The 44151-nt window shown below is 68.4% G+C and carries 33 protein-coding genes and 2 pseudogenes; 15 read left to right on the top strand and 20 right to left on the bottom strand.

From position 1 onward, the window contains the following. Window positions 1–158, bottom strand: a pseudogene (locus AC3IFE_RS30150) (paraquat-inducible protein A); the annotation flags it as partial. Window positions 159–417: 259 nt separating this feature from the next. Between AC3IFE_RS30150 and AC3IFE_RS30145 the strand changes: the two are divergent. The 4 genes from AC3IFE_RS30145 to AC3IFE_RS30130 all read left to right on the top strand — a co-directional run bounded on the left by AC3IFE_RS30145 (window position 418) and on the right by AC3IFE_RS30130 (window position 3666). Beyond that, a complete protein-coding gene (locus AC3IFE_RS30145; protein WP_489193873.1) occupies window positions 418–978 on the top strand; it encodes a cytochrome b in 561 nt (186 codons plus the stop codon). An 8-nt stretch (window positions 979–986) separates the two neighbouring features. Next, window positions 987–1547, top strand: coding sequence for a YceI family protein (locus AC3IFE_RS30140; RefSeq protein WP_489193871.1), 561 nt, complete (start codon window positions 987–989; stop codon window positions 1545–1547). Window positions 1548–1612: 65 nt separating this feature from the next. Further along, the gene (locus AC3IFE_RS30135; protein WP_489193869.1) at window positions 1613–2194 is read left to right on the top strand and encodes a YceI family protein; all 582 of its coding nucleotides are present in this window, start codon (window positions 1613–1615) and stop codon (window positions 2192–2194) included. A 194-nt stretch (window positions 2195–2388) separates the two neighbouring features. Continuing rightward, window positions 2389–3666 (top strand): MFS transporter, encoded by a 1278-nt coding sequence (locus AC3IFE_RS30130; RefSeq protein WP_301738023.1) that lies wholly within the window; start codon window positions 2389–2391, stop codon window positions 3664–3666. A gap of 151 nt (window positions 3667–3817) precedes the next feature. Here the strand turns inward: AC3IFE_RS30130 and secF are convergent, their stop codons facing one another. The 5 genes from secF to queA all read right to left on the bottom strand — a co-directional run bounded on the left by secF (window position 3818) and on the right by queA (window position 9933). After that, the gene (gene secF / locus AC3IFE_RS30125) at window positions 3818–4768 is read right to left on the bottom strand and encodes a protein translocase subunit SecF (protein WP_006482457.1); all 951 of its coding nucleotides are present in this window, start codon (window positions 4766–4768) and stop codon (window positions 3818–3820) included. Window positions 4769–4786: 18 nt separating this feature from the next. Then, the gene (secD, locus tag AC3IFE_RS30120) at window positions 4787–6805 is read right to left on the bottom strand and encodes a protein translocase subunit SecD (RefSeq protein WP_089466711.1); all 2019 of its coding nucleotides are present in this window, start codon (window positions 6803–6805) and stop codon (window positions 4787–4789) included. Window positions 6806–6911: 106 nt separating this feature from the next. After that, entirely contained in the window at window positions 6912–7235 is a 324-nt protein-coding gene (gene yajC / locus AC3IFE_RS30115; protein ID WP_006476868.1) for a preprotein translocase subunit YajC, read from the bottom strand. Window positions 7236–7468: 233 nt separating this feature from the next. Further along, the gene (gene tgt, locus AC3IFE_RS30110; RefSeq protein ID WP_489193866.1) at window positions 7469–8668 is read right to left on the bottom strand and encodes a tRNA guanosine(34) transglycosylase Tgt; all 1200 of its coding nucleotides are present in this window, start codon (window positions 8666–8668) and stop codon (window positions 7469–7471) included. Window positions 8669–8865: 197 nt separating this feature from the next. Next, complete coding sequence (gene queA, locus AC3IFE_RS30105; protein WP_089466712.1) at window positions 8866–9933, bottom strand: tRNA preQ1(34) S-adenosylmethionine ribosyltransferase-isomerase QueA; 1068 nt, start codon at window positions 9931–9933, stop codon at window positions 8866–8868. Between the two features lie 167 nt (window positions 9934–10100). On the opposite strand from queA, the gene recG reads away from it, so the two are divergent. The 6 genes from recG (at window position 10101) to ubiA (ending at window position 18288) form a co-directional block, all read left to right on the top strand. Next, window positions 10101–12422, top strand: coding sequence for an ATP-dependent DNA helicase RecG (gene recG / locus AC3IFE_RS30100; RefSeq protein WP_489193863.1), 2322 nt, complete (start codon window positions 10101–10103; stop codon window positions 12420–12422). 127 nt (window positions 12423–12549) lie between these two features. After that, entirely contained in the window at window positions 12550–13509 is a 960-nt protein-coding gene (locus AC3IFE_RS30095) for a LysR substrate-binding domain-containing protein (RefSeq protein ID WP_089466714.1), read from the top strand. Window positions 13510–14103: 594 nt separating this feature from the next. After that, window positions 14104–16290 (top strand): catalase/peroxidase HPI, encoded by a 2187-nt coding sequence (gene katG / locus AC3IFE_RS30090; protein WP_489193861.1) that lies wholly within the window; start codon window positions 14104–14106, stop codon window positions 16288–16290. A gap of 143 nt (window positions 16291–16433) precedes the next feature. Continuing rightward, the gene (locus tag AC3IFE_RS30085) at window positions 16434–16604 is read left to right on the top strand and encodes a hypothetical protein (RefSeq protein ID WP_489193859.1); all 171 of its coding nucleotides are present in this window, start codon (window positions 16434–16436) and stop codon (window positions 16602–16604) included. Window positions 16605–16727: 123 nt separating this feature from the next. Next, entirely contained in the window at window positions 16728–17216 is a 489-nt protein-coding gene (gene dpsA / locus AC3IFE_RS30080; protein WP_089466716.1) for a non-specific DNA-binding protein DpsA, read from the top strand. 208 nt (window positions 17217–17424) lie between these two features. Then, a complete protein-coding gene (gene ubiA / locus AC3IFE_RS30075) occupies window positions 17425–18288 on the top strand; it encodes a 4-hydroxybenzoate octaprenyltransferase (RefSeq protein WP_301738031.1) in 864 nt (287 codons plus the stop codon). 100 nt (window positions 18289–18388) lie between these two features. Here ubiA and proC read toward each other — a convergent pair whose 3' ends face one another. The 6 genes from proC to AC3IFE_RS30045 all read right to left on the bottom strand — a co-directional run bounded on the left by proC (window position 18389) and on the right by AC3IFE_RS30045 (window position 25539). Then, window positions 18389–19201, bottom strand: a complete 813-nt coding sequence (gene proC / locus AC3IFE_RS30070) for a pyrroline-5-carboxylate reductase (protein WP_489193856.1) — start codon at window positions 19199–19201, stop codon at window positions 18389–18391. Between the two features lie 53 nt (window positions 19202–19254). Further along, on the bottom strand, window positions 19255–19953 hold the full coding sequence (locus AC3IFE_RS30065; RefSeq protein ID WP_489193927.1) for a YggS family pyridoxal phosphate-dependent enzyme: 699 nt from the start codon (window positions 19951–19953) through the stop codon (window positions 19255–19257). Between the two features lie 139 nt (window positions 19954–20092). Further along, on the bottom strand, window positions 20093–21319 hold the full coding sequence (gene glcF, locus AC3IFE_RS30060; protein WP_301738033.1) for a glycolate oxidase subunit GlcF: 1227 nt from the start codon (window positions 21317–21319) through the stop codon (window positions 20093–20095). A gap of 7 nt (window positions 21320–21326) precedes the next feature. Further along, complete coding sequence (gene glcE / locus AC3IFE_RS30055) at window positions 21327–22415, bottom strand: glycolate oxidase subunit GlcE (RefSeq protein ID WP_089466721.1); 1089 nt, start codon at window positions 22413–22415, stop codon at window positions 21327–21329. Between the two features lie 183 nt (window positions 22416–22598). Further along, complete coding sequence (locus AC3IFE_RS30050) at window positions 22599–24092, bottom strand: FAD-linked oxidase C-terminal domain-containing protein (protein ID WP_059236029.1); 1494 nt, start codon at window positions 24090–24092, stop codon at window positions 22599–22601. A gap of 37 nt (window positions 24093–24129) precedes the next feature. After that, window positions 24130–25539: an FAD-binding oxidoreductase gene (locus tag AC3IFE_RS30045; protein ID WP_489193853.1), complete on the bottom strand. Its 1410-nt coding sequence runs from the start codon at window positions 25537–25539 to the stop codon at window positions 24130–24132. Between the two features lie 136 nt (window positions 25540–25675). On the opposite strand from AC3IFE_RS30045, the gene AC3IFE_RS30040 reads away from it, so the two are divergent. Both AC3IFE_RS30040 and hmpA read left to right on the top strand, forming a co-directional pair. Further along, complete coding sequence (locus tag AC3IFE_RS30040) at window positions 25676–26227, top strand: cob(I)yrinic acid a,c-diamide adenosyltransferase (protein ID WP_089466723.1); 552 nt, start codon at window positions 25676–25678, stop codon at window positions 26225–26227. Between the two features lie 94 nt (window positions 26228–26321). Then, window positions 26322–27530, top strand: a complete 1209-nt coding sequence (gene hmpA / locus AC3IFE_RS30035; protein ID WP_489193851.1) for an NO-inducible flavohemoprotein — start codon at window positions 26322–26324, stop codon at window positions 27528–27530. A gap of 95 nt (window positions 27531–27625) precedes the next feature. Here the strand turns inward: hmpA and AC3IFE_RS30030 are convergent, their stop codons facing one another. The 6 genes and pseudogenes from AC3IFE_RS30030 to AC3IFE_RS30005 form a co-directional block, all read right to left on the bottom strand. Then, on the bottom strand, window positions 27626–27934 hold the full coding sequence (locus AC3IFE_RS30030; protein ID WP_489193849.1) for a type II toxin-antitoxin system VapC family toxin: 309 nt from the start codon (window positions 27932–27934) through the stop codon (window positions 27626–27628). 83 nt (window positions 27935–28017) lie between these two features. Further along, window positions 28018–28278: pseudogene (locus AC3IFE_RS30025) on the bottom strand (type II toxin-antitoxin system Phd/YefM family antitoxin); the annotation flags it as partial. Window positions 28279–28400: 122 nt separating this feature from the next. Continuing rightward, window positions 28401–29474, bottom strand: a complete 1074-nt coding sequence (gene aroG, locus AC3IFE_RS30020; RefSeq protein WP_006476851.1) for a 3-deoxy-7-phosphoheptulonate synthase AroG — start codon at window positions 29472–29474, stop codon at window positions 28401–28403. Between the two features lie 398 nt (window positions 29475–29872). Further along, window positions 29873–31339: a metalloprotease TldD gene (tldD, locus tag AC3IFE_RS30015; protein ID WP_089466725.1), complete on the bottom strand. Its 1467-nt coding sequence runs from the start codon at window positions 31337–31339 to the stop codon at window positions 29873–29875. A gap of 84 nt (window positions 31340–31423) precedes the next feature. Further along, the gene (locus AC3IFE_RS30010; RefSeq protein WP_489193846.1) at window positions 31424–32251 is read right to left on the bottom strand and encodes a carbon-nitrogen hydrolase family protein; all 828 of its coding nucleotides are present in this window, start codon (window positions 32249–32251) and stop codon (window positions 31424–31426) included. Window positions 32252–32311: 60 nt separating this feature from the next. Continuing rightward, a complete protein-coding gene (locus AC3IFE_RS30005; protein ID WP_489193844.1) occupies window positions 32312–36511 on the bottom strand; it encodes a YhdP family phospholipid transporter in 4200 nt (1399 codons plus the stop codon). Window positions 36512–36741: 230 nt separating this feature from the next. Between AC3IFE_RS30005 and glnE the strand changes: the two genes are divergently transcribed. After that, window positions 36742–39543, top strand: a complete 2802-nt coding sequence (gene glnE, locus AC3IFE_RS30000) for a bifunctional [glutamate--ammonia ligase]-adenylyl-L-tyrosine phosphorylase/[glutamate--ammonia-ligase] adenylyltransferase (RefSeq protein ID WP_489193842.1) — start codon at window positions 36742–36744, stop codon at window positions 39541–39543. Between the two features lie 124 nt (window positions 39544–39667). Here the strand turns inward: glnE and recN are convergent, their stop codons facing one another. Then, window positions 39668–41317: a DNA repair protein RecN gene (gene recN / locus AC3IFE_RS29995; RefSeq protein WP_489193840.1), complete on the bottom strand. Its 1650-nt coding sequence runs from the start codon at window positions 41315–41317 to the stop codon at window positions 39668–39670. A 19-nt stretch (window positions 41318–41336) separates the two neighbouring features. After that, complete coding sequence (locus AC3IFE_RS29990; protein ID WP_089466730.1) at window positions 41337–42239, bottom strand: NAD kinase; 903 nt, start codon at window positions 42237–42239, stop codon at window positions 41337–41339. A 131-nt stretch (window positions 42240–42370) separates the two neighbouring features. On the opposite strand from AC3IFE_RS29990, the gene hrcA reads away from it, so the two are divergent. Both hrcA and hemH read left to right on the top strand, forming a co-directional pair. Continuing rightward, the gene (gene hrcA, locus AC3IFE_RS29985) at window positions 42371–43393 is read left to right on the top strand and encodes a heat-inducible transcriptional repressor HrcA (RefSeq protein ID WP_011544637.1); all 1023 of its coding nucleotides are present in this window, start codon (window positions 42371–42373) and stop codon (window positions 43391–43393) included. Window positions 43394–43534: 141 nt separating this feature from the next. After that, the coding region (gene hemH, locus AC3IFE_RS29980) for a ferrochelatase (RefSeq protein ID WP_489193837.1) at window positions 43535–44151 on the top strand (617 nt) is incomplete at its 3' end.

Raw genomic sequence — 44151 nt, 5'->3', positions numbered from 1 at the left:
GCGACCGCGAGTGCGGTGATGCGCTCGATCTGCGTGGTGCTGTTGCGATAGAGCAGCGCGTCGCAGCGCGGACAGCGCGCGATCTCGCGGCCGGCGAGGCGCGGTTTATGCAACAGTGCGTCGCATTCGTGGCAGGCAATCAGGTCGTATCGTTGCATGGAAAAGGCGGTGTCGCGACGGCTGGGGAAACGCGTCGACGGGGCCGGAACCCGCGCCAATCTTACCAAAAGGGCTTTTTCGATGCGTCAAGGATCGTGCGCTGCGTGACCGATCGGTAACATGACAGGAAGCCGTCAGCCGGCTGGCGTGCCTGTCCTCAGAGTCCGCGCGCGTCAAAAGGTTGCGGTAGCATGGCGCCCTTGACGTGCGTCGGACGAATTTACCGGCGCAGCCGTTCGCTGAACTGAGGAACCGAAGATGGCATCGAACCCGCCGCCGGCCGTGCCGGCACGCTACGCGCATACCGCGATCGCACTGCACTGGCTGATCGCGCTGCTGATCGTCTGCGGCTTCGCGCTCGGCTGGGTGATGACGGACATCCCCGGCTTCACGCCGACCAAGCTGAAGTACTTCTCGTGGCACAAGTGGATCGGCGTGACGGTGTTCGCGCTGGCCGTCCTGCGCGTGCTGTGGCGTGCGACCCACGTGCCGCCGCCGCTGCCGGGCGATACGCCGGCGTGGCAGCGCGCGGCGTCGCACGGCGTGCACATGCTGCTGTACGTACTGATGATCGTGATCCCGGTCACGGGCTACCTGTACAGCTCGGCGTCGAACATCCCGGTCGTCTATCTCGGCATCGTGCCGCTGCCGCGCCTGATCGCCCCCGATCCGGTGCTGAAGGAAACCTTCAAGACGCTGCACGTCTCCTTGAATTACATTCTGCTTGCGCTCGTCGCGATGCACGTGCTCGCGGCGCTCAAGCACCAGTTGTTGGACCGCGACGGCCTGTTGTCGCGCATGCTTCCCTTTGCCAAATGAAGGATCCCATGAAAGTGTCTTTCTCCCGCTCCATGCTGACCGCGTTCGCCGCGGCGGCGCTTGTCGCGTCGGGCGCGGCGCATGCCGACGTCGATCTCGCGAAGAGCAAGGTGTCCGCCGTGTCGAAGCAGATGAACGTGCCGACCGAAGGCGCGTTCAAGAAGTTTTCCGCGCAGGTGAAGTTCGACCCGGCGAAAGCCGCGCAGGGCAGCGCGCAGATGACGATCGACGTCGCGAGCTTCGACCTCGGCGACAAGATGTACAACGACCAGGTCGCCGGCAAGGACTGGTTCGACGCGAAGACCTATCCGCAGGCGACCTTCGTGTCGTCGGCGATCGCGCCGGCCGGCGGCAACAAGTACAACGTGACCGGCAAGCTGACGATCAAGGGCAAGGCCGAGACCGTCACGGTGCCCGTCACGGTCGCGCAGAACGGCGCGACGCAGACGTTCGACGGCGTGCTGCCGATCAAGCGTTCGGCCTTCAACGTCGGCACCGGCGAGTGGAAGGACACGTCGGTCGTCGCGGACGAAGTGCAGATCAAGTTCCATCTCGTCACCACGAAGTAAGCGGCGGGTCGCCGCGTCAACTGAATGCCGCGCGAGGGCGCGGCGCCGTTCCCAGGAGAAAAGGTTTGAAAAAGCATCTGATCATCGCCGCAGGCGCGCTGGCCGCTTCGCTGTCGTTCTCGGCCTTCGCCGAAAGCGCGACCTACCAGTTCGACCCGAGCCACACGTACCCGAGCTTCGAAGCCGACCACTTCGGCGGCCTGTCGGTCTGGCGCGGCAAGTTCGACAAGTCGAGCGGCACCGTGACGCTCGATCGCGCGGCGAAGACCGGCACGGTCGACGTGACGACCGACATCGCGTCGATCCACACGGGCAGCGCGAAGCTCGACGAGCACCTGCAGACGGCCGACTTCTTCGATGTGGCGAAGTTCCCGCAGGCGAACTACAAGGGCACGATCAAGTTCGACGGCGACAAGCCGGTGTCGGTGGTCGGCAACCTGACGCTGCATGGCGTCACGAAGCCGCTGACGCTGAAGATCGATTCGTTCAAGTGCATGCCGCACCCGATGCTCAAGCGTGAAGTGTGCGGCGTCGACGCGGTCGGCGAATTCAGCCGCGACGATTTCGGCCTCGACTACGGCAAGCAGTACGGCTTCAAGATGAAGACGAAGCTGCTGATCACGGCCGAAGCGGTCAAGCAGCAGTAAGGCTCCCAGCGAGGCCGGCGCGTCGCGCCGGCCGCCGCGGGCAAACCGCCGCGCTCCCATGACCGGGGGCGCGGCGGTTTTTTTTGCGCGCCTATAATCGCCCGAACGCCGTATGCGACCGTGCGGCGCCGGGCAGGCCGACGGCGCGACGGCGGCCGCCCCGAACAGAACGTACAACGACAAGGAGATCGCCGATGCATGCCGTCACGCAGTCCAGCTCCATTGCCTCGTCGCCGCGCGTGTGGCGCGCGGTGGTCGCCGCGTCGATCGGCAACGCGCTTGAGTGGTTCGATCTCGTCGTCTACGGCTTTTTCGCGGTGACGATCGCCAAGCTGTTCTTCCCGGCCGGCAACGACACCGTGTCGCTGCTGCTCACGCTCGGCACGTTCGGCGTGTCGTTCTTCATGCGCCCGCTCGGCGCGATCGTGCTCGGCGCGTATGCCGACCGCGCGGGCCGCAAGGCCGCGCTTACGCTGTCGATCCTGCTGATGATGGCCGGCACGCTGATCATCGCGGTGCTGCCGACCTACGGGACGATCGGCGTCGCCGCGCCGGTGATCCTCGTCGCCGCGCGGCTGATGCAGGGCTTCTCGGCCGGCGGCGAATTCGGCAGCGCGACCGCGTTCCTCGCCGAGCACGTGCCGGGCCGGCGCGGCTTCTTCGCGAGCTGGCAGGTCGCGAGCCAGGGGCTCACGACGCTGCTCGCCGCGGGCTTCGGCACCGTGCTGAACGCGCAGCTCACGGCCGCGCAGATGGCGTCGTGGGGCTGGCGCGTGCCGTTCTTCTTCGGGTTGCTGCTCGGGCCCGTCGCGTACTACATCCGCGCCAAGGTCGACGAGACGCCCGAATTCCTCGCGGCCGAAGGCACCGCGAACCCGCTGCGCGATACGTTCGCGTCGCACAAGGCTCGTCTCGTGGCCGCGATGGGCGTGGTCGTGCTCGGCACCGTCGCGACCTATCTCGTGCTGTTCATGCCGACCTACGGCGTGAAGCAGCTCGGCCTCGCGCCGTCGGCCGCGTTTGCCGCGATTCTCGTCGTCGGCGTGATCCAGATGGCGTTCGCGCCGCTGGTCGGCCACTGGTCGGATCGTTACGGCCGCGTGCGCGTGATGATCGCGCCGGCCGTCGGCATCCTCGTGCTGATCTATCCGGCGTTCGCGTATCTCGTCGCGCATCCGGGCTTCGGCACGCTGATCGCGCTGCAGGTGCTGCTCGCGTTCCTGATGACCGGCTACTTCGCGGCCCTGCCGGGGCTGTTGTCGGAGGTGTTCCCGGTGCAGACGCGCACGACCGGGATGTCGCTCGCGTATAACGTCGCGGTGACGATCTTCGGCGGCTTCGGGCCATTCATCATCGCGTGGCTGATCCGCGAGACGGGGATGAAGACGGCGCCGAGTTTCTACCTGATGTTCGCGGCCGTGCTGAGCCTCGCGGCGCTGGTCGTGCTGCGGCGGCGGTTCGGGTTTCGCTGAAACGGGCGGGCGGCGCGTCAGTCGTCGACGCGCTCGCACGCCGGCTGCGTCGGCATCGGTTGCGCGAACGGGTCGGGCGCCAGCCGGTCCGCCCATAAAAAAACCGGCCCAAACGGGCCGGCCTTGCTTCGATGCCGAAACGGCGTGGCGCTTAAACCTGCGCGCCCGCGTTCGGATCGTCCGGATCGTGCGCGGTCTTCTTTTCCTTGATCAGGTCTTCGCGCTTGATGCCGAGCCACATCGCGAGCGAGCCCGCGACGAACACCGACGAGTAGATGCCGAACATGATGCCGACCGTCAGCGCGAGCGCGAAGTAGTGCAGCGTCGGGCCGCCGAAGAAGAACATCGACAGCACCATCATTTCCGTCGACGTGTGCGTGATGATCGTGCGCGACATCGTGGTCGTGATCGCGTGGTTGATCACTTCCTGCACGCTCATCTTGCGTTCGCGGCGGAACGTCTCGCGGATCCGGTCGAAGATGACGACCGACTCGTTGACCGAGTAGCCGAGCACCGCGAGGATCGCCGCGAGCACCGCCAGCGAGAACTCCCACTGGAAGAACGCGAAGAAGCCGAGAATGATCACGACGTCGTGCAGGTTGGCGATGATGCCCGCCACCGCGTACTTCCATTCGAAGCGGAACGACAGGTAGATCACGATGCCGATCACGACGCACGCGAGTGCGAGCAGCCCGTCGGTCGCGAGCTCGCGGCCGACCTGCGGGCCGACGAACTCGACGCGCTGCAGCGTGACGTCCGGGCTCTGCGCCTTCAGCGCGCCCATCACCTGGTCGCTCTGCTGTGCCGACGTGAGGCCTTCCTTCAGCTGCAAGCGGATCAGCACGTTGCGCGACGTGCCGAAGTTCTGCACTTGCGCGTCGGCATAGCCGAGCTTGCCGAGCGTCGCGCGCACGGGCTCGAGCTCCGCGGCCTGCTGATACTGCACCTCGATCACCGTCCCGCCGGTGAATTCGACCGACAGGTGCAGCCCGCGGTGGAACAGGAAGAACACGGCGGCGAGGAACGTGACCAGCGAGATCACGTTGAACACCAGCGCGTGCCGCATGAACGGAATGTCTTTACGGATGCGGAAAAATTCCATGGCTTCGTCTCCGGGGCCTTATTGGGTCGAGCCCGGTTTCTTCGGCGACACGCCTTGCTGCGCGCGGTTGCGCAGCTGCGGCTTGCCGGCGCGCGGCGCGTTGCCCTTCGCCGGGGCGGCGAGCTTCGCGGCGCGCGCGGTGTCGGTCGATTCGTCCGCGTCGGTGAACGACGCGGCGGCGGCGCCTTCCGGCTTCCACACCTGGCCGATCGCGAGCGACTTCAGCTTCTTGCGGCCGCCGTACCAGAGGTTGACGATCCCGCGCGAGAAGAACACCGCGGAGAACATCGACGTCAGGATGCCGAGGCAGTGCACGATCGCGAACGCGCGAACCGGGCCCGAGCCGAACGCGAGCAGCGCGAGGCCGGCGATCAGCGTCGTGACGTTCGAGTCGAGAATCGTCGCCCACGCATGCGCGTAGCCGGACTGGATCGCGAGCTGCGGCGGCTGGCCGGCGCGCAGTTCTTCACGCACGCGCTCGTTGATCAGCACGTTCGAGTCGATCGCCATACCGAGCGCGAGCGCGATGGCCGCGATACCGGGCAGCGTCAGCGTCGCCTGCATCAGCGACAGTACCGCGACGAGCAGCAGCAGGTTCACCGACAGGCCGATCACCGACACTACGCCGAACAGCATGTAGTACGCGATCATGAACACGGCGATCGCGCAGAAGCCCCAGATCACCGAGTGCACGCCCATCCTGATGTTGTCGGCGCCGAGGCTCGGGCCGATCGTGCGTTCCTCGATGATCTCCATCGGCGCCGCGAGCGAACCGGCGCGCAGCAGCAGCGCGAGGTCGGCCGCCGCCTGCGGCGTCGGCTGGCCCGTGATCTGGAAGCGGTCGCCGAGTTCGGACTGGATCGTCGCGACCGTCAGCACTTCGCCCTTGCCCTTCTCGAACAGCACCATCGCCATCGGCTTGCCGATGTTGTCGCGCGACACCGTGCGCACCGCGCGGCCGCCCGCCGAATCGAGGCGGATGTTGACCGACGGACGCTGATGTTCGTCGAAGCCGGCCGACGCGTCGATGATGCGGTCGCCGGTGAAGATCACGTCCTTCTTCAGCAGCACGGGCACCTGGTTGCCCTGCGTGAACAGCTCCTCGCCCGGCGGCACGGGGTCGTTCGGGTTCGGGTGCGTGTTGATCGGATCGGCGAGGCGCGCCTCGAGCGTCGCGGTGCGGCCGATGATGTCCTTCGCCTTCGCGGTGTCCTGCACGCCCGGCAGTTCGACGACGATGCGGTCGCTGCCTTGCTGCTGGAGGATCGGCTCGGACACGCCGAGCTCGTTCACGCGGTTGTGGAGCGTCGTCAGGTTCTGCTTGAGCGCGGCGTCCTCGACCGACTTCTGCACGGCCGGCGTGAAGGTGCCGACCACCTGCGTGCCGCCGCCGCCGGGCTGGGTCGCCCATTGCAGCTCGGTGATCGACGCGGCGAGCACCTTGCGGGCGTCTTCGGCGGTTTGCGCGTCGCTGAAGTTGACGACCACGGACTGATCGACGCGGCTCACGCCGCCGTCGCGGATGTTCTTGTCGCGCAGCAGCGAGCGCGCGTCGGACGCGTCCGAGTCGAGCTTCTTCGTGAGCGCGCCCGTCATGTCGACCTGGAGCAGGAAGTGCACACCGCCGCGCAGGTCGAGGCCGAGATACATCGGCAGCGCGTGCAGCGCGGTCAGCCAGCGCGGCGACGCGCTCTGCAGGTTCAGTGCGACGACGTACTGCGGATCGTTCGGATCGGTGTTCAGCGATTTCTGCAGCAGGTCCTTGACGCGCAGCTGCGTATCGGTGTCCTTCAGGCGCACGCGGATGTTCGCGTTGGTCGCCGTGTTCTCGAAGGTGATGTCGTCCGGCTTGATCTGCGCGGATGCGAGCGCCGATTCGACCTGGGTCAGCGTGGTCGAGTCGAGCTTGACCGTGGCCTTGCCGCTCGACACCTGCACCGCCGGCGCTTCGCCGAAGAAGTTGGGCAATGTGTACAGAAGGCCGATGGCGAGCGCCACGACCATCACGACATATTTCCAGAGTGGGTAACGATTCATGAGGGGGCCGAACGGGTGGTTGGCGTGAAAGCGTCGCGTCCGGCGCCGCGGCGTCCCGCTCTCTCAGGCGGGCACGGCGCGGGGAGCCGGACGCTCGGTGTAAGCCTTACAGCGACTTGATCGTGCCCTTCGGCAGAATGGTCGTGACGGCAGCCTTCTGCACGGTGATTTCGGTGCCTTCGGCGATTTCGACGCCGATGTAGCCTTCGGTGACCTTCGTCACCTTGCCGACGAGGCCGCCGCTCGTGACGACTTCGTCGCCCTTCGCCATGGCCGCGAGCATGTTGCGGTGTTCCTTCTGGCGCTTCATCTGCGGACGGATCATGATGAAGTACAGCACCGCGAACATCAGGATGAGCGGCAGGAAGCTCATCAGGCTCGATTCGGCGCCACCGGCACCTTGCGCGAAGGCATTGGAAATGAACGGCACGTTGGTCTCTCCGTAGGGGAAGATCGAAAAATAAGCCGGTTATTCTACCACCGGCCCCATGCGCAAACGGCGTGGCAAATGCGCTTTCGGATCAAGCTGTTAAAGCACGAACCGATACCGTTGCGGCTTGTTTGGAAAGGCAATTGCAATGTTTCGCGGTCGCGACCGGCATCGGGACGGCTCAATTTAGTACTCGTCCAATGCGGCGGACCGCGGCGCGGGCCGCCGGCCCGTCAGTCGACCCCTCTGGCCCGATCCTCCGCGAAGCGCTGCCGGAACGCGTCGAACATATGCGTTTCGATCGCGTCGCGGATCTCGTTCATCAGCTGCAGGTAGTAGTGCAGGTTGTGGATCGTGTTCAGCTGCGCGCCGAGGATCTCGCCGACCCGGTGCAGGTGATGCAGGTAGCCGCGCGAGAAGTTCCGGCACGTGTAGCACGAGCAGGTCGCGTCGAGCGGCTTCAGCGAGTTCTTGTGCGTCGCGTTGCGGATCTTCACGTCGCCGAAGCGCGTGAACAGCCAGCCGTTACGCGCGTTGCGGGTCGGCATCACGCAGTCGAACATGTCGATGCCGTTCGCGACGCCCTCGACGAGATCCTCCGGCGTGCCGACGCCCATCAGGTAGTGCGGCTTGTTGGCCGGCAGCTTCGGGCCGACGTGGCGCAGCACGCGCATCATGTCTTCCTTCGGCTCGCCGACCGACAGCCCGCCGATCGCGAGGCCGTGGAAACCGAGTTCGGCGAGGCCCGCGAGCGATTCGTCGCGCAGGTCCTCGAACATTCCGCCCTGGACGATCCCGAACAGCGCGTTCGGGTTGCCGAGCCGGTCGAACTCGTCGAGCGAGCGCTTCGCCCAGCGCAGCGACATGCGCATCGAGTCGGCCGCTTCCTTGTGCGTGGTCGGCACGCCATTGGTCGCATACGGCGTGCACTCGTCGAACTGCATCACGATGTCCGAGTTCAGCACCTTCTGGATCTGCATCGACACTTCCGGCGAGAGGAACAGCTTGTCGCCGTTGATCGGCGACGCGAACGTGACGCCGTCCTCGGTGATCTTGCGCAGATCGCCGAGCGAGAACACCTGGAAGCCGCCCGAATCGGTCAGGATCGGCTTGTTCCAGCCCATGAAGCCGTGCAGGCCGCCGTGCGCGTCGATCGTGTCGAGGCCCGGGCGCAGCCACAGGTGGAACGTGTTGCCGAGGATGATCTGGGCCTTGATCTCGTGCAGCTCGCGCGGCTGGATCGCCTTCACGGTGCCGTACGTGCCGACCGGCATGAAGATCGGCGTTTCGACCGTGCCGTGATTGAGCTTCACGCGGCCGCGGCGCGCGTGGCCGTCGGTCGTCAGTAGTTCGAATTCGAGCCCGTTGGCGGGGCGGTCCTGCACGGGGGCGCTCGGATCAGCGTGCGTATCGTGGGATGAACCTTCGGTCATCGCGTCATTCTCCTTGCCACCGAAGAACAGTTCGGCGCATGTTGGAAACGCCGCCGGGCAACCGGCGGCGGGAAAAGCGGGTGCGCGCATCGTAGCGCGTACGGCGGGAAAACGGGGGCAACAGCGCTGGACGCGACCGCGCGGCGCGCAACGGCTGCTGGCAATCGCAGGCCGGTGCGTGTTCGCGCCCGCCGCGCTTAAGCGCCCGGCGCCTCCGGCGTGTCGCGCCGCGTGAGCAGCATCGCGTCGCCGTAGCTGAAGAACCGGTAGCGTTCTTCGATCGCGTGCCGGTATGCGGCGCGGATCGTCTCGACGCCCGCGAACGCGGACACCAGCATCAGCAGCGTCGACTTCGGCAGGTGGAAATTCGTGACGAGCCGGTCGACCACGCGGAAACGGTAGCCGGGCGTGATGAAGATGTCGGTTTCCGCCTGCGTGGCCGCGAGCGGGCGGCCCGCTTCGTCGGCCGCGCGCGCCGCGGCTTCGAGCGCGCGCATCGACGTCGTGCCGACCGCGATCACGTTGCCGCCTCGCGCGCGGGTCGCGGCAATCCTGTCGACGAGCGACTGCGGCAGGTCGTACCACTCGCTGTGCATCTTGTGCTCGGCGATGTTCTCGACGCGCACCGGCTGGAACGTGCCGGCGCCGACGTGCAGCGTGAGCGTCGCGCGCTCGACGCCCATCGCGTCGAGCTTCTCCAGCAGCGGCTGGTCGAAGTGGAGGCCGGCCGTCGGCGCGGCGACCGCGCCCGGGTTGCTCGCGTAGACGGTCTGGTAGCGCGTTTCGTCGGTCGCGTCGGCGTCGTGCTCGATATACGGCGGCAGCGGCAGCCGGCCGTACTGCTCGATCAGGTCCAGGCATGGCGCGGGGAAATGCAGCGTGAAGAACGGCTCGACGCGCTCGCCGACCGTCACGTCGAACGCGTCGGCCAGACGCAGCGTCGTGCCGGCGCCCGGAGACTTGCTCGCGCGGATCTGCGCGAGCGCCGTGTGCGTGCCGGTCACGCGCTCGATCAGCACCTCGATCTTGCCGCCGCTGGCCTTCTGGCCGAAGAAACGCGCCTTCAGCACCTTGGTATCGTTGAACACGAGCAGGTCGCCGGGCGCGATGCACGACGGCAGCTCGGCGAAACGGCGGTCGACGAGGCGTGCGGGCTCGACGCTGCGATCCACCTCGAGCAGGCGGCTCGCGGTGCGATCGGGCAGCGCGGTTTGTGCAATCAGCTCGGGCGGCAGATTGAAATCGAAATCGGAAAGCGTGAACATGCGGGCTGGTTCGAAGCGGCCGGCGGGCGTCGCCGGCAGGGCGGAAACGCGTAAATGGGGCGCGCGAGCCGCTATGATGGCGGGATGCGCGGCCTGGCCGGCGTCGTTGGTTCGGACGACGTGAAAGCCGCTATTGTACTTGCCTTGCGAAGCACCCAGACGATCCGATGCCTGTGTCACCACGCCGTTCCCCCGCTGCCGTCGCCGATTCCGCCGATCCGTTCGACGCGGACGATGCCGCCACGCCCGCGCCGCCCGCATCGGCCGCCGGCGCCCGCCGCGCCGGCCCGAAGCGCGGCGCCGACGGCCGGCTCGCGCAACCCGCGGCCGCCGCGCCCGACGTCGAACCGGGCGCGGGCGGCGACGAAGCCGGCGCATCCGGCGCATCCGGCACGAAGCGCAAGAAGAAGCCGGCGGCCGACAAGCCGGTGAAAACCGCCGACAAGCTCGCGAAACTCGGCCTCACGCGCTCGATCGATCTCGTGCTGCATCTGCCGATGCGCTACGAGGACGAAACCACGCTCACCCCGATCGGCGAACTGCTACCGGGCGGCATCGCGCAGGCCGAAGGCGTCGTGTTCGACAACGAGGTCACATTCCGTCCACGTCGTCAGCTCGTCGTGAAGATCCAGGACGACGACGGCGAGCAGCTCGTGCTGCGCTTCCTGAATTTCTACGGGTCGCAGGTCAAGCAGATGGCCGTCGGCCAGCGGCTGCGCGTGCGCGGCGACGTGCGCGGCGGCTTCTTCGGGATGGAGATGGTGCATCCGGCCGTGCGTGTCGTCGAAGCCGACGCGCCGCTGCCGCAGGTGCTCACGCCCGTCTATCCGAGCACGGCCGGCGTGTCGCAGGCGTATCTGCGCAAGGCGATCGAGAACGCGGTCGAGCGCACGCCGCTGCCCGAACTGCTGCCGCCCGAGATTCAGCGCGATTACCTGAAGCCGCTCGACGTGCCGTCGCTCGAGCAGGCGGTGCGCATCCTGCACCATCCGCGCGTCGATTCCGACGAAGCCGCGCTGATGGACGGCTCGCATCCGGCGTGGACGCGCATCAAGTTCGAGGAGTTGCTCGCGCAGCAGTTGTCGCTCAAGCGTGCGCACGAGGAGCGCCGCACGCGCGCGGCGCCCGCGATGCCGCGCCGCGCCGCGACCGATACCGACGCGCTGACCACGCGCTTTTACGCGGCGCTGCCGTTCACGCTGACGGGCGCGCAGGCGCGCGTCGTCGACGAGATCGCGCACGACCTCACGCTCGCGCACCCGATGCAGCGGCTGCTGCAGGGCGACGTCGGCAGCGGCAAGACGGTCGTCGCGGCGCTGGCCGCCACGCAGGCGATCGACGCCGGCTACCAGGCCGCGCTGATGGCGCCGACCGAAATCCTCGCCGAACAGCACGCGCGCAAGCTGCGCGCATGGCTCGAGCCGCTCGGCGTCACGGTCGCGTGGCTCGCGGGCAGCCTGAAGGCGAAGGAGAAGCGCGCGGCGATCGAGGCGGCCGCGCTCGGCACCGCGCAGCTCGTGATCGGCACGCACGCGATCATCCAGGACACGGTCGAATTCGCGCGGCTCGGCCTCGTGATCGTCGACGAGCAGCACCGCTTCGGCGTCGAGCAGCGTCTCGCGCTGCGCGCGAAGGCCGCGAACGCGGCCAACGGCGCACGCGACTTCCAGCCGCACCAGCTGATGATGTCGGCCACGCCGATTCCGCGCACGCTCGCGATGACGTACTACGCGGACCTCGAGGTGTCGACGATCGACGAGCTGCCGCCCGGCCGCACGCCGGTGCTGACGCGGCTGGTGGGCGACGCGCGGCGCGAAGAAGTGATCGCCCGTGTGCGCGAGGCCGCGCTGACCGGGCGGCAGGTGTACTGGGTGTGCCCGCTGATCGAGGAAAGCGAGACGCTGCAACTGCAGACGGCCGTCGAAACCTACGAGACGCTGGCCGCGGCGCTCCCCGAGTTGAAGGTCGGCCTCGTGCACGGCCGGCTGTCGCCGGCCGACAAGGCGGCCGTGATGGACGCGTTCACGCGCAACGACGTGCAACTGCTGGTCGCGACGACCGTGATCGAGGTCGGCGTCGACGTGCCGAACGCATCGCTGATGGTGATCGAGCACGCGGAGCGTTTCGGCCTGGCGCAGCTGCACCAGTTGCGCGGCCGCGTCGGGCGCGGCACCGCGGCGTCGGTGTGCGTGCTGCTGTACACCGGGCCGCTGTCGATCGCGGGCCGCGAGCGGCTGAAGACGATGCGCGAGACGACCGACGGCTTCGAGATCGCGCGGCGCGACCTCGAAATCCGCGGCCCCGGCGAATTCCTCGGCGCGCGCCAGTCGGGCGCGGCGATGCTGCGCTTCGCGAACCTCGAGACCGACGGCTGGCTGATCGATCCGGCCCGCGAGGTCGCGGCGCGGTTGATTGCCGCGTATCCGGAGGTCGTCACCCAGCATCTCGCGCGCTGGCTCGGTGCGCGCGAGCAGTACCTGAAAGCCTGATCGACCGGCCTTGGGGCCGGATCGAAAGCCGCCACTCGACGCATCGCGATGCAGAGAAACTTGGCGAACCGGTGCCAACAGGTGTATAAATTAAACCTATCGCCTGTATATCCCTGATTGACCCACAATGACCCTGACTGAATTGAAGTACATCGTCGCGGTCGCGCGCGAGCGGCATTTCGGCCGCGCGGCCGAAGCGTGCTTCGTGAGCCAGCCGACGCTGTCGGTGGCGATCAAGAAGCTCGAAGACGAGCTCAACGTGCAGATTTTCGAGCGCGGCGCGAGTGAAGTGAGCGTGACGCCGATCGGCGACCAGATCGTCACCCAGGCGCAGCGCGTGCTGGAGCAGACCTTCGCGATCAAGGAGATTGCGAAGCAGGGCAAGGACCCGCTCGTCGGCCCGTTCCGCCTCGGCGTGATCTACACGATCGGGCCGTACCTGCTGCCGACCCTCGTCAAGCAAATGATCCAGCGTGTCCCGCAGATGCCGCTGATGCTGCAGGAGAACTACACGCTGAAGCTGCTCGAACTGCTGAAGCAGGGCGAGATCGACGCCGCGATCATGGCGCTGCCGTTCCCCGAAACCGGCCTGATGGTGCGGCCGCTGTACGACGAGCCGTTCGTCGTCGCGCTGCCGGCCGGCCATCCGTGGGAGAAGCGCGACGAAATCGACGCCGAGGACCTGAAGCAGGAAACCATGCTGCTGCTCGGCAACGGCCACTGCTTCCGCGATCACGTGCTCGGCGTGTGTCCGGAACTGATGCGCTTCTCGCAGACGGCCGACGGCATCCAGAAGACCTTCGAGGGCTCGTCGCTCGAAACCATTCGCCACATGGTCGCGAGCGGCGTCGGCATCACCGTGCTGCCGCGGATGTCGGTCGCCGAGATCGGCCCGCGCGCGAACGGCCCCGATGCCGAGCTTTTGTCGTACGTGCCGTTCCACGAACCGGTGCCCGACCGCCGCGTGGTGCTCGTGTGGCGCAAGAGTTTCACGCGGATGCCCGCGATCGACGCGATCAGCGACGCGATTGCCGCGTGCCAGCTGCCGGGTGTCGCGAAGCTCGACATGCCGGCGACCATGAACTGACGCAGGCGCGCATGCGTGTGTGGCAGCGTGATGAACGGGGTCGTACGACCCCGTTTATTTTTCCCTATCGAATAGATGAAATTTATTAAATTCAAATAATCGATAGGGGTAAATAGAATCCTCTACATGGATCGGCGTCGCATGCCGAGGTGCGGGATGCAGGTTGAATGCAGGCGTCAAAGGAGGATGTCATGATGCGGTCGGTATTGCAGCGCGCGCAGCGGAACACCCCGTCGCGCGACACGGTCGTACATCGCGCCAGGGCGGCGGTTCGCAGCCTGCGTCCGATTGCGTTCGCATACCTGGCGGATCGTGTGTATGGCGGATGAGTGTCGCCGCACGCCGGTCCTGTGTTCCCCCGATTCACCCGCCGTCGAGCGATGAGGGCCCATTGCATGTCCGATACCCGACAAGCCGGCCGCGTCCTTGAGCGCCTCGCCTGCGGCGCGTGGCAACGGAAGCGCGTGCCGAAGGCCGCGCACGACATTCCGTAGTACGACAGGAGGAACCGCCTGTTCCGTTTCATCCCCCGCAATGCTCCACGAACCGCGCCCGGCACGTGGGGGCCTACGAGCAAGACAAGGAGAAAAAAGCATGTCGAACGAAACGAAGTGCCCGTTCAACCACACCGCAGGCAGCGGCACGACGAACAAGGACTGGTGGCCGAATCAGCTGAACCTCAACGTCCTGCATCGGCATTCGGCGCTGTCCGATCCGATGGACCCGGATTTCGACTACGCGGAAGCATTCAAGAAGCTCGATCTCGCCGCGGTGAAGCAGGACCTGCACGCGCTGATGACGACGTCGCAGGACTGGTGGCCGGCCGACTTCGGCCACTACGGCGGCCTGTTCGTGCGCATGGCATGGCATAGCGCCGGCACGTACCGCACGGCCGACGGCCGCGGCGGCGCGGGCGGCGGGCAGCAGCGCTTCGCGCCGCTCAACAGCTGGCCGGACAACGTGAGCCTCGACAAGGCGCGCCGCCTGCTGTGGCCGATCAAGCAGAAGTACGGCCGCAACATCTCGTGGGCCGACCTGCTGATCCTGACCGGCAACGTCGCGCTCGAATCGATGGGCTTCAAGACGTTCGGCTATGCGGGCGGCCGCGCCGACACGTGGGAACCGGACGACGTCTACTGGGGCTCGGAAAAGATCTGGCTGGAACTGAGCGGCGGCCCGAACAGCCGCTACACGGGCAAGCGCGAGCTCGAAAACCCGCTCGCCGCGGTGCAGATGGGCCTGATCTACGTGAACCCGGAAGGCCCGGACGGCAATCCCGACCCGGTCGCCGCCGCGCACGACATCCGCGAGACGTTCGCGCGGATGGCGATGAACGACGAGGAAACGGTCGCGCTGATCGCGGGCGGCCACACGTTCGGCAAGACGCACGGCGCCGGCCCGGCGTCGAACGTCGGCCCCGAGCCGGAAGCCGCGGGCATCGAGCAGCAGGGCCTTGGCTGGAAGAGCACGTTCGGCACGGGCAAGGGCAAGGACACGATCACGAGCGGCCTCGAAGTCACGTGGACGTCGACGCCGACGCAGTGGAGCAACGACTTCTTCAAGCACCTGTTCAGCTACGAGTGGGAGCTCACGAAGAGCCCGGCCGGCGCGCACCAGTGGGTGGCGAAGGATGCCGGCGAAGTGATTCCCGATGCGTACGACGCGTCGAAGAAGCACCGTCCGACGATGCTGACGACCGACCTGTCGCTGCGTTTCGACCCGGCCTACGAAAAGATCTCGCGCCGCTTCTACGAGAACCCGGCCGAATTCGCCGACGCGTTTGCTCGCGCGTGGTTCAAGCTCACGCACCGCGACATGGGCCCGCGTTCGCGCTATCTCGGCCCGGAAGTGCCGGCGGAACACCTGCTGTGGCAGGACCCGGTCCCGGCCGTCGATCACCCGCTGATCGACGACGCCGACGTTGCCGCGCTGAAGGCGAAGGTGCTGGCCACGGGCCTGTCGGTGTCGCAGCTCGTGTCGACCGCATGGGCGTCGGCGGCGACGTTCCGCGGCTCGGACAAGCGCGGCGGCGCGAACGGTGCGCGCATCCGCCTCGCGCCGCAGAAGGACTGGGAAGTGAACCAGCCGGCGGCGCTCGCGGCGGTGCTCGAAGCGCTCGAAGGCGTGCGGAAGGCGTTCAACGATGCGCAGACGGGCGGCAAGAAGGTGTCGCTGGCCGACCTGATCGTGCTGGCCGGTGCGGCCGGCGTCGAGCAGGCGGCGAAGCACGCGGGTATCGCGATCACGGTGCCGTTCGCACCGGGCCGCACGGATGCGTCGCAGGAAGAAACCGACGTCGACGCGATGGCCGTGCTCGAGCCGGTGGCGGACGGGTTCCGCAACTATCTGAAGCACGCGTACACGACGCCGGCCGAGGCGCTGCTGGTCGACAAGGCGCAGCTGCTGACGCTGAGCGCGCCGGAGATGACGGTGCTCGTCGGCGGCCTGCGCGTGCTCGGTGCGAATGTCGGCGATGCGAAGCATGGTGTGTTCACCGATCGTCCGGAAACGCTGACGAACGACTTCTTCGTGAACCTGCTCGACATGGGCACCGAATGGAAGCCCGTGTCGGCCGCGAACGACGTGTTCGAAGGGCGCGACCGCGCGACGGGCGCCGTCAAGTGGACGGGCACGCGTGTCGACCTGATCTTCGGTTCGCACTCGCAGTTGCGTGCGCTGGCCGAGGTGTACGGCAGCGCGGATGCGAAGGAGAAGTTCGCGCGCGATTTCGTGGCGGCCTGGAACAAGGTGATGAACCTCGACCGCTTCGACCTCGCATGAACCCGGCCGCGTGCCGATGCGGTAACGCGGTAATGCAGTAATGCAGTAATGCAGTAATGCAGTAAATGCAGCAACGTGAAACGGCCGGTCCGGCGACCGGCCGTTTCTTCTCTGAACGATGTCTTGTCAAAGGAGTGACGACCATGACGCAAATGATGCTCAACGTGCGCGCGGCCGCGTCGCCCATTCTGCGCTCGCCGGCGGAGCTGGCGCGCTACGCGGCCGGCTTCGCGATCGTCGTCGGCGGGGCGGCGGAGCTGGCCTCGCAGGCGCTGCACGCGCTGGCGCCGATCGTGTCGGCCGCCGGCGGCTGAACGCTGCGACGATCGCTTCGCGACGCTAGAATGGCGAGTCGCGAACGCGTGCCGCACGACACGGCATGCGGATTGCTCGACGCATTTTCGCCGGTTCAACATGTCGAATGAGGAGTCCCGAAGATGGCCAAGAAAGGCAACGCCACGCAGATCAACATCGGTATCAGCGACAAGGACCGCAAGAACATCGCGGATGGCCTGTCGCGCCTGCTTGCCGATACGTTTTCGCTGTACCTGAAGACCCACAATTTCCACTGGAACGTGACCGGGCCGATGTTCAACACGCTGCACCTGATGTTCGAGGAGCAGTACAACGAACTGTGGCTCGCGGTCGATTCCATCGCCGAGCGCATTCGGACGCTGGGCGTCGTCGCGCCCGGCACGTTCGCCGAATTCGCGAAACTGTCGTCGGTGCCGGAAGCGAAGGGCGTGCCGGCCGCCGAGGACATGATTCGCCAGCTCGTCGAAGGGCACGAGACGGTCGTGCGCACCGCGCGCGAAATCTTCCCGATCGCCGACGCGGCGAGCGACGAGCCGACCGCCGACCTGCTCACGCAGCGCCTGCAGACGCATGAAAAGACCGCATGGATGCTGCGGTCGCTGCTCGCGTAAGCCCGGGCGCGGCCGGGGACGGCAGGCTGGCCCGCTCCTGGGCGGGGCCGACTCTGGCCCCGGATTGACGTGCGTTGGGGCGCGGCCGCGCGCGGCGTGCCGCGGCGGCCCGCCCGCTCGTTGCGGACGCCGGCCGCGGGTCGCGCCGACATGACGCGGAACACCGGTCGGCTCTAAAATGCCGGGATTCTCTTCCCGGTGCTTCGCCATGCTTGCCCGCTTTCCCCTGTATCTGCGGCTCGTCCGGATGGACAAGCCGATCGGCAGCCTGCTGCTGCTGTGGCCGACGCTCAACGCGTTGTGGATCGCGTCGGACGGCCACCCGCGCTGGCCGCTGCTCGTGATCTTCACGCTCGGCACGCTGCTGATGCGCTCGGCCGGCTGCGCGATGAACGATTACGCCGACCGCGATTTCGACCGCCACGTGAAGCGCACGGCCGACCGGCCGCTGACGTCGGGCAAGATCCGCGCATGGGAAGCCGTCGCGATCGCGGTCGGGCTGTCGTTCATCGCGTTCCTGCTGATCCTGCCGCTCAATACGCTGACGAAGGAATTGTCGGTCGTCGCGCTGTTCGTCGCCGGCTCTTATCCGTTCATGAAGCGCTTCTTCGCGATTCCGCAGGCGTATCTCGGCATCGCGTTCGGCTTCGGCATCCCGATGGCGTTCGCGGCCGTACAGGACACGGTGCCGGCGCTGGCGTGGGTGATGCTGGTCGCGAACATCTTCTGGTCGGTCGCGTACGACACCGAATATGCGATGGTCGATCGCGACGACGACATCAAGATCGGCATTCGCACGTCCGCGCTGACGTTCGGCCGTTTCGACGTCGCGGCCGTGATGGCGTGCTACGCGGCGACGCTCGGCATCTACGTGTGGATCGGCGTGACGCTCGGCTTCGGCCTCGCGTACTGGGTGGGCTGGGCGGCGGCGGCCGGTTGCGCGCTGTATCACTACACGCTGATCAAGGATCGCGAACGGATGCCGTGCTTCGCGGCGTTCCGCCACAACAACTGGCTCGGCGGCGCGCTGTTCGCGGGGATTGCCGCGCATTACCTGCTGGCTGGCAACTGAACGACGCTGCGCGCGTCTTTTCGCGCGGCGCCCACGAAAAAGCGACCCGAGGGTCGCTTTTTTGCGCCCGGCGCCGGACAAACCGGCGTCGCTGTCACGCTTACGCGCGGCCGAGCTCGTCGCCCATTTCCTTCGCCCGCGCTTCGGCCGCGAGCGCGCCGCGCACGATCGCTTCCTTCACGCCCTGCGCGTCGAACGCCGCAAGCGCGGCGGCCGTCGTGCCGCCCTTCGACGTCACGCGTTCGCGCAGCACGCTCGCCGGTTCGCCCGATTGCGCGGCGAGTTGCGCGGCGCCCGTGAACGTCGCGACCGCGAGCGCGTGGCCCTGCTCGTCGTTCATGCCGAGACGGCGCGCGGCTTCCTGCAGCGCCTCGATGAAATAGAACACGTACGCGGGGCCGCTGCCCGAAATCGCGGTGACCGCGTCGAGCTGCGATTCGTCGTCGAACCACACGATCTCGCCGACCGCGCCGAGCACGTTCGACGCGAGTTCGCGGCCGGCCGCGTCGACGCCCGGCAGCGCGGCCAGGCCCGTCACGCCCATGCCGACCAGCGCGGGCGTGTTCGGCATCGTGCGCACGACGCGCGCGTAGCCGCCGAGCCAGCGGGCGAGATCCGTACCGCGGATGCCGGCCGCGATGCTGATCACGAGCTGCGACTTCAGGTGCGGCGCGAGCGCCTGCGCGACGTCGTGCAGCACCTGCGGCTTCACCGCGAGCACGATCGCGTCGTAGTCGGCGAGCGTCGCGTCGATGGCCGCGCCGGTACGGATGCCGAACTGCTGCACGGCGCGCGCGCGGACGTCTTCGTTGACGTCGATGGCGTACAGGCCGTCCGCGGCGACGCCGCGCTTGATCAGGCCGCCGATCAGGGCCGCGGCCATGTTGCCGCCGCCGATGAATGCGATTTTCATGATGTCGGGAATGAGCGAGTGAGTGAACGGAAAGGCGGAAAAGGGCGCGGCGTTCAGTGCGCGTAATCGCGTGCGCCGAAGATCGCGGTGCCGACGCGCACGATCGTCGCGCCTTCGAGCACCGCGGCTTCGAGATCGGCGGACATGCCCATCGACAGCGTGTCGAGCGGCAGGCCCTCGGCGCGCAACGCGTCGAACAACGCGCGCAGCGCGCGATGCGGCGCGCGTTGCGCGTCGGTGTCGCCGGCCGGTTCGGGAATCGCCATCAGGCCGCGCAGCCGCAGCGACGGCAGCGCGGCGACCGCACGCGCGACTTCCGCCACGTCGGCCGGCGCGACGCCGCTCTTCGACGCCTCGCCGCTGATGTTCACCTGCACGCACACGTTGAGCGGCGGCAGGTGCGCGGGGCGCTGTTCCGACAGGCGCTGCGCGATCTTCAGCCGGTCGACCGAATGGACCCAGTCGAAGCGCTCGGCGACGGGGCGCGTCTTGTTCGATTGCAGCGGCCCGATGAAATGCCATTCGAGGCTCGCGCGCAGGTCGGCGAGCGCGTCGATCTTGTCGATCGATTCCTGCACGTAGTTTTCGCCGAACGCGCGCTGCCCGGCCGCATGCGCGGCGCGCACGTCGTCGGCCGGGAACGTCTTCGACACGGCGAGCAGCGAGATGGTGGCGGGATCGCGGCCGGCCGCGCGGGCGGCGTCGGCGATGCTGCGGTGAACGGAGTCGAGGCGGGCGGCGAGATCGGACATGACGGGCACGAAAGCAGGCACGGAAGGCACGGAAGCGGGCATGAAGCCGATGCGCCGCGACACGCCGCGCATCGATCCGCTCATTATACGGACGCCGTGCGTGCGCCCGTCCGCCCGTTGCGCGCAGGGACGGCGGGGTCTAGCCGTACAGCAAATGCTCGACGAGCTGAATCCAGTGGGCGACCGGCACCTGCGTGCCGCTTTGCAGGTGCGCGATGCAGCCGATGTTGCCGGACACGATCATCTGCGGTTCGAGCGCCTGCAGCTTCAGCAGCTTCTGCTTGCGCAACCGGTACGACAGCGACGGCTGCGTCAGCGAGTAGGTGCCGGCCGAGCCGCAGCACAGGTGGCTGTCGGCCGGCAGCCGCACGTCGATGCCGAGCGTCTCCAGCAGGCGCTCGACCTTGCCGCGCGACTGCTGGCCGTGCTGCAGCGTGCACGGCGGGTGGTACGCGACCGTATGGATCGCGCGGCGCCGCGCGATCGTCGCGAGTTCGGCCTCGAACGCGAGCAGCACGTCGGAGACGTCGCGCGTCAGCGACACGATGCGCTGCGCCTTCTCCGCGTAGGCCGGATCGTCGCGCAGCAGGTGCGCGTATTCGAGCACCGTCGCGCCGCAGCCCGACGCGTTCATCACGATCGCCTCGGCGCCCTGTTCGACGTGGGGCCACCACGCGTCGATGTTGCGGCGCGCGTCGTCGAGCGCTTCGTCGTGATAGTTCAGGTGCAGGCGGATCGCGCCGCAGCAGCCCGCGTCGGGCGCGACGACCGTCTCGATGCCGAGCGCGTCGAGCACGCGCGCGGTCGCGATGTTGATGTTCGGCAGCATCGACGGCTGCACGCAGCCGCCGAGCATCAGCATCTTGCGCGTATGCGTGCGGTGCGGCCATTCGAGCAGCCGCGTGCGCGGCGGCACCTTGTCGCGCAGCCGCTTCGGCAGCAGCGGCCGCACGTGCTGGCCGAGGCGCATCACCGGCGAGAACAGCGCGGCGTTCGGCACGACGCTCGCGAGCACGCGGCGCATCAGCCGCTGCTGCGCGGGGCGCTCCACCCGCGCCTCGACGTGCTTGCGGCCGATCTCGACGAGCCGGCCGTACTGGACGCCGGACGGGCAGGTCGTCTCGCAGCTGCGGCACGTGAGGCAGCGGTCGAGGTGCTGTTGCGTGCTGCGCGTGACGGCCGCGCCTTCGACCATCTGCTTGATCAGGTAGATGCGGCCGCGCGGGCCGTCGAGTTCGTCGCCGAGCAGTTGATAGGTCGGGCAGGTCGCGGTGCAGAACCCGCAGTGCACGCACTTGCGCAGGATCGCGTCGGCCTCGTCGCCGTCGGGCGTGTTGCGGATGAAATCGGCGAGATTCGTTTGCATCCAGCCCTCAGAGATCAGGGTAAAGCCGGCCGCGATTGAAGATGCGCGCGGGATCGAACGCGCTTTTCAGCCCGCGGTGGATTTTCATCATCGGCGCGGGCAGCGGCGTGAACACGCCCGCGCTGCGGTCGTAGGTGTCGCCCGCGCGGAACAGCGTCGCATGGCCGCCGGCCTGCTTCGCGCTCATGCGCACGGTTTGCGCGTCGGCGTCGGTGATCCACCAGCGCTGCGCGCCGCCCCATTCCATCAACTGGGTGCCGGGCAGGTGCATCGGTTCGGTGATCGACGGCAGCGACAGGCGCCACAGCGCGTAGCCGGGCGGGATGCCGTTGAAGAACGGGTCGGTGTGCTCGCGCAGGCCGGCCCAGAAGCGCTCGGCCTCGACCGCGTCGACGACTTCGCCGCCGAGCAGCGTTTTCGCGGATTTCACGGCGGCTTCCGCGCCCGACAGGCGCAGCACCAGCGTGCCGTTGCGCCACGCGCTCGCGCTGACCGGCAGCGGATGGCCGCCCCATTCGTTGAGCTTGCGCACCGCGTCGGTCGCGGTCATCTCGAACTTCAGCGTGACCTCGGCGACGGGCATCGGCAGCACCTTGATCGACAGGTCGAGCATCAGCCCGAGCGTGCCGAGCGCGCCGGCCATCAGCCGCGACACGTCGTAGCCGGCGACGTTCTTCACGACCTGCCCGCCGAAGCGCAGCATTTCGCCGCGGCCGTTCATCAGCGTGACGCCGAGCACGAAATCGCGCGGTGCGCCGCAGGTGGCGCGGCGCGGGCCCGCGAGGCCAGCCGCGACGCAGCCGCCGACGGTGGCCGCGCGGCCGAAATGCGGCGGCTCGAACGGCAGCATCTGGCCGCACTCGGCGAGGACGGTTTCAAGCTGCGCGAGCGGCGTGCCCGCGCGGACCGTGACGACGAGTTCGGCCGGGTCGTACGACACGATGCCCTGAAACGCGCGCGTGTCGAGTATTTCGCCCTCGAGCGCCTGGCCGTACCAGTCCTTGGTGCCGCCGCCGCGAATCCGCAGCGGCCGGCCGTCGGCACTGGCCGCGCGAACGCGCTCGGCCCATCCGGCGACGATGTCGTCCTCTTCCATGTTCCGTTGCTGCCTCGACTTGTTGTTCGGTCGATTGTACCGGGGTGGCGCGATTCCACATCGCGACTATCCCTAAGCCCCGTCTCGCGTGCGGCATGCCGGCGCCGGTGCGGGGCCGCGCCGTGCGGCCCGGCAGAGCCCCGCGCCGCGGCCGCCGGTGGTAGGCCGCGACCCGCGCACCGCTCAGAAACGCGGCAGGTCGGGGTGCGGCAGCAGCCCGCCGCGCACGTGCTGGCGACCATATTCGGCGCAGCGCGCGCGGGTCGGGATGCCCTTGTCCGGGTTCAGCAGCCCGGCCGGATCGAATGCGCGCTTGACCGCGAAGAACGCATCGCGCTCCTGCGGCGAGAACTGCACGCACATCGAATTGAGTTTTTCGATGCCGACACCGTGCTCGCCCGTCACGCTGCCGCCGAATTCCACGCAGCATTCGAGGATTTCCGCGCCGAACTGCTCGGCGCGGTGCAGCTCGTCCGGATCGTTCGCGTTGTACAGGATCAGCGGATGCATGTTGCCGTCGCCCGCATGGAACACGTTGATACAGCGCAGCCCGTAGCGCGTTTCGAGCTGCTCGATGCGCGCGAGCAGCGGGCCGATCGCGCGGCGCGGCACGGTGCCGTCCATGCAGTAATAGTCGGCGGAAATGCGGCCGGCGGCCGGGAACGCGTTCTTGCGGCCCGACCAGTAGCGCAGCCGCTCCTGTTCGTTGCGCGACACCTGGATGCGCGTCGCGCCGTGTTCGCGCAGCACGGCCGTCATCCGCACGATTTCCTCGGCGACCTCTTCCGGCGTGCCGTCCGATTCGCACAGCAGGATCGCCTTCGCGTCGAGGTCGTAGCCCGCGTGCGTGAACGCCTCGACGGCTTGCGTGGCCGGCTTGTCCATCATCTCGAGCCCGGCCGGGATGATGCCCGACGCGATGATCGCCGCCACCGCCTCGCCGCCCTTGACGACGTCGTCGAAGCTCGCCATCACGAGCTGCGCGGTCTGCGGCTTCGGGATCAGCCGCACCGTGACCTCGGTGACGATCGCGAACATCCCTTCGCTGCCGATCATTACCGCGAGCAGGTCGAGGCCCGGCATGTCGAGCGCGAGCGAGCCGAATTCGACGACTTCGCCGTCGATCGTCACCGCGCGCACGCGCATCACGTTGTGCACGGTCAGCCCGTATTTCAGGCAGTGGACGCCGCCGGAATTTTCCGCGACGTTGCCGCCGATCGTGCACGCGATCTGCGACGACGGATCGGGTGCGTAATACAGGCCGTACGGCGCGGCCGCCTCCGAGATCGCGAGGTTGCGTACTCCGGGCTGCACGGTCGCGGTGCGCGCGTACGGGTCGACTTCGACGATGCGCGTGAAGCGCGCGAGCGACAGCACGACGCCGAGCGCGATCGGCAGCGCGCCGCCGGACAGGCTCGTGCCGGCGCCGCGCGGCACGATCGGCACTTCCATGCGGCGGCAGATCTGCACGATCCGCTGCACCTGCGACTCCGTCTCGGGCAACGCGACCGCGAGCGGCAGCCGCCGGTAGGCGGACAGGCCGTCGCATTCGTACGGCGCCGTGTCCTCGTCGCGATACAGCAGGCAGTGCGTCGGCAGCACGGCCATCAGCGCCTGCACGACTTCGCGCTGGCGCTGCGCGCGGGCGGCGCTCGACAGTTCGACGGGAGCGTTCATGAGGTCTCCAACGGGGGCGCGAGCTCGCGCCGCCGGGTCAGCACGTGAAAATCTTGCCCGGATTCATCAGGTTGCGCGGATCGAGCGCGAGCTTGATCGCGCGCATCGTGTCGATCGCGTTGTCGCCGTGCTCCTTCGGCAGGAAGCGCATCTTGTGCAGCCCGACGCCGTGCTCGCCCGTGCAGGTGCCGCCCAGGCGCAGCGCGCGCTCGACGATCCGGTCGTTGATGCGTTCGGCTTCGGCGAGTTCCTCGGGCTTGTCGGGATCGATCAGGATCGCGACGTGGAAATTGCCGTCGCCGACGTGGCCGACGATCGGGCAGGGCAGCGACGACGCGCGCAGGTCGACCTCGGTTTCCTCGACGCATGCGGCGAGCTGCGAGATCGGCACGCACACGTCGGTCGTCACCGCGCGGCAGCCGGGCTTCAACTGCAGCATCGCGAAGTACGCGTTGTGGCGCGCGGACCAGAGCCGCGTGCGATCCTCGGGGCGCGTCGCCCATTCGAAGCCCTGGCCGGCGTTCTGGCCGGCGAGCGCCTGCACGAGTTCGGCCTGTTCCTTCACGCCGGCGTCGGTGCCGTGGAATTCGAAGAACAGCGTCGGCGCTTCCGCCAGCGTCAGGCTCGAGTGACGGTTGATCGAGCGCACCGCGAGCGCGTCGACGAACTCGACGCGCGCGATCGGCACGCCGATCTGAATCGTCTCGATCACGGTGCGGACCGCGTCGCCCATCGTCGGGAACGTACAGATCGCGGCCGACACGGCTTCCGGCAGCGGGTGCAGGCGCAGCGTGATCTCGGTGATCACGCCGAGCGTGCCTTCGGAGCCGACGAACAGCCGCGTGAGATCGTAGCCGGCCGACGACTTGCGCGCGCGCGAACCGGTTTTCACCACGCGGCCGTCGGCGAGCACCGCGGTCAGGCCGAGCACGTTCTCGCGCATCGTGCCGTAGCGCACCGCGTTGGTGCCGGATGCGCGCGTCGCGGTCATCCCGCCGATGCTGGCGTCGGCGCCCGGATCGATCGGGAAGAACAGGCCGGTGTCGCGCAGCGCTTCGTTGAGCGCCTTGCGCGTGATGCCCGGCTCGACCGTCACGGTCAGGTCTTCGGCGTTGATCGACAGCACGCGGTTCATTTCAGACAGGTCGAGCGACACGCCGCCGCGCACCGCGAGCAGGTGGCCTTCGAGCGACGAACCGGCGCCGTACGGGATCAGCGGCACGCTGTAGAGCGAGCACAGCGACACGACTTCGCGCACGTCGTCGGTGCTGCGCGCGAAGACGACGGCGTCGGGCAGTTGCGGATCGAACGGGGATTCGTCGCGGCCGTGATGGGCGCGAACCGCGTCGGTGGTCGACACGCGCTCGCCGAAAGCGGCGCGCAGCGCATCGAGCATGGCGGGGGGCAGCGGGCGGCGCGCGGCGGCCGTCGGGGCGGGGTGGTTCACGAATGTCTCCTGACTGCTTGTCGTACTGTCGGCCCATTCTACGCTGTAACGCCTGCTGCGCCTCCCGCCGCGGGCTGCGATAATCGCGTTCCAGCCAACCGGGCCGCGTCGCGGCCGCGCACGAGAGGACATTCGCATGGGCAACCGCTTGAGCAAGATCGCGACGCGCACGGGCGACGACGGCACCACCGGGCTCGGCGACGGACGGCGCATCGGCAAGGACGACGCGCGGATCGCCGCGATCGGCGACGTCGACGAACTGAACTCGAATCTCGGCGTGCTGCTGGCCGAGCCGTTGCCCGACGACGTGCGCACCGCGCTCGTCACGATCCAGCACGACCTGTTCGATCTCGGCGGCGAGCTGTGCATTCCTGGCCATACGGTGATCGACGACACGCACCTCGCGCGCGTCGACCAGTGGCTCGCCCACTACAACGCGACGCTGCCGCCGCTGAAGGAATTCATCCTGCCGGCCGGCTCGCGCGCGGCGTCGCTCGCGCACGTCTGCCGAACCGTGTGCCGCCGCGCGGAGCGCTCGATCGTCGCGCTCGGGCGCGACGACGCGCTCAACGATGCGCCGCGGCGGTACGTGAACCGGCTGTCCGACCTGCTGTTCGTGCTGGCGCGCGTGCTGAACCGAGCCGGCGGCGGCGCCGACGTGCTGTGGGAGCGCGGGCGCGTCCGCTAGCGCGCCGTCGCGGTTTTGCGCACTGCGACAATTTGCCCGGGGGGCGTTCTCCGTTAAACATGTATCGTATGTGCATGTTTAACGGAGAACGAACATGACCCACCTCACCGCTGACCAGATGGCCCGTGTGAAGGCCACCGCCCCCGTCCTTGCCGAGCACGGCGCGACGATCACGAAGCATTTCTATCAGCGCATGTTCGCGCGTCATCCGGAACTGAAGAACCTGTTCAACCAGACGCACCAGAAGACCGGCAGCCAGCCCGAGACGCTCGCGAAAGCCGTCTATGCGTATGCGGCCAACATCGACAATCTCGGCGTGCTGGGCGGCGCGGTGTCGCGCATCTCGCACAAGCATGCGAGCCTGAACATCCGTCCCGAGCATTACCCGATCGTCGGCGAGAACCTGCTCGCGTCGATCGTCGAGGTGCTCGGCGACGCGGTCGATGCCGACACGCTGGAAGCGTGGCGCGTGGCCTACGGCCAGCTCGCGCGGATCCTGATCGGCGCGGAGGCCGACCTGTACGCGAACGCCGCATGGAGCGGCTTCCGCCCGTTCAAGGTTGCGCGCAAGGTGCGTGAAAGCGCCGAGATCACGTCGTTCTACCTGACGCCGGCCGACGGCGGCGACGCGCCGACGTTCGAGCCGGGCCAGTACGTCACGGTGAAGCGCTTCGTCGGCGATCTCGGCGTCGACCAGCCGCGCCAGTACAGCCTGTCCGACGCGCCGCACGGCAAATGGCTGCGCATCTCGGTGAAGCGCGAGGCCGGCAAGCCGGAAGCGATCCCGGCCGGCAAGGTGTCGACGCTGATGCACGATGGCGTCGAAGCGGGCGCGATCGTCGAGGTGACCGCGCCGATGGGCGACTTCTCGCTGAAGCGCGACGTGGATACGCCGGTCGTGCTGATTTCGGGCGGGGTCGGCATCACGCCGATGATGTCGATGGCGTCGACGCTGATCGCCGCCGGCAGCCAGCGCGACGTGCGGTTCATCCATGCATGCCGTTCGGGTGCGGTGCACGCGTTCCGCGACTGGCTGAACGACACGGCGCGCGAGCATGCGAACGTGAAGCGCACGGTGCTGTACGAAGTGGTCGGCCCGAACGATCGGGCCGGCATCGATCACGATCTCGAAGGGCGTCTTACGCCGGAGCGTGTGCAGCAGTACGCGCTGGTGCCGGACGCCGATTACTACATCTGTGGGCCGATCGCGTTCATGAAGGCGCAGCGCGACGCGCTCGTCGCGCTCGGCGTCGCGCCGGAACGGGTGAACACGGAGATCTTCGGGTCGGGTGCGCTCGAGTGAGGACGGAGGACGGCCGATTTCGGTCAATGCGATGACGCAACGACAAAGCCCGGCGCGAGCCGGGCTTTGTCGTTGCGGCGCCGTGGGAGGCGACTTCAGGCGCGCAACATCAGCGTTGCGTGGTAGCGCCACACCTTCGGATCGGCACTGACGAGCGGCATCCCTTCATGGAGTGCCTGCGCGACCATCATGCGGTCGAACGGATCGGCGTGGTCCGGGAATCCGGCAACGCGGCGACTGCCTCTGCGTGATCGCTGCTGATCGGCAACTCCGCAAAACCTGCAAGCCGAATGCCGGACGCGCATCTCTCGGATGGACGGGCAGATACCTTGGCGGTATTTGATCTCGATTTCCCAAATCGACGCGGCGCTGACGTACGGCGTGTTTTGGGGATGTTCGATCAATGCGGTCGCGGTTGCCGAAAGCTGCGGCGCGCCTTCAGCCGACCCACAGCGCGATGTGCGTATCGAGCAGCAGCTTCACGGTGCAAGCCCTGGTCCGAGCTGGCATCGAAGTCGGCGGCGATCGATTCATCGCCGGCATTGAATGCCTCGACGCTTGCTGGAATGTTCAATCCGGCAAGCAACTGACGGGATGCGCCGATCCGCTTCGGCGCGGCGTAAGGAACGATCCGGGCCACCGGATGACCATTGCGGGCGATCACGACTTTGGCCTCGCGCCCCGATTCAAGCGCTTCCACGAGGCTGGAAAGCCGCGACTTGGCATCGTGCATGTTGACGGTCGACATGGCCGATCCTCTGGTTAGCCAGCTGATGTTAGCTGGTCTAGCGGAGCGACACGCCGACCGCAGGCTGGCCGCATGGCCAATTCGCCGGCAGGCGGGGCCATACGGTCAGCCAGTAACGTCCTTCAGTTCCCGCTGCCGCGCGCGACGCGTCGCGCCTTCACCGATTCCGCGAGCCCTTCGAGCACCTTCACGCTGTCGTCCCACGCGATGCACGCATCGGTGATGCTCTGGCCGTAGGTCAGCGCGCAGCCTTCCTTCAGGTCCTGGCGGCCCTCGACGAGGTGCGACTCGATCATCACGCCGACGATGCGCTCGTCGCCGGCCGCGATCTGGCGGCCGATGTCCGCGCACACGGGAATTTGATTCTCGTGCTTCTTCGAGCTGTTCGCGTGGCTCGCGTCGATCATCAGGCGCGCGGCGAGGCCGGCCTTGCCGATGTCCGCGCACGCGGCGTTCACACTGTCCGCGTCGTAGTTCGGCGCCTTGCCGCCGCGCAGGATCACGTGGCAGTCCTCGTTGCCGGCCGTCGACACGATCGCCGAATGGCCGCCCTTCGTCACCGACAGGAAATGGTGCGGCTGCGACGCGGCCTTGATCGCGTCGACCGCGATCTTCACGTTGCCGTCGGTGCCGTTCTTGAAGCCGACCGGGCACGACAGCCCCGACGCGAGCTCGCGGTGCACCTGCGACTCGGTCGTGCGCGCGCCGATCGCGCCCCACGAGATCAGGTCGGCGATGTACTGCGGGCTGATCATGTCGAGGTATTCGGTCGCGGCCGGCAGCCCCATTTCGTTGATCTGCAGCAGCAGCTCGCGCGCGGTGCGCAGCCCTTCGTTGATCTTGAAGCTGTTGTCGAGGTGCGGATCGTTGATGAGCCCCTTCCAGCCGACCGTCGTGCGCGGCTTCTCGAAGTACACGCGCATCACGATTTCCAGCTCGCCCTTGAAGCGCTCGCGTTCCTTTACGAGCCGGCCCGCGTATTCGATCGCCGCCTTCGTATCGTGGATCGAACACGGCCCGATCACGACGATCAGCCGATCGTCCATCCCGTGCAGGATGCGGTGCATCGACTGGCGCGAGTGGTAGATCAGCTCGGACGCGGCTTCGGAGCACGCGAATTCGCGGATCAGGTGGGCGGGCGGCGTCAGTTCCTTGAGTTCGCGAATGCGGACGTCGTCGGTGTTGTGCGGGGGCATGCTGTTTCTCCTAATTTTCCGGGGCGCCGTTCGGTCAATGCGCGTGCGGCAGATTCATCAATTCGGGCAATTCAGTGGTTTCGGTCGGGCCGCGGGACCCACTGCGGCGGCGACCGGCTGGCGAAGGGCGAAAAAAAACCGCCGGGTTCGCCGGCGGTTTTTTCGGGAATTTCGGTTGCGCTTTACGCGCCATCAACCCTCTCGATCCGCCAGCGGTCTGAGATACCAAAAAAAGTAAAAGTAAAACTTGGCGGACATGACGGAAATTCGGCTCGTCAAAAAAGTTGATTCGGAATTTATACCCGGTCCCCGCGCGGCTGGCAACCGGGGGGGCTCGAAAATGCGGATAATCCGCGCGTTTTATTCAAAATGCGCGGATTGTCTGCGCCGCGATGCGGTTATGCCGTACCGCCGACCGTCATCTTGTCGATTCGCAGGGTCGGCTGGCCGACGCCGACCGGCACGCTCTGGCCTTCCTTGCCGCATACGCCGACGCCCGTGTCGAGCGACATGTCGTTGCCGATCATGCTCACGTATTTCAGCGATTCCGGGCCGCTGCCGATCAGCGTCGCGCCCTTCACCGGGTAGGTGACCTTGCCGTTCTCGATCATGTACGCCTCGGACGCCGAGAACACGAACTTGCCGTTCGTGATGTCGACCTGGCCGCCGCCGAAGTTCACCGCGTACAGGCCGTTCTTCACCGACGCGATGATTTCCTGCGGATCCTTGTCGCCGTTCAGCATGTACGTGTTCGTCATGCGCGGCATCGGCAGCGCCGCATACGACTCGCGCCGCGCGTTGCCGGTGACCGGCATCTTCATCAGGCGCGCGTTCAGCGTGTCCTGGATGTAGCCCTTCAGGATGCCGTCCTCGATCAGCGTCGTGCACTGCGTCGGGTTGCCTTCGTCGTCGATGTTCAGCGAGCCGCGGCGGTTCGGCAGCGTGCCGTCGTCGACCACCGTCACGCCCTTCGCGGCGACCTGCTCGCCGATCCGGCCCGCGAACGCGGACGAGCCCTTGCGGTTGAAGTCGCCCTCGAGCCCGTGGCCGATCGCCTCGTGCAGCAGCACGCCCGGCCAGCCCGGCCCGAGCACGACCGTCATCGCGCCGGCCGGCGCCGGCCGCGCGTCGAGGTTCACGAGCGCCGCATGCACGGCGTCGTCGACGTAGCGCGACAGCACTTCGTCGGTGAAGTAGCCGTAGTCGAAGCGGCCGCCGCCGCCGCCGGAGCCGATCTCGCGGCGGCCGTTCTGTTCGGCGATCACCGTGACCGACACGCGCACGAGCGGGCGGATGTCGGCGGCGAGCGCGCCGTCGCTGCGCGCGACGAGCACGACGTCGTATTCGCCGGCGAGGCCCGCCATCACCTGCGTGACGCGCGGGTCGCGGCCGCGCGCCATCTGCTCGATGCGCTCGAGCAGCTTGACCTTGGCCGTCGCGTCGAGCGACGCGAGCGGGTCGGATGGCAGGTACAGGTCGCGCCCCGAGATGCCCGTCAGCGACGAGGCGGCCTTGATCTTCTGGCGGCCGCCGCCGGCCGCGGCGATCGCCTTGGTGGCGGCAGCGGCCTGTGCGATCGCTTCCGGCGACAGGTCGTCCGAGTACGCGAACGCGGTGCGGTCGCCCGCGATCGCGCGCACGCCGACGCCCTGGTCGATGCTGAAGCTGCCCGATTTGACGATGCCTTCCTCGAGGCTCCACGCTTCGCTGCGGGTCGCCTGGAAGTACAGGTCCGCGTAGTCGACGCGATGCGTGAAGATGTCGGCGATCGTGCGCGTGAGCAGGCTTTCGTCGAGGCCGTACGGCGTGAGCAGGATGTCCTTCGCCAGCGCGAGGTTGCGGATGCCGGGTTCGATGATGTTCATGCGGATATCGGGATTCTCAAAAAGTTGTCGGGTGCTGCCGGGCAGATGGGTGGGCCGCGCGGCGTTTCAAGCGGTGCGGCGGATTCAGCTCAGCACGCGGTGCCGCCACGCGGGCAGGCTCTGGCGTACGTCGGCGATGCGTTGCGGATCGAGCGTGCCGAGCACGACGCTCGCGCCCTCGTCGCGCACCGCGACGATCTCGCCCCACGGGTCGATCAGCATGCTGTGGCCCCACGTGCGCCGGCCGTTCTCGTGCTTGCCGCCCTGCGCGGCCGCGAGCACGTAGCACTGGTTCTCGACGGCTCGCGCGCGCAGCAGCATTTCCCAGTGCGCGCGGCCCGTCGTATACGTAAACGCCGACGGCACGACCATCAGCGCGCAGTCGCCCATGCGGCGATACAGCTCCGGAAAGCGGAGATCGTAACAGACCGACAGGCCGACCCGCCCGAACGGGGCGTCGAACGCGACGACCGTGTCGCCCGCGCGGATCGTGCGCGCCTCGTCGAACGATTCGTCGCCTTTCTCGAAGTTGAACAGGTGGATCTTGTCGTAGCGCGCGGCCTCGTTGCCGGACGGATCGAACGCGAGCGTCGTGTTCAGCACGCGGTCGGGTTCCGGCGCCTTCAGCGGCAGCGTGCCGCCGATCACCCAGATGCCGTGGCGGCGCGCGGCGTCGGCGAGGAATTGCTGGATCGGGCCGTCCCGGTACGGTTCGGCGAGCGCGAGCTTGTCGGTGTCGCGGTGGCCCATGAAGCAGAAATATTCGGGCAGCAGCACGAGCTGCGCACCTTCGCCGGCGGCTTCCGCGATCAGGCGGCGTGCTTCGGCGAGATTGCGGGTGACGTCCGGCGCGCTCACCATCTGCAGCGCGGCGACCTGGAAGGGCGTGGCGGAACGGGCGTGATCGGTCATCGCGGAATCGCTTGCGTCATAAATGGGGTGCGGCCCGGCGCCTGGCGGCTCGATGCGCGCTCAATGGCTCGATGCATCGGCCGGACTGTGATTCATCTTACCCTGATCGCTCCGCACCCGCTCGATGTGCGGGTGCGCCCACGAGCCGGTGATCGCGTAGTCGAGCGCGAATGCGTGCGACAGCGTCTCGGACAGCGCGTAGTTCGCGGCCAGCACGCCGATGCCGAGCAGCGGATTGACGACGGCGGCCCCGATCGCGGCCGCGCCCGCGCTGATCTTCGGCGCGACGTGCGCATGCAGGTCCTGCGTCTCGGTGCCGAGATCGACCGCGCCGCGCACGGTGACGTTCGCGGGGCCCGTTATCATCGAGAAGTCGTCGGTGCGCGCGATGCCGTTCGAAATCCGGCCGGTACCGGTGATCTTGTCGAACGGCAGCCCCTTGCCGACCACGTCGCGGAAGTTCAGCGTCAGGAAGCGCGCGAGGCTCTGCAGGCTCAGCACGCCGAGCAGCTTGGCCGCGCCCGGGTCGACCTTCAGGATCTTCCCGTGCTCGAGGTCCACCGCGACCTGGCCGCCGAGCGACGGAAAGTCGAGCGCGGTCGGGCCGCCGCGCCAGCCGACCTTGCCCGTGACCGAGCCGTGACCGTCCGCGAGCGTGCGCGGCAGGCCGACGCGGTCGAGCAGCGCGCCCGCGTTGTCGATGTCGAGCTTGAAGTCGAACACGGTGCGGCGCGGCGCATCGGTTTCGTCGGCGCCGCGGGCAAGCGCGCGGCGCGACGTGCGCCAGTTGCCGGTGGCCGTGAGCGTCGCGGCCGGGTTCGACAGTTCCAGCTTGTCGAGCTGCCACACGGGCGTGCCGTCTTCGTCGATGTTGCGCGCGTTGACGACGAGCCGGCCGATGTCGTGATTGCGCGCGACGACCTGGTCGACGATCAGGTCGATCGACGGCATCGGGCGGTCGGTCGGCGTCGGCAGGTTCATCGCGCGGCCGACGAGATCGTGCTGCGCGCTATCCGGAATCACGAGCTTCGCGAGCCGCGCGTTGAGCACGCCCGCGCCGTTGTGGCCGCCGCCCGGTGCCCACGACAGGTAGCCCGACACCTGGTTCGACGCGATGTTCGCCTGCCAGAGGTCGTCGACGTGCGACGCGCCGACGATCACGTTTTCCCAGTTGCGCTTGAGCAGCTTCAGCGTGTCGAAATGGAACGCGAAGCGCTTCGGCGCGAAGCTCGCGAAATCGACGCGCGGCGCGGCCTGCGGTTCCGGCGCGCGCGGCGTGGCGGGCTTCAGCGTGTGGGCGAGGGCGAGCCACGCGTCGGCGTCCAGCTCGGCGACGTCGACGGCCGCGCTCACACCCTCCTGCGGCATGTCGGGCATCCGGTGAATGCCCATCGCGCCGCGTACCGCGCGCAGCGGCTGGCCGCGCGTCGCATCGAGCAGGTAGGTCGCGGTCACCGGGCCGAGCGTCAGGTCGGCGTGTTCGAGACGTTTGCCGTCCGCCTGCGGCGCCGGCTGCAGCGTGAAGCGGAACGGCATCGGCGTGCCGGCCGGTTTCGCGAACGGCGCCGGGAAGTTCAGCGCCACGCCCGTCAGGTCGGATTGCGCGCTGACGTCGGGCAGCCGGCCCGGCGCGCCGCGCACCGCGACTTTGTACGGCGCGTCGCCGACCACGTGTTCGAGCAGCGCGGCGGCCGCGCCGTGCAGGTTCAGGCCGCGCGCGGCGTCGAGCGCGAGCCGGCCGTCGACGTCCACCGCGTACGGGCCGTGCGACCGGAAGGTGCCGTTCGCGCGCACCGGGCCGCCGAGGAAGCGCCCCGACAGGTCGTGCAGCGATGCACCGGCCTCGGTGAAGCGGACGCTGCCGCGCAGGGCCGACAGCGGCGGCACGCCGCGGGTCGACAGCGTGTTGCCGCCGAACGCCAGCGCGCCTTCGAGGTGTGTGTGCGGATGGGGGACGTGTTGCGGAATCGTGATCTTGAGCGCGAGCGACGCGGGGCCCTGCGCGTCGATCCGCTGGCCGACGTGGTGGCTCATCGTGCCGAGCGAGCTGTGGTCCGCATAGTCGATCAGGTCGGCGAGCGGGCCCCGCGCATGGCCGTCGATGATCAGCGGCGAGTGCGACGGATTGCCGAGATCGTCGATGCGGCCCGCGACCTTCGTCAGCGCGACGCGCTTGTAGTGCGCGCGCCGGATGTCGAAACGCAGCTTGTTCTGCGCGAGCTCGAACACGCCGTCGATTCCGTCGAGCGCCGGCCAGACGCTCGGCGTGCCGTTCGCGAGCTTGCGCGGCGGGTACGGCGTCGGCTCGAAGCGGCCGCCGGTGAACGGCGCGACGATGTGGAACACGCCGGCGTCCGGCTCGTGTTCGAACGGGAATTTCTCGAGCGGGCCGCGCGCGACGATCGACGCGCCCTTGGTCACGTTGCCGTCCTGCAGTGCATGGCCGAGATAGTTGCGCAGGTGCTCGGACATCCCGGTCGGCAGGTAGCGCGGAATGCGCGCGACCGACGCGCGCGCGAAATCGGCGCGCAGATCGAGCGAGCCGCGGCCGTGGCCGGGGTTCGTGTACGAGCCCGACACCGCGATTTCGGCATCGGGGTTCGACACGAACAGGTCGGGCAGCGACACGTCGACGCGCGCGTGCTTGTCGCCGGGCGCGGGCGTGATCGTCCATTTGGCGTTGCCGCGCAGCCGGTCGAACGTCAGGCGCGGCTCGTCGAATTCGCCGGGCACGGTGACGGCTGCGTGGACCGTGTCGATATGCGCGGCGCCGCCGGTCTCGTTCGCATCGACGCGGCCCCACAGGTTCTCGACGCCCGGCCAGCCGGCGCGCGGGTGGCCGCGCGGCGAGAGCCCGGGCGGCGGCTCCTGCGCGGCGAAGCTGATGCCTTGCAGATCGCCGAGGAAGCGGTAGCGGACGATCGGCGCGGCGCCCATGCGCCGCTCCTCGTCGGCGAGATCGGCGCGCGCGGGTTTCGCGCGTTCGACCTCGATGTGATAGTTCGACACCATCCCGCGCGGGTCGATCTTGATCAGCTCGTTGCGCAGGCGTGCCGGCAGCGGCAGCCCCCGGATGAATTCGCTAAGGATGCCGAGATCGACGCGGTCGCCGACCACGCTGAGCAATTGCCCCTGGTTCGCGGTCGGCACGCGGTAGCGCGCCGTCAGCGTCGACAGCGCGAGCGAGCGGGCGAGCGGCGTGCCGTCCGGCAGCGGCGGCTGGCCGAGCTCCGCATTGAAGCGCGTCAGGTGCAGCGTGTAGTCGTGGCCCGCATCGAGCACCATGTCCCAGCCGAAGCCGACGGTCGGCACGTCGAGCCGCGGCTGGGTCGGGCGCACGCGCAGCACGACGTCGGCGCCTTGCAGGTCGCCGCCCGCCGAACGCAGGTGGCCGTCGCCGAAGGTCGCCCAGATCGCGTTGTCGATCCGGCCCGCGTGGATCGTGAGCGGCACGTCGAGATAGCGCGTGAGCGTCTGCAGGTCGACGGGGCCGGTCGACAGGTACGCGTCGCCGGTCCAGTTCGCCGGCTTGCCGATCGGCGCGAGCGGCTTGTGCTTGAAGCGCGCGCGGAAATCGAGCGGACCGAGCAGCAGCGTGCCGTTCGCGGGCGCCTGCAGCGCGGCCTTGTGCACGCGGCCGTCGTTGAGCACCGCGAGCCGGATGCCCGACAGCACGAGCTCCGGTGCGTCGTGCTGCGCGTCGCGCCAGCGCAGCGTGCCGCCGCGCAGCACGATCGCCTCCTGCTTGAGCAGCCACGTGCCGAACGTGTCGTTGCCGCCGTGGGTGGTCGCGACGCCGACGCCCGCGACGCTCAGCGAGCCGTCGGCCGCCCGCGCGACGACGAGGTCGGGCTGGTCGACGATCAGGCTCGACAGCGCGGGCGACAGCCGCAGCAGCGACATCCACGACAGCGCGGCCGTCGCGTGCGGCACCGACAGCGCGACCTTGCCGTCACGGCCGCGGATCGTCAGGTTCGTGAGTTCGACGCCCGGCTGCATGCCGGACCAGTTCGGGGAAAGCTTGCCGATCGAAAGCTGCGCATGGAGCTTGTCGGACACGGCGCGCTCGATGCGCGGGCGGAATTCGTCGATGCGGGGCAGCAGCACGTAGCGCAGCCCGAGGAAGGCGCCGGCCGCGACGAAGTAGGTGCCGATCCCGGCTGCCAGCGTCACCTTGAACACGCGACGCAGGACCGGATGATCGTGCTTCGGAGGTCCCGCTTCGGGCGCAGCTACGGCGGATTCCTGACGGTCGGACATGCGGCGGACGGGCGGCGATATGGTAGTTTTGCAGATTGACGTTGAAATGTATCACAGGGGTTCGTGCCGGCGGCCGTTGGGGGCAGCGCGGCACGGGCTTTCCGGCGCGCGGTGTCGCGACGGGCGCATGCGCGTCCGGCGAGGCCGCGCCGAGTCCATGGGGCCGGCGGCAGCGGGGCGCGTACGCGCCGGCCCGCTGCCGCCGGCCTTTTCGCCAGGCCCGTTTCTCGATGACCGACGCTTCCGCCCTGATCAGCACGTCCTATTCCCGCTACCTTGCCCGCGCGGCGGCCGCCCGGCCCGCGCTGGCCGAGCAGATCGCCGCGTGGGCGGCCGCGCCGCTCGGCCGCGCGCAGCTCGACGCGCGCCTCACCGCGCTGCTCGCGACGCCGGCCGGCGCCGCCGCGCCGGGCGACGAGCAACTGAAGCGCGCGTTGCGGCAGTTGCGCGCCGAGGCGTTCGGCGCGGTCGCCGAGCGCGACCTGCGCGGGCTCGCGGACGTCGCCGAGGTCACGGGCGCGATGACCGATCTCGCCGAAGTGGCCGTGCAGCGCTCGCTCGCGCTGCTGTCGGCCGAACTCGAGGCGCAGTACGGCGAGCCGCGCGGCGCCGACGGTCAGCGCGTCGTGCTCGGCGTGGTCGGGATGGGCAAGCTCGGCGGCCGCGAGCTGAACGTGTCGTCGGACATCGACCTGATCTTCGTGTACGAGGACGACGGCGAGACCACCGGCGGCGCGCGTTCGCCGCTGTCCACCCAGGAATACTTCACGCGGCTCGGCCGGCGCCTGATCGGCGTGCTGTCCGAGGTCACGGCCGACGGCTACGTGTTTCGCGTCGACATGCGGCTGCGCCCGAACGGCGATTCGGGGCCGCTCGTCTGCAGCATCGGCATGCTCGAGGAATATTTCTACGTGCAGGGGCGCGAGTGGGAGCGCTATGCGTGGATCAAGGGGCGGCTCGTGTCGGAAGGCGACAGCGACGCCGCGCAGCGGCTCGCGGCGCAGCTCGAATCGATCGTCAAGCCGTTCGTCTACCGGCGCTATCTCGATTTCGGCGTGATCGGCGCGATCCGTTCGCTGCATCAGCAGATCCGGCACGAAGCCGCGCGGCGCGCGTCGATGCGCCCGGACAAGGCCGACGACATCAAGCTCGGGCGCGGCGGGATCCGCGAGATCGAGTTCAGCGCGCAGGTGTTCCAGCTGATCCGCGGCGGCCAGGATGCGGAATTCCGCGTGCGGCCGACGCTCGCGGTGCTGCGGCATGCGCAGGCCCGCGGGCTGATCGGCGACGACGTACGCGCGCGCCTCGCCGACGCCTACAATTTCCTGCGCACGCTCGAGCACCGGCTGCAGTACCGCAACGACGCGCAGACGCACGCGATGCCGGTCGAGCCCGACGAGCGCGCGGCGCTGGCCGCGTCGCTCGGTTTTGCCGACTACGCGGCGCTGATGACGGTGCTGGACGGCCACCGCACGTTCGTCGAAGCGCAGTTCGACCAGATTTTTGCCGACAAGGCGAACGGTGGGCCGTGCGCGGCCGGCGACGACACGGCGGCCGCGTGGATCTGGAGCGGCGCGCTGGCCGACGACGGCGAGGACGACGCGCTGGTCGCCCGCCTCGACGGCCTGGGCTTCGCCGATCCGGCCGCCGTGCTCGCGCGGCTGCGCGCGGTCTGGCAATCGTCGCGTTATACCGGGCTGCCGGAAAAGAGCCGGCAGCGCTTCGACAGCGTCGCGCAGCGGGCGCTCGATGCCGCGCCGAAGATCGACGCCGCGCGCCGCGACGACACGATCGTGCGCCTGTTCGACCTGCTGGAGACGGTCAGCCGGCGCGGCGTCTATCTGGCGCTGCTGACCGAATATCCGGCCGCGCTCGACCGCGTGCTGTCGGTGCTCGGCGCGACGCGCTGGGGCGGCGGCTACCTGATCCGCCACCCGCAACTGCTCGACGAACTGCTCGACGACGAGGCGATCGCGAGCCCGTTCGACTGGCCCGCGTTCAAGGATGCGCTGCGCGCGCGGCTCGCGGCAGCCGACGGCCCCGAGCAGCAGATGGACCTGCTGCGCCACGCGCAGCACGCGGAGGTGTTCCGGATCCTGCTGATCGACCTGGCCGGGCAACTGTCGGTCGAGCACGTGAGCGACCGGCTGTCCGAGCTGGCCGACGCGGTGCTCGACGTGACGATCGAAGTCGTGTGGTCGCAGCTCGCGAAGCGCCATCGCGACGTGCCGAAGTTCGCGGTGATCGCGTACGGCAAGCTGGGCGGCAAGGAGCTCGGCTATGCGTCGGATCTCGACCTGATCTTCCTGTACGATGACCCGGACGAGCGCGCGGCGGACGTCTACACGACCTTCACGCGGCGCCTGATCACCTGGCTCACGACCGCGACCGGCGCGGGCGCGCTGTTCGACATCGACCTGCGTCTGCGGCCGAACGGCGAGGCCGGGTTGCTCGTCACCGATCTCGACGCGTTCCGCCGCTATCAACTGCGCGAGGGCGATGCGGCGAACACCGCGTGGGTGTGGGAGCACCAGGCGCTGACGCGCGCGCGCTACAGCGCGGGCGACGCGCAGATCGGCGCGGATTTCGAGGCGATCCGCCAGCAGGTGCTGACGACGCCGCGCGACGGGGCGGTACTCGCGAAGGAGATCGTCGACATGCGCGGCAAGGTGTTCGCCGGCCATCCGAACCACACCGAACTGTTCGACCTGAAGCACGATCGCGGCGGAATGGTCGACATCGAGTTCATCGTCCAGTACTGGGTGCTGCTGCATGCGTCGAGCGATGCCGAACTGATCCGCAATACCGGCAATATCGCGCTGCTGCGCGAGGTCGCGCGTTTCGGGCTGATGGGCGAGGACGAGGCCGAGCGCGTCGGCGCCGCGTATCGCACGTACCGGAAGCTGCAGCACAAGCTGCGGCTCGACGGGATGGAGAAGGCGCGCGTCGATCCGGCGGTGGTGGCCGAAGAGCGCGCGGCCGTGACGGCGCTGTGGGCGCGGGTGTTCGGGGCGGTTGAAACGGGCGTTTGAGTTGAGTGTTTGAGGCGGGCGTGCGAATCGACGGGCAGTGCGGGCGCGATCGGGAGGCTGCTTCTCGCAAAAAAAGACCGGTGCGTGCGCCGGTCTTTTTGTATTCAGCCGTGGGGTGTCGAGGTCAGGCCGCCAGCATTTCCTTCGCGTGCTTGCGCGTGGTGGCCGTGATTTCGAGCCCGCCGAGCATCCGCGCGACTTCCTCGACGCGGCTCGCCTTGTCGAGCGGGATGACCGACGACACGGTGCCGCCGCGTTCGTCGGCGCCCTTCGCCACCTGGAAATGATGGTCGCCGCGCGCGGCGACCTGCGGCAGGTGCGTCACGCACAACACCTGGCGCTCGCGCCCGAGCTGGTGCAGCAGGCGGCCGACCACTTCGGCGACGCCGCCGCCGATCCCCGTGTCGACTTCGTCGAAGATCAGGGTCGGCGTCTGGCTCGCCGCGCTGGCGATCACCGCGAGCGCGAGGCTGATCCGTGCGAGTTCGCCGCCGGATGCGACTTTCGCGAGCGGTCGCAGCGGCACGCCCGGGTGCCCGGCCACGCGGAATTCGACCTGCTCGAGCCCGTGCGGACCGCCGTCGGCGAGCGGCACGAGCGCGACTTCGAAGCTGCCGCCCGCCATCGACAGCTCCTGCATGCCGGCCGTGACGGCCGTGCCGAGCGCCTTCGCGGCCTGCGCGCGCGCCTTCGACAGGCGCCTGGCGTCGGCGAGATAGGCTTCCCGCGCCTTTGCCTGCGCGGCTTCGAGCGCGCCGAGATCGGCGGCCGCGTCGAGCGCGGCGAGCTGGGCGCGGCGCGCCGCATGCTCTTCGTGCAGCGTGTCGGGCGGCAGCCGGAACTTGCGGGCGGTCGAGTGCAACGCGTCGAGCCGCGTTTCGACCTGCGCGAGCCGCTCCGGGTCGAGATCGACGCGCTGCGCATAGTGCGACAGCGAATAGACGGCTTCCTGCAACTGGATCTCGGCCGGCTCCAGCGACGCGAGCGCATCGCCGAGCGCGGTGTCGTAGTCGGCCAGGCCGCGCAGCTTCGACACGATCGCGCCGAGCTGCGCGAGCATCGCGTCGTCGGACTCGGACAGCGCGTTGAGCGCGCCGCGCACGCCTTCGATCAGGTTCGCCGAATGCGACAGGCGCTTGTGTTCGTTACTGACTTCGTCCCATTCGCCGGCTTGCGGCGCGAGCTTGTCGAGTTCGGCGAGCTGCCACGCGAGCTTTTCTCGTTCGAGCTGCAATTCGCGCTCGTGCGCCTTCGCCGCATCGATCGCCTGCGTCGCGTCGCGCCACACGCGCCACGCGCGCGCGACGTTCGCGGCATCGGCGACGAGCCCCGCGTGCGTGTCGAACAGTTCGCGCTGCGCGTCGGGCCGCATCAGCAACTGGTGTGCGTGCTGGCCATGGATGTCGACGAGCATCTCGCCGAGTTCGCGCAGTTGCGCGAGCGTCGCGCTGGTGCCGTTGATGAAGGCCCGCGACCGGCCGTTCGCGTCGATCACGCGGCGCAGCATCACGGTGTCCTCGGCGTCGAACGCGTGTTCGTCGAGCCAGCGCGCGACGCGGTCGTGCGGCGTGAATTCGGCCGTGATGTCGGCGCGGCCGCAGCCGGTGCGCACGACGCTCGCGTCGGCGCGTTCGCCGAGCGCGAGGGCGAGCGCGTCGATCAGGATCGATTTGCCGGCGCCGGTTTCGCCGGAAAAGACGGAAAAGCCGCTGTCGAATTCGAGATCGAGCGCGGCGACGATGACGAAGTCGCGGATCGAGAGGTGGCGGAGCATGGTGTCGGGCGGAGCGGCGTCAGGACGCCTTGTCGTCTTCGTTCGATGCGTGTTCGTTCCAGTGCAGCTTCTTGCGCAGCGTCGTGAAGTAGCTGTAGCCGATCGGGTGCAGGAACGGCACCGTGTGTTTCGAGCGGCGCACCTCGATCGTGTCGTTCAGCTCGAGCGACGTGAACGACTGCATGTCGAAGTTCACGTTGACGTCGCGGCCGCCGACGATCTGGATCGCGATCTTCGAATCGTCGGGCAGCACGATCGGCCGGTTCGACAGCGCGTGCGGCGCGATCGGCACGAGCACGATGCCGGCCAACTGCGGATGGAGAATCGGGCCGGCCGACGACAGCGCATAGGCGGTCGAGCCGGTGGGCGTCGCGACGATCAGGCCGTCCGAACGCTGGTTGTACATGTAGCGGCCGTCGACCGACGCGCGGAGCTCGACCATCCCGGAGAAGCCGCTGCGGTTCACGACGACGTCGTTGAACGCGAGCGCGTGGTAGATCGGTTCGCCGTCGCGCATGATCCGCGCCTCGAGCAGCGAGCGCTCCTCGCGCTCGAACTTGCCGGCCAGCAGCACGGGGACGAGCGCGTGCATGTCGGATGCCGCGATGTCGGTGATGAAGCCGAGCCGACCGTGGTTGATCCCGATCAGCGGTGTCCGGTATGGCGCAAGCTGGCGGCCGATGCCGAGCATCGTGCCGTCGCCGCCGAGCACGATCGCCACGTCCGCTCGCGCCCCAATTTCGGCCGGGGTGAGCGCCGGGTAGCCGGCGATGCCGATTTCGCGAGCGGTGTCGCCTTCGAAGACCACTTCGAAGCCAAGCTTGGCGATGCTGTCCGCCAGCGTGGCGAGCGGTTCGGCGATGCCGGGCGTGTTGCTCCGGCCGACGAGCGCGACAGTACTGAACTGATTACCGGTTTTCATGCCGGCATTACACCATAGCTCGTTGACGAAAAGAACCGGCAGTGCGCCGGCGGGGCCGGATCGGGCCGGCCCGCGCAACGGTGGTTGACGCCACTCGCCGCGCTCGCGCCGTTGCGCTAAAATTTTCCACCATGCTAGATCCTCGCGCACGAACCCTCCTGAAAACCCTGATCGAACGGTATATCGCCGACGGTCAGCCGGTCGGATCGCGCACGTTGTCCCGTTACTCCGGGCTCGAGCTGAGCCCGGCGACGATCCGCAACGTGATGTCCGACCTGGAGGAGCTCGGCCTCGTGTCGAGCCCGCACACGTCGGCCGGCCGCGTGCCGACGCCGCGCGGCTACCGGCTGTTCGTCGATACGATGCTGACGGTCGAGGCGCCGATCGACGCCGAGGCCGTCGCCCGCCAGGTGCAGAACACGCTGCAGGCCGGCGAGCCGCAGCAGCGGGTGGTCGCCGCCGCCGCGAGCGTGCTGTCGAACCTGTCGCAATTCGCGGGCGTCGTGCTGACGCCGCGCCGCAGCCACGTGTTCAAGCAGATCGAGTTCATGCGCCTGTCCGACAAGCGCATCCTGCTGATCATCGTCACGCCCGAGGGCGACGTGCAGAACCGCATGCTCGCGACGCCGCGCGACTATTCGCCGTCGCAGCTGACCGAGGCGTCCAACTACATCAATGCGCATTTCGCCGGGCTGTCGTTCGACGAGGTGCGCCGCCGCCTGCGCGACGAAATCGACCAGTTGCGCGGCGACATGACCACGCTGATGCACGCGGCCGTGACGGCCAGCACCGAGGTGCCCGACACGGAGGACACCGTGCTGATTTCCGGCGAGCGCAACCTGCTCGAAGTGGCGGATCTTTCGTCCGACATGGCGCGGCTGCGCAAGCTGTTCGACGTATTCGACCAAAAGACGGGCCTCCTGCAGTTGCTCGACGTGTCGAGCCACGCCCAGGGCGTGCAGATCTTCATCGGCGGCGAATCGACGCTCGTGCCGATCGAGGAAATGAGCGTCGTCACCGCGCCGTACGAGGTGAACGGGCAGATCGTCGGCACGCTCGGCGTGATCGGCCCGACCCGGATGGCGTACAACCGCGTGATACCGATCGTCGACATCACCGCGCGGCTGCTGTCGCTCACGCTGAGCCAGCAGTAACCGCGGCAGCCGACGCCGTTCCGCCATCGTGCCGCGGCGTCGTGCGCGCCGCCAGTCGGCCGATCGGCCAGCCGACCCGATCGAGACGGCCCGCTATAATTGAGGGCCGTCCGGTCTCGTGCCCCGAGCACGTTCTTGCCCATGCGTTTCGATCTTGAGCCGCCTTCGAGCGTCGCGGCCGCCCATCGCGTCGGTGTGCTGCTGATCAATCTCGGCACGCCCGACGCGCCCACGCCGCGCGCGGTGCGGCGCTACCTGGCCGAATTCCTGTCGGATCCGCGGGTCGTCGAAATCCCGCAGGCCGTCTGGCAGGTGCTGCTGCGCACGCTGATCCTGCCGCTGCGCGGCCGTGCGTCCGCGAAGAAATACGCGGCCGTCTGGATGCCCGAGGGTTCGCCGCTGCGCGTGTACACCGAGCGCCAGACCGACAGCGTGCGGCATCTGCTCGTGTCGAACGGCTATCACGTGATGGTCGATTACGCGATGCGCTACGGCAGCCCGAACATTGCGCACGCGCTCGCGCAGTTCAAGCGCGCGGGCGTCGAGCGCGTGCTGCTGATGCCGATGTATCCGCAATACTCGGCGTCGACCACGGCCACCGCGTTCGATGCCGCATTCGCCGCGCTCGCGCGCATGCGCAATCAGCCGGAAGTGCGCACGGTGCGGCACTACGCCGACCATCCGGCCTATATCCACGCGCTGGCCGAGCAGGTGCGCCAGTACTGGGCGCAGCACGGCCGGCCCGATTTCGCGGCCGG

It is taken from the genome of Burkholderia sp. APQ4-4ca, assembly GCF_057837105.1.
This window is presented reverse-complemented; position numbering and strand designations above follow the sequence as displayed.

Bases quoted from the DNA above. Each gene is read 5' to 3' on its own strand.
- AC3IFE_RS30145 (WP_489193873.1), top strand. From the start codon at position 418: ATGGCATCGAACCCGCCGCCGGCCGTGCCGGCACGCTACGCGCATACC.
- AC3IFE_RS30140 (WP_489193871.1), top strand. From the start codon at position 987: ATGAAAGTGTCTTTCTCCCGCTCCATGCTGACCGCGTTCGCCGCGGCG.
- AC3IFE_RS30130 (WP_301738023.1), top strand. From the start codon at position 2,389: ATGCATGCCGTCACGCAGTCCAGCTCCATTGCCTCGTCGCCGCGCGTG.
- secF (WP_006482457.1), bottom strand. From the start codon at position 4,768: ATGGAATTTTTCCGCATCCGTAAAGACATTCCGTTCATGCGGCACGCG.
- secD (WP_089466711.1), bottom strand. From the start codon at position 6,805: ATGAATCGTTACCCACTCTGGAAATATGTCGTGATGGTCGTGGCGCTC.
- tgt (WP_489193866.1), bottom strand. From the start codon at position 8,668: ATGACCGAAGGTTCATCCCACGATACGCACGCTGATCCGAGCGCCCCC.
- queA (WP_089466712.1), bottom strand. From the start codon at position 9,933: ATGTTCACGCTTTCCGATTTCGATTTCAATCTGCCGCCCGAGCTGATT.
- recG (WP_489193863.1), top strand. From the start codon at position 10,101: ATGCCTGTGTCACCACGCCGTTCCCCCGCTGCCGTCGCCGATTCCGCC.
- AC3IFE_RS30095 (WP_089466714.1), top strand. From the start codon at position 12,550: ATGACCCTGACTGAATTGAAGTACATCGTCGCGGTCGCGCGCGAGCGG.
- katG (WP_489193861.1), top strand. From the start codon at position 14,104: ATGTCGAACGAAACGAAGTGCCCGTTCAACCACACCGCAGGCAGCGGC.
- AC3IFE_RS30085 (WP_489193859.1), top strand. From the start codon at position 16,434: ATGACGCAAATGATGCTCAACGTGCGCGCGGCCGCGTCGCCCATTCTG.
- dpsA (WP_089466716.1), top strand. From the start codon at position 16,728: ATGGCCAAGAAAGGCAACGCCACGCAGATCAACATCGGTATCAGCGAC.
- ubiA (WP_301738031.1), top strand. From the start codon at position 17,425: ATGCTTGCCCGCTTTCCCCTGTATCTGCGGCTCGTCCGGATGGACAAG.
- proC (WP_489193856.1), bottom strand. From the start codon at position 19,201: ATGAAAATCGCATTCATCGGCGGCGGCAACATGGCCGCGGCCCTGATC.
- AC3IFE_RS30065 (WP_489193927.1), bottom strand. From the start codon at position 19,953: ATGTCCGATCTCGCCGCCCGCCTCGACTCCGTTCACCGCAGCATCGCC.
- glcF (WP_301738033.1), bottom strand. From the start codon at position 21,319: ATGCAAACGAATCTCGCCGATTTCATCCGCAACACGCCCGACGGCGAC.
- glcE (WP_089466721.1), bottom strand. From the start codon at position 22,415: ATGGAAGAGGACGACATCGTCGCCGGATGGGCCGAGCGCGTTCGCGCG.
- AC3IFE_RS30050 (WP_059236029.1), bottom strand. From the start codon at position 24,092: ATGAACGCTCCCGTCGAACTGTCGAGCGCCGCCCGCGCGCAGCGCCAG.
- AC3IFE_RS30040 (WP_089466723.1), top strand. From the start codon at position 25,676: ATGGGCAACCGCTTGAGCAAGATCGCGACGCGCACGGGCGACGACGGC.
- hmpA (WP_489193851.1), top strand. From the start codon at position 26,322: ATGACCCACCTCACCGCTGACCAGATGGCCCGTGTGAAGGCCACCGCC.
- aroG (WP_006476851.1), bottom strand. From the start codon at position 29,474: ATGCCCCCGCACAACACCGACGACGTCCGCATTCGCGAACTCAAGGAA.
- tldD (WP_089466725.1), bottom strand. From the start codon at position 31,339: ATGAACATCATCGAACCCGGCATCCGCAACCTCGCGCTGGCGAAGGAC.
- AC3IFE_RS30010 (WP_489193846.1), bottom strand. From the start codon at position 32,251: ATGACCGATCACGCCCGTTCCGCCACGCCCTTCCAGGTCGCCGCGCTG.
- AC3IFE_RS30005 (WP_489193844.1), bottom strand. From the start codon at position 36,511: ATGTCCGACCGTCAGGAATCCGCCGTAGCTGCGCCCGAAGCGGGACCT.
- glnE (WP_489193842.1), top strand. From the start codon at position 36,742: ATGACCGACGCTTCCGCCCTGATCAGCACGTCCTATTCCCGCTACCTT.
- recN (WP_489193840.1), bottom strand. From the start codon at position 41,317: ATGCTCCGCCACCTCTCGATCCGCGACTTCGTCATCGTCGCCGCGCTC.
- AC3IFE_RS29990 (WP_089466730.1), bottom strand. From the start codon at position 42,239: ATGAAAACCGGTAATCAGTTCAGTACTGTCGCGCTCGTCGGCCGGAGC.
- hrcA (WP_011544637.1), top strand. From the start codon at position 42,371: ATGCTAGATCCTCGCGCACGAACCCTCCTGAAAACCCTGATCGAACGG.